Source organism: Acidovorax sp. GW821-FHT09A11, assembly GCF_059418365.1.
In genome coordinates this window covers 607,546-661,556 of the sequence record NZ_JBWKPS010000002.1, presented here as the reverse complement: position 1 = coordinate 661,556, position 54,011 = coordinate 607,546, and the positions used below count along the sequence as shown (strand labels likewise).

Sequence of the window (54,011 nt, the reverse complement as noted above, 5' to 3'; positions counted from 1 at the left end):
CCCGCCCAGCAGGTCCTGCATGGCGGGGGCCGCGCCGCGATAGGGCACATGCACCGCGAACACGTTGGCCTGGGCCTTGAGCATCTCGGCCGCCAGGTGCGGCGAGCTGCCGTTGCCCGGCGTGCCGAAGGTCAGCTTGCCGGGGTTGGCCTTGAGGTACTTCAGGAACTCCTGGATGTTGTTGACCGGCAGCGTGGGCCGGACCTCCAGGAACACCAGCACCCGCGCCGCGGCGGCCACCGGGACCAGGTCCTTGGCGGGGTCGAACGGCATCTTGGGGTACAGGTGCGGGTTGACCGACACCATGCCGCCCGAGCTCATGAGCAGGGTGTAGCCGTCCGCCGGCGACTTGGCCACGGCTTCGCCGCCGATGTTGCCGCCGGCGCCGCCCCGGTTCTCCACCACCACGGGCTGCCCGAGCGCGGCCTGCAGCGGCACCGTGACCGCGCGGGCGATCTGGTCCGCAGCGCCGCCCGCCGGGAAATTGACCACCACCTTGATGGGTTTGCCGGGCCAGGTGTCTGCGCGTGCCGCGGCGGGCAGCAGCAGGCTGGACGCGGCGCCGGCCAGGGCTAGCGCGCCCAGCAGGCGGCGCGTGGTGCGAGGGGGAAATGAATGCATGCTTGTCTCCAGGTGTGGCCCGGGCGTGCCGGGTCTTGTGTGCTTCTTTTGCGGGGTGAAACCAAGGGATGGCGGGGCTCGCCGTGGCGGTCGTGTCAGGCCACGTCCACCTCCACCAGGATGGCGCGCGGATGGGCCAGCGCCGTGCGCAGCACGTCCGGCAGCTCGCTGGCGTCGCTCACGCGCACGGCATCGCAGCCCTGGCCCCGGGCCAGCGCCAGGAAGTCCAGGTCCGGCAGGTCGGTGCCCTCCAGCTTGTCACCCTCGTGGAAGCCGAAGGTGGGCGCGAACTCCTGCAGCGCCGCGTACCGGCGGTTCTTGAGGATGATGAACGTGATGGGTAGCTCGAGCTGCGCGGCGCTCCACAGCGCCTGGATGGAGTACATCGCCGAACCATCGCCGATGAGGCCGATGACCTTGCGGTCGGGCCTGGCCAGCGCCACGCCCACGGCGGCGGGCAGGCCGTAGCCCAGGCCGCCGCTGCACATGGTGTAGAAGGTCTCGCTCTGCAGGATGGGCAGGTAGGCGTGCATGGCCGCGCGGGAGCTGGGGGCTTCCTCCACCACGATGGAGGCCGCTTCGCGCACCTCGGCCAGCGTCTGCATCACATAGGGCACGCTCATCAGGGCGGAGGGCTCCGCGCGCGGCCGTGCGGCGCGCGCGGGGGGCAGGCCGCGCACGGCGGGCGCGGGGCGTGCGAGCAGATCCTGCACGCCCAGGCGCACGCTGCCCACGGCCGAGGTGCCCTCGGGTGTCCAGGCGGCCGTGCCGGGGTCGTCGATCAGCTGCACCAGATGCGCGCCGGGGGGCACGTGCGGCCCGAAGCCTTCGACGTGGTAGGTGAACGCGGCGGCGCCGAGCGCAAAGACCAGGTCATGGCCGCCGAGCAGCGACACGATCTTCTCGCGCATGGCCGGCAGCACGCCCGCGAATAGGCGGTGGTCCTGCGGAAAGCCGCAGCGGCCGGACATGGGGGCGATCCATACGGCGGCGCTGTGCCGCTCGGCCAGGGCCAGCACGTCGTCCCAGGCGCGGTCGCGGTCCACGGCGGCGCCCACCACGAACACGGGGCGCCGCGAGGCGTCCAGTGCGTCGCCGATGGCCTGCAGCACGCGGGGCTCGGGGCGCGACCCGGTGCTCACGGTGCGGGCCTGCAGCGGCTCGCAGGGCTTGTCCCAGTCGTCCGCGGGGATGGACACCAGCACCGGCCCGCGCGGCTGCTGCATGGCGATGTAGTAGGCGCGCGCGATGGCCAGCGGCACGTCCTCGGCGCGGGCGGGCTCGATGCTCCATTTCACGTAGGGCTTGGGCAGCTCGGTGGCCTGGCCCGAAAACAGGAACGGGTCGAACGGCAGGATGGACCGCGCCTGCTGGCCGGCCGTGATGACCATGGGCGTGCGGTTCTTTTGCGCCGTGAAGATGTTGCCCATCGCATGGCCCACGCCGGCCGCCGAATGCAGGTTCACGAAGGCGGCGTTGTGGCTCGCCTGCGCATAGCCATCGGCCATGCCCACCACCACGGATTCCTGCAGGCCCAGGACGTAGCGGAAGTCGCTGGGGAAGTCGAGGAACAGCGGCAGCTCCGTGGAGCCGGGGTTGCCGAAGATGGTGTTGATCTCGAAGCCGCGCAGCAGGTCGAGCACCACCTCGCGCACCGTGGGGCGGCTGGAGGGGGCGGGCGCGGCAGGGGCCGTGTTCTTGGGGAGAGCCTGGAGCATGGGGCGTGGCGGTGCTGAAGAGGAAGGCATTGATCTTCGGCGGGCATGCGTCATCCATCAATACAATGAAACGACTAAGCGGTATTCATCCAATGCATATCAAGGACATCGACCTCAATCTGCTGCGGCTGTTCGACGCGGTCTACCGCACGCGCAACGTGAGCCGGGCCGCCGAGCTGCTGGACCTCACCCAGCCCGCCGCCAGCCAGGCGCTGACGCGGCTGCGCCTGCTGATCAAGGACCCGCTGTTCGTGCGCGCGGGCGGCGGCGTGGAGCCCACGCCCAAGGCCGACCGGCTGGCCGATGCGGTGCGCGGCGCGCTCGGACTGCTGGAGGAGGCGCTCAACGAGTCCGCGCTGTTCGACCCGGCGAATTCGCGCAAGGTGTTCCGCATCCACATGAGCGACATCGGCGAAGGCCGCTTTCTGCCGGACCTGATGGTGGCGCTGCGGCGCGAGGCACCCGGCGTGCGGCTGGAGACGCTGCCCGTGCCGCGCAGCGAGATCGCGCAGCGGCTGGACAGCGGGCGCATCGACTTCGCCTTTGGTTTCCTGCCGACGGTGAAGGACACGCAGCGCGTGGAGCTCATCCAGGACCGCTACGTGGTGCTCCTGCGCGCCGGCCACCCCTTTGCCGCGCGAAGGCGCGCCGGGGCCGGCCTGCTCAAGGACCTGCGGCAGCTGGAGTTCGTGGCCGTGCGCACGCATTCGGACACGCTGCGGATCCTGGAGATGCTGCAGCTCGAAGACCGCCTGCGCCTGACCACCGAGCACTTCATGGTGCTGCCCGCCATCGTGCGGGCCACGGACCTCGCGGTGGTGATGCCGCGCAACATCGCGCGCACCTTCGCGGCCGATGGGGGCTACACCCTCATCGAGCCGCCCTTGCCGCTGCGGGATTTCACGGTGTCGCTGCACTGGAGCCGCCGGTTCGAGAGCGATCCGGGCAACCAGTGGCTGCGGGGGGTGATCGAAAGGCTCTTCCGCGAGTAGGGTGTGGTGGGGGGAGGGCGGTGCGCCTCGCTTCAAATAACTGTATATTCATACAGTCATGAAGCCAAACCCTGCCGCCGACCCCGACCTGCCTGACGCACCGGCGGAAGTGCGCGTCCCCCTGCAGGCCATCCGGGGCCGGGGGGCCTCCACGGCCATGCCGCACCGGTTCAGCCGCGATGTGCGCGAGGTGGTGGATGATGGCTGGAACCACGGCCCGCAGGGCGCGGGAGGGGCGGATGGGGATGATGATGGCGGCGGGCCCGCCCCCGCCACCACGGTGCACCTGGAGACGGCCCGCAGCGCCATCTGCGCCAACGACTCCCCCGACATTTTTTTCGAGCTGTCCGTCAATCCCTACCGGGGGTGCGAGCACGGCTGCGTGTACTGCTACGCCCGGCCCACGCACAGCTATCTCAATTTTTCGCCCGGGCTCGACTTCGAGACCCAGATCGTGGCCAAGCACAACATCGCCGAGGTGCTGCGTCGCGAACTGGCGCAGCCGCGTTATGTGCCGCGCCTGCTCAACATCGGTTCGGCCACCGACTGCTACCAGCCCGTGGAGCGCGAACTCAGGCTCACGCGCGGCCTCATCGAGGTGATGCGCGATGCACGGCACCCGTTCTCGCTCATCACCAAGTCGAGCGGGGTGGAGCGCGATCTCGATCTGCTCGCGCCGCTGGCAGCGCAGCAACTGACCGCGGTGTACGTGACGATCACCACGCTCGACCCGCTGCTGGCGCGCCGCATGGAGCCGCGCGCCGCCGCCCCCCACCGGCGCCTTCGCACGCTGCGCACGCTGGCCGAGGCCGGCATTCCGGTGGGCGTGAGCGTGGCCCCGCAGATCCCCTTCATCACCGAAGACATGGAGCAGGTGCTGGAGGCCGCGCGCGATGCGGGGGCCAGGAGCGCGTTCTATACAGTGCTGCGCCTGCCGTGGGAGCTGGACGCGGTGTTCCGCGAATGGCTGCAGGTGCACTACCCGCAGCGCGCGGCGCGCGTGATGGCGCGGGTGCAGGATTTGCACAATCTCGATGCGGCCCAGCGCAGTGCGGGCAAGAGCTACGACAGCAGCTTCGCCACCCGCATGAAGGGCAGCGGCCTGTGGGCGGACATGCTGCGCCAGCGGTTCGCGGGGGCGTGCCGGCGGCTGGGGCTCAACCGGGAGCGGCTGGAGCTGGACCTGTCGCAGTTCAGGCCGGGGCTTGCGCGCGGGCAGGGCAGCCTGTTCTGAGCCAGGCCGGGCTGCGAGGGAAGTGGAAGTGGCCGGAGCTGGCCGGAACGCACAAGTCCGGCTTGCTCGCCGTCACAGCCTGCGGCTGCCGCCGGGGGGCGCGGCCATCGCCTGTGCCTGGTGGCGACAGGCGGTGAACATGTCCAGGTCCGGGTTGTAGGCCCCCGTCGTCACGTCCAGGAGGCCGAGCACGGAGTGAAAGTAGTTGTCGTGCGTGATGCGCCGTTCGGCCAGGTCCTGCTGCAGGCAGCCCGTGGCCGCACCCGTGCGCGATTGCATGGCGGGCGAGAGCCAGGTGATCCAGGGCACGTGCTTTTGCACGTCGGGCGCGATGGCGTAGGGCAGGCCGTGCAGGTAGAGGTTGTTCTCGCCCAGTGATTCACCATGGTCTGCTACATAAACCATAGCTGTCTGCGCTTGTTCGGAGCGCGTGGAAAGCCATTTGAGCACTGAGTCGAGGAAAAAGTCGGTTTCCACGATGCTGTTGTCGTAGGCGTTCACCACCTGCTGGCGTTCGCATTCCTGCAGCGCCGTGGAGGTGCATTCGGGCAGGAATTTCTTGTGCTCGGGTGACGAGCGCTTGGAGTAGGCGGGCCCATGGCTGCCGATCTGGTGCAGGACCACCACGGTCCCGCGCTGGCGCTGCTCGGCGGGCAGCGCGGCAATGCGGGCGTCCAGGTCCTTGAGCATGATGCGGTCCAGGCATTCGCCCCGGGTGGGGCACAGCGCGGGGTCCTGCAGTGCCGACGTGTTGGTGTCGCCCAGGCGGTCGCACACCCCCTTGCAGCCCGACTGGTTGTCCACCCAGAGCACGGCCAGCCCGGCGTGGTGCAGCACATCGACGAGGCTCTCGAAATTGGCTGCGCGCGCCTCGTAGCCGGTGCGCCCCAGGTGCGAGAACATGCAGGGCACCGACGCGGCGGTGCTGGTGCCGCAGGACCACGCGTTGCGGGCGCTCACGAGGTCGGTGCGGGCCGAAAGAAGCGGCGTGGTGCCACGGCCATAGCCGTTGAGCCCGAAGTTGCCGCTGCGGCCGGTTTCGCCCAGCACCAGCACCAGCAGGGGCGGTTGTTTCTGCCCCGCATAGCTTGCGCCCAGCCTGGCATCGCGCCCCAGCGGCAGCAGTTTGCTGGTGTCGATGCGCAAGGGCCTGGTGGCGATGTTGCCCAGCGCGTACACGCTGTTGAGCGGGTTGATGAGATAGCGCAGCTTGGTGTGGTTGCGCATGGTGGATGCGAAGTCCTGGAACACCATCAGCAGGCACACCACGATGACCGCGATGGCTCCGAGCAAGAGCGCGCCGTTGTGGGCCGCGTGCCGCAGGCCGCCCAGGCGCTGCACCGGAGTGCGGTAGAGCCACGCCAGCGGCGGTACCGCCAGCGCCAGCACGGTGCCCGCCATGCGCCAGCCGAGCAGGTCGCCCGCCTCGTGGGCATCGGTCTGCAGCACGTTCACGAGCATGCTGGCATCGATGGCGATGCCGTAGGCGAGCATGAAGTAGGCCCCGAAGGCTGCCATCACCACCAGCACCACTGCCGCGGGCTTGAGCGTGCCCCGCCAGGCCAGGAGGCTCAGCAGGGCCGCGTTGCCGGCGGCCACGATGACCACGAACGCCACGGCAAAGGCCCAGCCGCGCGCGCTGCCGTGGCCGGGCAGCTCGGCCACCTCGCGCCACAGCGGCACGTTGCAGGCCGTGGCCAGCCAGGCGCTGATGAGCACCACCACCCACGCGGGGTGCAGGTGGCGCGGTGCGGGTGCGGAGGAAGCTGGGGCTGGAGACCGGGGCCCGGCGCCCGTGGCTGCATGGGAAAGCAGCAGGCGCTGCAGGATCAAAGGCATGGGCGCACTGTGGCGCCCGAGACTTAAGGCCGCATTAACGTCCGGGGGCCTGCAGGGTCCTGGCGTGGTGCCTCAGGTGGTCGGCCATGAAGCTCTGGATGAAGTAGTAGCCGTGGTCGTAGCCTTCGTGGCGCCGCAGGGTGAGCGGCTGGCCGACGGCCTGGCACGCCTCCTCGAACAGATGCGGGTGCAACTGCGTGGGCAAGAACTTGTCGGCCAGGCCCTGGTCGATCAATATGCCGGCCGGGTAGGGCGCCACCGGCTGGTGCTGCACCAGCACCGTGGCGTCGTGCTCGATCCAGCCCGTGCGGTCTGGCCCCAGGTAGCCCGTGAAGGCCTTCTCGCCCCAGGGGCACTGCGTGGGCGCGCAGATCGGCGCAAAGGCCGAAAGGCTCTTGAACCGCCCCGGGTGGCGCAGCGCCAGCGTGAGCGCGCCATGGCCGCCCATGGAGTGGCCGCAGATGCCCAGGCGCTCGCCATCGATGGGCAGTTGCGCCGCCACCTGCGGCAGCAGTTCCTTCATCAGGTAGCTTTCCATGCGCCAGTGGCGCGCCCAGGGCGCGGCCGTGGCGTCCAGGTAGAAGCCCGCGCCCACGCCGAAGTCCCAGCTCTCGGCCTCGCCCGGCACGTTGGCACCGCGTGGGCTGGTGTCGGGCGCGACCAGCGCCAGGCCCAGCTCGGCTGCCAGGCGCTGGGCACCGGCCTTGACCATGAAGGTTTCTTCCGTGCAGGTCAGCCCCGCCAGGTACAGCATGGCGGGCACAGGGCGCTGCCGCGCCTGCGGCGGCAGGAAGACCGAGAACTTCATCGGCAGGCCGATCTCGGCAGAGGCGTGCTGGTAGAAGCGCTGCTCGCCGCCAAAGCAGGCGTGGCTGCCGAGCAGGTCCAGGGAGGTGGTCATGTGGATTGCTTCAAAATTGATAGCTCGCAGCGCATGAAGGACAGGCGCTGGGGGCTGTTTTTACCTTGATTGATCGCCTGCGGGGCAGGCTCAGGCGGCATACTTGACCACGGAGCGGATGGACTTGCCCTCGTGCATCAGGTCGAAGGCTTCGTTGATGTCCTTGAGGCCCATGGTGTGCGTCACGAAGGGCGCCAGCTGGATCTTGCCGGCCATCGCGTCTTCCACCATGCCGGGCAGCTCGCTGCGGCCCTTCACGCCGCCAAACGCCGTGCCCAGCCACTTGCGGCCGGTGACGAGCTGGAAGGGGCGGGTGGAGATCTCCTGCCCCGCGCCCGCCACGCCGATGATGACGCTCTGGCCCCAGCCGCGGTGCGCGCATTCGAGCGCCGCGCGCATCACGTTCACGTTGCCGATGCACTCGAACGAATGGTCCACGCCCCAGGTGGTCATCTCGACGATGACCTGCTGGATCGGCTTGTCGAAGTCCTTGGGGTTGATGCAGTCGGTGGCGCCGAAGGTGCGGGCCAGGTCGAACTTGGAGGGGTTGGTGTCGATGGCGATGATGCGCCCGGCCTTGGCCAGCTTGGCGCCCTGGATCACCGCCAGTCCAATGCCGCCCAGGCCGAACACCGCCACCGTGTCGCCTTCCTGCACCTTGGCCGTGTTCTTCACCGCGCCCAGGCCGGTGGTCACGCCGCAGCCCAGCAGGCAGACCTGCTCGGGGTTGGCGTCGGGGTGGATCTTGGCGAGCGAGACCTCGGCCACCACGGTGTATTCGCTAAAGGTGCTGCAGCCCATGTAGTGGTAGATGGGCTGGCCGTTGTAGCTGAAGCGGGTTGTGCCGTCGGGCATCACGCCTTTGCCCTGTGTGGCGCGCACGCTCACGCACAGGTTGGTCTTGCCGCTCTTGCAGAACAGGCACTCGCCACATTCGGCGGTGTAGAGCGGGATCACGTGGTCGCCGGGCTTCACGCTGGTCACGCCTTCGCCCACTTCCACCACGATGCCAGCGCCTTCATGGCCCAGCACCACGGGGAACAGGCCCTCGGGGTCGTCACCGCTCAGGGTGAAGGCGTCGGTATGGCACACGCCGGTGTCGGTGATGCGGATGAGCACTTCGCCCTTTTTGGGCGGGGCGACGTCGATCTCGACGATCTGCAGGGGTTCTCCGGCCTTGAAGGCCACGGCGGCTTTGGATTTGAGGGTCATGGTGGGTCAACGGGTTGGTCGGGGAAGGGCGGCGGCGAGGCTCTTTGGCCGGCAGCGCGCAGGGGGACCGCATGACTGTAGGCCATGTGCAGGGCCTGGTGGAGCCCGTGGCCGCAGATCCTGGGGTTATGGCCGGATTCGACGGCATGGGCGGCAGCCGGACATTGCCTCCCGTATAGTCGGGCGCCTTTCATTTCCGCTCTGCCGACCGACCCCATGGACCACCACCACGCCAACAGCCCGCACCGCGTCGATCTCGTGGTCTACCCCGGCTTCAAGGCGCTGGAGGCCGTGGGCCCCATGTCCGTGTTCGACTATGCCAACGTGCACCTGCGCCAGCATGGCCGGCCCGACGGCTACGCGGTGCGCGTGGTGGCCGCGCAGGCGGGCGCGGTGCCATCGGACACCTTGATGGCACTGAACGCCACCCACACCCTGGCCGAACTGGAGCAGGGCGGCGCGGGTTGCACCGTGATCCTCGTGGGGTCGCGCAATATCGAGCAGGTGCTGGCGGCCTCTCCCGAACTCGTGGCCTGGGCGGCAAGCGTGGCCCCGCGCGTGGACCGCATGATCGCCCTGTGCTCGGGCAGCTTCTTCCTGGCCGCCGCCGGCCTGCTCGACGGCCGGCGCGCCGCGACGCACTGGAGCGTGGCGGCCCTGCTGCGCCAGCGCTATCCGGCCATCGAGGTGGACCCGGACGCCATCTACGTGCGCGACGGCCCCCTGTGGACTTCGGCCGGCGTCACCGCGGGCATCGACCTGGCCCTGGCGCTGGTGGAAGAGGATTTTGGCCACGCCCTGGCGCTGGAGGTGGCGCGCGACCTCGTCATGTACCTCAAGCGCCCCGGCGGGCAGTCGCAGTTCAGCGTGCAGCTGGCCAGCCAGGGCACGGGCCACCGCGACATCCAGGCGGTGCAGAACTGGGTGCTGGAGCATCTTGCGGAGCCCATGCCGCTGGCGGCCCTGGCGGCACGCGCGGCGATGAGCGAGCGGCATTTCCGGCGCGTGTTCACGCAGGAGACGGGGCAGACCCCCTCGGCCTTCGTGGAGTCCGCGCGGCTGGAAGGAGCGCGGCGCCTGCTCGAGTCGCAGGCCGGGTTGCCGCTCAAGACCGTGGCCGCGCGCATGGGCATGGGTTCGGAGCAGGCCTTGCGGCATCTGTTCGTGCGCCATCTGGGGATCACGCCGCTGGCGTACCGGGAGCGGTTCAGCAGGGCGGGCGGCTAGTGGCCGCCGGACGGGCAGCCCGGCCGTAGCACGCCCGCATCCGGCGTGGCCCACGCTCATGCAGCAGCCTGCGCCGTGCTGCGCGGCGGTGCCGCGAAAACCTCGCGCGCGGCGGCCAGCCCGTTGAGCGCCGCGGGAAAGCCGGCGTACACCGCCATCTGCATGATGACCTCGACGATTTCCTCGCGCGTGACGCCCACGTTCAGCGCCGCCTGCAGGTGCACCTTGAGCTGCGGCGTGGCGTTGCCCATGGCGGTGAGCGCCGCGACGACGGCGATCTCGCGGCTTCTGAGGTCCAGGCCGGGGCGTGAATAGATGTCGCCGAAGGGAAACTCGATCAGGTAGCGGGCAAAGTCCGGTGCGATGCCGGCGAGGCTGTCGATGACCTGTTCGCCAGCCTCACCGTCGATTTCGCGGAGTTTGGCCAGCCCTTGTTCGTAGCGTGTGCGGTGGTGCATGGAGGGTGCTTTCATCAGGGGTGGATGCGGTGTCCAGGGAAACCTCGACCGCCCGGTAGTGCGCGATCTTGGCCTGCAGCACCTGGGCCGACTGCTGCATCGCCGCGATGGCGGCCTGCACGTCGTTCAGGTGCGCTTGCAGCATCGCGCGCCGTTGCGGCACCGTGGCATCCCCTTCGCCGCGAAGCCTGGCGAAGGCCTGCATCTGCCCGATGGGCATGCGGGTCTCGCGCAGGCGCAGCAGGAACCCTATCCACTCCATGTCCGCTGCCGCATAGCGGCGCTGGCCGCCCGCCGCGCGGGCCACTGGTGCGATCAGCCCCGCGCGCTCGTAGTAGCGCAGGGTGTGCGCCGTCAAACCCGTGCGCCGTGCGACATCGTTGATGGTGAGGTGGGATTCCATGAAAGCGATCCTAAAAGTTCGAGTGCACTCCAAGTCAAGGGGCATCTTGCGCCGACGTGCGCAGGAGGGGCCCGCGCGCCATGCGGCGGGGCGCGGGGCCTGGGGCCTGGGCCGCGAGGGGCGGCCCCGGCGTTTGCGCACAGGCAAAGAAAAAGCCCGCCAATGGCGGGCTTGGGGAGGTTGTCGCGGACTGGCGCCCCAGGGAGCGCCGCGCCGCCAGCCAGCCAGCCAGCCGTGGACGGCTGGCGCGCGGCCGATCAGCGCTTGGACAGGGGCGGTACGTCGCGGCGTTCGGAGCCGGTGAACAGCTGGCGGGGGCGGCCGATCTTGTACTCGGGGTCGCCGATCATTTCGTTGAGCTGGGCGATCCAGCCCACGGTGCGGGCCAGCGCGAAGATGCCGGTGAACAGGTTCACGGGGATGCCGATCGCGCGCTGCACGATGCCGGAGTAGAAGTCCACGTTCGGGTAGAGCTTGCGCTGCACGAAGTAGTCGTCTTCCAGGGCGATCTTTTCCAGTTCCTTGGCCAGCTTGAACAGCGGGTCTTTTTCCAGGCCCAGCTCGGCCAGCACTTCATTGCAAGTCTCTTGCATGAGCTTGGCGCGCGGGTCGTAGTTCTTGTACACGCGGTGGCCAAAACCCATGAGCTTGACGCCGGAGTTCTTGTCCTTGACCTGCTTGATGAACTCGCCGATCTTTTCCACGCCGCCCTGGGCCTGGATGTCGTACAGCATGTTCAGCGCGGCTTCGTTGGCGCCGCCGTGGGCGGGGCCCCAGAGGCATGCCACGCCGGCGGCGATGGCCGCGAACGGGTTGGTGCCCGACGAGCCGCACAGGCGCACGGTCGAGGTCGAAGCGTTCTGCTCGTGGTCTGCGTGCAGGATGAAGATGCGGTCCAGCGCGCGTTCCAGCACGGGGTTGACCTTGTACTCTTCGCAGGGCGTGCCGAACATCATGCGCAGGAAGTTGCCTGCGTAGGAGAGGTTGTTCTGCGGGTACATGTAGGGCTGGCCCATGCCGTACTTGTAGGCCATGGCCACCAGCGTGGGCATCTTGGCGATCAGGCGGATGGCGGCGATCTCACGGTGCTGCGGATTGTTGATGTCCGTGCTGTCGTGGTAGAAGGCCGACAGGGCGCCCACCAGGCCGGTCAGCACCGCCATGGGGTGCGCGTCGCGGCGGAAGCCCCGCAGGAAGAACTGCATCTGCTCGTTGACCATGGTGTGGTTGGTCACGCGGCTGGTGAAGTCGGTCTTCTGCGCTTCGTTGGGCAGATCACCGTACAGCAGCAGGTGGCAGGTTTCCAGGAAGTCGCAGTTCTGGGCCAGCTGCTCAATGGGGTAGCCGCGGTACAGCAGTTCGCCCTTGTCTCCATCGATGTACGTGATGGCCGACTGGGTCGCTGCCGTCGACAGGAAGCCCGGGTCATAGGTGAACATGCCCGTCTGCGCATACAGCTTGCGGATGTCGATGACATCCGGGCCGATGCTGCCCTGGTAGACCGGCAGGTCCACGCTGGGGCTGCCGTTGCTGAAGGACAGGGTGGCTTTGTTGTCAGCTAGCTTCATTGTTACTTTCCTTGGGTAGGTTGCCGATAATGATCCGGTCTTGGGGCATGCACCTTGGCCGCGTCAGGCGTGGAAAGCCGTCGTCGCGCCACCGCTTTGTCTCAGCATGCCGAGCACTTCGCGCGCTTCTTCTGTGTCTTGTTCGCCCTGCGGCTCGCGCCGCCGCAGCAGCAGGTCCAGCAGGTCGTTGTCCGCCAGGTCCATGAGCGCGCGCAGGCCCTGCGCATGGCGCTGGGTGAGCGTGGGCTCGTAGCGGGCAAAGAACTGTTCGATGAACAAGTCGTTTTCAAGCAGGCCGCGCCGGCAGCGCCAGTGCAGCTTGCTCAATTCGCGCTCGTCCAGCAGCGGCGAGCCCGCTGCTGGCGCGATGGATGGAGTGGACAGGATTTCCATGGACTGGCGTCTGGGAGGGGCGTTGCCAGGTCAGATGGCGCGGCGCACCATCAGTTCCTTGATCTTGCCGATGGCCTTCGTGGGGTTCAGGCCCTTGGGGCACACGTCCACGCAGTTCATGATGGTGTGGCAGCGGAACAGGCGGTACGGGTCTTCCAGGTTGTCCAGGCGCTCACCGGTCGCGTCGTCGCGGCTGTCGGCGATGAAGCGGTAGGCCTGCAGCAGGCCGGCGGGGCCCACGAACTTGTCGGGGTTCCACCAGAAGCTGGGGCAGCTCGTGGAGCAGCTGGCGCACAGGATGCACTCGTACAGGCCGTTGAGCTCTTCGCGCTCTTCAGGCGACTGCAGGCGCTCGCGGTCGGGGGCCAGTTCTTCGTTAATCAGGTAGGGCTTGATCGAGTTGTACTGCTTGAAGAACTGCGTCATGTCCACGATCAGGTCGCGGATCACGGGCAGGCCCGCCAAAGGCTTCAGGACGATGGTGCCCTTGAGCGTGTTCATGTTGGTCAGGCAGGCCAGGCCGTTCTTGCCGTTGATGTTCATGGCATCCGAGCCGCAGACGCCTTCGCGGCACGAGCGGCGGAACGACAGGGAGGGATCCTGTTCCTTGAGCTTGACCAGTGCGTCCAGCAGCATGCGTTCGTGGCCGTCGAGTTCGATCTCGATGGTCTGCATGTAGGGCTTGGCGTCCTTGTCCGGGTCGTAGCGGTAGATTTGGAATGTGCGCTTTTGCATGTTTCTTCTCTCGTGGGGCTACTGTTTAGAACGTACGGACCTTGGGGGGCACGCTGTCCACCGTCAGGGGCTTGAGGTTGACCGGCTTGTAGTCGAGGCGGCTGCCTTCGCTGTACCACAGGGTGTGTTTCATCCACTCCTTGTCGTTGCGGCCCAGCGGGAACTCTGCGTGGTCGGCAGGGTGCTCGTAGTCGTACACGGTGTGGGCGCCACGGCATTCCTTGCGGGCCGCTGCCGAGACCATCGTGGCCTGCGCCACTTCGATCAGGTTGTCCACTTCCAGCGCTTCGATGCGCGCGGTGTTGAACACCTTGGACTTGTCCTTCAGGGTCACGCTGCCGACGCGGCTGCGGATCTCGGCGATCTTCTTGACGCCTTCGTCCATGCTGACCTGGGTGCGGAACACGCCGGCATGCTGCTGCATGGTGGCGCGGATGTCGCCCGCCAGGTTCTGCGCGTAGATGCCTTCGTTCGATTGGTCGAGCTGGTTCAGGCGCTCCAGCGTGCGGTCGGCCGCATCCTTGGGCAGGGGCTTGTGTTCCTTGTTCTTGTTGTTGAACTCGACGATATGGCGGCCGGCGGCCTTGCCGAACACCAGCAGGTCCAGCAGCGAGTTGGTGCCCAGGCGGTTGGCGCCGTGCACCGACACGCAGGCGCATTCGCCCACTGCGTACAGGCCATTGACCACTTCGTTGTGGATGCCATTGGCCTGGCGCACCACCTGGCCGTTGATGTTGGTGGGCACGCCACCCATCTGGTAGTGGATGGTGGGCACCACGGGGATCGGCTCCTTGGTGATGTCCACGTTGGCGAAGTTGACGCCGATCTCGTACACCGATGGCAGGCGCTTGTGGATGGTGTCCGCGCCCAGGTGGTCGAGCTTGAGCAGCACGTAGTCCTTGTTGGGACCGCAGCCACGGCCTTCCTTGATTTCCTGGTCCATCGAGCGGGACACGAAGTCGCGCGGGGCCAGGTCCTTCAGGGTGGGCGCGTAGCGCTCCATGAAGCGCTCGCCATTGCTGTTGAGCAGGATGGCGCCTTCGCCGCGGCAGCCTTCGGTCAGCAGCACGCCGGCGCCAGCCACGCCGGTGGGGTGGAACTGCCAGAACTCCATGTCCTGCAGCGCGATGCCGGCGCGTGCCGCCATGCCCAGGCCGTCACCGGTGTTGATGAAGGCATTGGTCGAGGCTGCGAAGATGCGGCCCGCACCGCCGGTGGCCAGCAGCACGGTCTTGGCTTCCAGGATGTACAGGTCGCCGGTTTCCATTTCCAGGGCGGTGACGCCCACCACGTCGCCGTCGGCGTCGCGGATCAGGTCCAGGGCCATCCATTCGACGAAGAAATTGGTCTTGGCCTTCACGTTCTGCTGGTACAGCGTGTGCAGCATGGCGTGGCCGGTGCGGTCGGCGGCGGCGCAGGCGCGCTGCACGGGCTTTTCACCGTAGTTGGCCGTGTGGCCGCCGAAGGGGCGCTGGTAGATCGTGCCGTCGGGGTTGCGGTCGAATGGCATGCCGAAGTGTTCCAGCTCGTACACCACCTTGGGGGCTTCGCGGCACATGAACTCGATGGCGTCCTGGTCGCCCAGCCAGTCGGAGCCCTTGATGGTGTCGTAGAAGTGGTAGTGCCAGTTGTCCTCGGACATGTTGCCCAGCGAGGCGCTCACGCCGCCCTGTGCCGCCACGGTGTGCGAACGGGTGGGGAACACCTTGGACAGCGAGGCCACGTTCAGGCCTGCGCGGGAGAGTTCAAGCGCGGCACGCATGCCGGAGCCGCCTGCGCCGACGATGACGACGTCGAACTTGCGCTTGGTGATGTTAGCGTTGGTGTAGCTCATTATTTTTTGCCTTCAGTCGGGGGATTCAGAGACGCCACAGAACCTGGATACCCCAGCCAGCACAGCCGACCAGCCAGACGATGCTGAACACCTGCAGCGCCAGGCGCAGGCCCACGGGCTTGATGTAGTCCATCAGGACTTCACGCAGGCCGATCCACGCGTGCCAGGCCAGCGCAATGATCACGGAGAACGTCAGCACCTTCATCCACTGGGCCGAGAAGATGCCGGCCCACTTGTCGTAGCCGATGGGGCCCTTGGAGAAGATGACCTGGGCCAGCAGGGCCAGGGTGAACAGGGCCATCAGGACCGCCGTGACGCGCTGGCTGAGCCAGTCGCGCAGGCCATAGTGGGCGCCGACGACGACGCGCTTGGAACCGTAATTGACGGACATGGAGATTTCCTATCGTTTTCGGCGGGCACTGCCTGGCAGCAGCCACCGTTTCATGGGTTGATCGATCAGTACAGGCCGAAGAGCTTGGCGCCCAGCACCAGGGCCAGGGCGATGCTGATCGCGAGCACGGTCAGGGCCGAGGTCTTGCCGAATTCCTTGTTCACCGCGCTGTGGCTCACATCCATCCACAGGTGGCGCAGGCCGGCGGTGAAATGGTGCAGGTACGACCAGATCAGGGCCAGGGCCACCAGCTTGATGAACCAGCCGGGCACGAAGCCGATGCCGATGCTGAACGCCGAGGTGAATTTGGCGAACGAGATTTCGGACGACACCGAGGTGTCGAACATCCAGATGATGAAAGGCAGCAGCAGGAACATGATCAGCCCGCTGCCGCGGTGCAGGATCGAAACCCACGCTGCAGGCGTCATGCGGTAGGTGGTCAGGTCCTTGAAGGCATTGATGTTGCGGAATTCAGGCCGTTTCTTGGCGAGTTCTGTCATGTTGTGTGCTTTCGTGGATGTAACTGCTTTGTAATTTGAAGATGCAAAGAACGCAAAATTCTATTGCAACGCAACAAGCATGGGTTTGTCGGAGGTGGAATGTTCGACGTTTCCGCTCAGGTGCCAGGGTGGTGTCAGCTCAGTTCGTTACGGTAGTGGTGGGTGTCGGTGAGGTAGAGGCCCCGCCGTAACTCCATGGGAACGTCGTTGTAGGTGTAGGCGATGCGCTCCACGCTCAGCAGCGGCGTGGCCTGCGGGATCTGCAGCATCGCCGCCTGGTCGGCGTCGGGCAGCACGGCGCGTATTTTCTCCTCGGCGCGCACCATGCGCACGCCAAAGTCGAGCTCGAACATCGCGTAGGTGGGCCCCTGGTAGCTGGCGAGCTGGTCAGTCGTCAGCCCTTTGAAAGCCTGGCCCGGCAGCCAGATGTCCTCCAGGATGGTGGGGACGCCCGCAAACGACAGGATCCGGCGGGCCTGGATCACCGGGTCGGCGCTGCGCAGGGCCAGCGCCCGCGCCACGTCCGCGCTGGCGCGCACGCGCCGGCAGTCCACCACCTGGCGCTGGGCGCGGCCTTCCACGCGGGCATCGCCCGTGTCGGGCATGAGCTTCAGGAAGCGGTATTGCACATGCTGCTCGGCATGGGTGGCCACGAAAGTGCCCTTGCCCTGGCGGCGCATCACGAGGTTTTCGGCCGCCAGCTCGTCGATGGCCTTGCGCACCGTGCCCTGGCTGACCCGAAAGCGCGCGGCCAGGTCCATCTCGCTCGGAATGGACTCGCCGGGCTTCCATTCACCCTGCTGAAGGCTTTGCAGGATGAGACCCTTGATCTGCTGGTACAGGGGGCTGAACGCGGGCGTGGCAGAGCCTGCGCCCGCCGAAGGCTGTGCAGGGGTGTCGGCGTTGAGCGGAAGCGAGGACATGGCGATCAGAAAAATGGCGCGCTGCGCACGGGGGGTGTGCGAGCTTGTTCCAGTCTTCAATCATATCTTATATAAGACATAAGACAAATTGACCGGGGTGCCCAATCGGCGGTACACTCCAAGGCTGTTTTGCGGGGCACGGGCTGCTGGTAACAGGCGCTGGTGCTTGCGTTGCACACACACCTGTTTTCCTCACTTCCCTGGAGTTTTCACCATGAGCAAGAAGCCTGTTCGCGTAGCCGTCACCGGTGCCGCTGGTCAAATCGGTTACGCACTGCTGTTCCGTATCGCCTCCGGCGAAATGCTGGGCAAGGACCAGCCGGTCATCCTGCAATTGCTCGAAGTCCCTGTCGAAGGTCCCCAGAAGGCGCTCAAGGGCGTGATGATGGAACTGGACGACTGCGCATTCCCGCTGCTGGTGGAAATGACCGCTCACAGCGACCCCATGACCGCCTTCAAGGACGCCGACTACGCCCTGCTGGTGGGTTCGCGCCCTCGCGGCCCCGGCATGGAGCGTGCCGAGCTGCTGGCCGTCAACGGCGCCATCTTCACGGCCCAGGGCAAGGCCCTGAACGCCGTGGCCTCGCGCAACGTGAAGGTGCTGGTCGTCGGCAACCCCGCCAACACCAACGCCTACATCGCCATGAAGTCGGCACCTGACCTGCCGCGCAAAAACTTCACCGCCATGCTGCGCCTGGACCACAACCGCGCCGCCAGCCAGATCGCCGCCAAGACGGGCAAGGCAGTGGCTGACATCGAGAAGCTGACCGTCTGGGGCAACCACTCGCCCACGATGTACGCCGACTACCGTTTCGCCACCATCAACGGCGAAAGCGTCGCCAAGATGATCAACGACCAGGAATGGAACGCCAACACCTTCCTGCCCACCGTGGGCAAGCGCGGCGCCGCCATCATCGAAGCGCGCGGCCTGTCGTCGGCTGCCTCGGCCGCCAACGCCGCCATCGACCACATGCGCGACTGGGCCCTGGGCACCAACGGCAAGTGGGTCACCATGGGCATCCCCTCGGACGGCCAGTACGGCATCCCCAAGGACACCATGTTCGGCTTCCCCGTCACCTGCGAAAACGGCGAGTACAAGATCGTTGAAGGCCTGGAGATCGACGCCTTCTCGCAAGAACGCATCGACAAGACCCTGGCCGAACTGCAAGGCGAGCAGGACGGCGTGAAGCACCTGCTGTAAACCAGGGCCCACCATGCAGCCGACGCCACAGGCATCGGGCCTTCGGGCCGCCTCCGTCCCCGCGCAGGGGCAGGGCGCTGCGCTGCCCCATCCGCGCGATGTGTTGCTGGGCGCCCAGGCGCAGACCGGCTTCCTGCCGGTCTGCGACCATTACAGCGGCGTGGAAGCGCGCATGCGCAAGAGCCTGCAACTGCAGGCCGACCTGGCCCGGGAGTTCGGCACCTGCGTCTTCGACGTGACCCTCGATTGCGAGGACGGCGCTCCGATCGGCCTGGAGGCCGAGCATGCCCGCCTGGTCGCCAGCCTCGCCCTGGGCGCTGCGGACGGGGCGCGCGTGGCGGCCCGGGTTCATGCGGTGGACCACCCGGCATTCGCCAACGATGTCGCCACGATTGCGGGCACGGCGGGCCACAGGCTCTGCCACATCATGGTGCCCAAGGTGGAGTCCGTGGACGATGTCCTGCGGGTGGAACGGGCGCTGGAGCAGGCATCTGCCGCCCAGGTGCCCATCCATGTCCTGATCGAGTCGCCCGCCGCGGTCCATCGCGCCTTCGAGATTGCCGCCCACCCGCGCGTGCAGAGCCTGAGCTTCGGGCTCATGGACTTTGTGTCCGCCCATGGAGGGGCGATCCCTGCGGCAGGCATGACCTCCTCGGGGCAGTTCTCGCACCCGCTTGTCGTGCGCGCCAAGCTGGAGATTGCAGCGGCCTGCCACGCCCACGGCAAGGTGCCGTCGCACTGCGTGGTGACCGAATTCACCGATACCACGGCCATGCAGGGCGCCGCCAGCCGGGCGGCGCGGGAGCTGGGCTACACCCGGATGTGGAGCATCCACCCGGCGCAGATACGTCCCATCCTGCAGGCATTTGCGCCGCAGCAGGATGACATCGAAATTGCTGCAAAAATAATAGCTGCTGCCGCAGATTCCGACTGGGCTCCGATCAGTTTTGACGATACCTTGCATGACCGTGCCAGCTACCGTTTTTACTGGCAAGTCCTTGAGCGCGCCCACCGCACCGGGCGTGCGCTTCCTCCCGCCGTGCGCCATTGGTTTGACGCCCCGGCCTCCGTTCCGTCGTGAACATTCCTGACTGCTTCCCCGCAGGACCTTCCATGAAATCCTTCATCGCCTCCGCCCTCATGCTGCTGGCCCCAGCCTTCGTGATGGCGCAAACGCCGGCCAAGCCCGAGGCCAAGCCCGGGACCAAGGCCGCCGCGAAGCCGGCCGCCAAGTCCGAAGCGAAAACCGCCAAGACGGCGGACAAGGCCCCCGCCAAGAAGGCCACCGTGGCCAAGAGCGAGGCGACCAGCAGCCGCACGCAGCTCAAGAGCGCCACCAACCAGGTGGCCACCGGCATCATCGCCGCAGAGGCGGCCCTTTCCCCCGAGGAGCTGGCCATCGCCGACCGCGTGCACGTGGGCCGCATTCCCTGCGAGCTGGGCGCATTCGTCACGGTGACGGCCGACCCGGCCACGCCAGGGCACTTCCATGTGGAAGGCAAGGGCTTCAAGTACTTCATGTCGCCCGTGGCCACGACCACCGGCACGGTGCGCCTGGAAGACCAGAAGGGCGGCGCGGTCTGGCTGCAGATCGCCAACAAGTCCATGCTGATGAACCAGAAGCTCGGCCAGCGCCTGGCCGATGAGTGCATGAGCCCGCAGCAGCTGGTGGTGGCCGAGGCCATCAAGAAGAACCCGCCCGTGAGCGTGCTGGAACCCCTGAAATAAGCGCGGGCCTGGCAGGCCTCTTGCAAAGAACGAACGACGAACACGATTGCGCGTGCAGGCGTAGCGGCCATGGGAGCCGCCTGCACCGCGCGCCGCCCCACTTTAGAACGCAACCGGAGAAAAATGATGTTGAAAGCCTACCGTGACCATGTGGCCGAGCGCGCCGCGCTGGGCATCCCACCGCTGCCCCTGACGGCCAAGCAGACCGGCGAGCTGATCGAGCTGCTCAAGAACCCGCCCGCTGGCGAAGAAGCCACGCTGGTGGACCTGATCACGCACCGCGTGCCTGCCGGTGTGGACGACGCCGCCAAGGTCAAGGCCAGCTACCTGGCCGCCGTGGCCCACGGTACCGAAGTCTGCACGCTGATCGGCCGTGAGCGCGCCACGCAGCTCCTGGGCACCATGCTGGGCGGCTACAACCTCACCCCCCTGATCGACCTGCTGGACGACGCGGCCGTGGCCTCCGTCGCCGCCGAAGCGCTCAAGAAGACGCTCTTGATGTTCGACCAGTTCCATGACGTCAAGGAAAAGGCCGACAAGGGCAACACCTTCGCCAAGTCCGTGCTGCAAAGCTGGGCCGACGCCGAGTGGTTCACCAGCCGCCCCGAAGTGCCCCAGAGCATCAAGCTCACCGTGCTCAAGGTCACCGGCGAAACCAACACCGACGACCTGTCGCCCGCGCCCGACGCCTGGAGCCGCCCCGACATCCCGCTGCATGCCCTGGCCATGCTCAAGAACAAGCGCGACGGCATCACGCCCGAAGAAGACGGCAAGCGCGGCCCCATCAAGTTCATCGAAGACCTGCGCGCCCGTGGCAACCTGGTGGCCTACGTGGGCGACGTGGTCGGCACCGGCTCCAGCCGCAAGTCGGCCACCAACAGCGTGCTGTGGTTCACGGGCGAAGACATCCCGTTCGTGCCCAACAAGCGCTTCGGCGGCGTGTGCCTGGGCAGCAAGATCGCTCCCATCTTCTACAACACCATGGAAGATGCCGGCGCACTGCCCATCGAGCTCGATGTGAGCCAGATGAACATGGGCGACGAGATCGAGCTGCTGCCCTATGCCGGCAAGGCATTGAAGGACGGCCAGGTCATCGCCGAGTTCACCGTCAAGAGCGAAGTGCTGTTCGACGAAGTGCGCGCCGGTGGCCGTATTCCGTTGATCATCGGCCGCGGCCTCACGGCCAAGGCCCGCGAGGCTCTGGGCCTGGCGCCTTCCACCCTGTTCCGCCTGCCCCAGGTGCCTGCCGCCACCGGCAAGGGCTTCACGCTGGCGCAGAAGATGGTCGGCCGCGCCTGCGGCCTGCCCGAAGGCCTGGGCGTGGTGCCCGGCACGTACTGTGAACCGCGCATGACCTCGGTCGGCTCGCAGGACACCACCGGCCCCATGACGCGCGACGAACTGAAAGACCTGGCCTGCCTGGGCTTCAGCTCCGACCTGGTGATGCAGTCCTTCTGCCACACGGCCGCTTACCCCAAGCCCGTGGACGTGAAGATGCACCACGAGCTGCCCGACTTCATCAGCACGCGCGGCGGCATCTCGCTCAAGCCCGGCGACGGCATCATCCACAGCTGGCTCAACCGCATGCTGCTGCCCGATACCGTGGGCACCGGCGGCGACTCGCACACGCGCTTCCCCATCGGCATCAGCTTCCCCGCCGGCTCTGGCCTGGTGGCGTTCGCTGCCGCTACGGGCGTGATGCCCCTCGATATGCCTGAATCGGTGCTGGTGCGCTTCAAGGGCAAGATGCAGCCCGGCGTCACGCTGCGCGACCTGGTGCATGCGATCCCCCTGTACGCCATCAAGGCCGGTCTGCTGACCGTGGCCAAGCAGGGCAAGAAGAACATCTTCTCGGGCCGGATCCTGGAAATCGAAGGTCTGCCGGACATGAAGGTCGAGCAGGCGTTCGAGCTGTCCGACGCATCGGCCGAGCGCTCTGCCGCCGGCTGCACGGTGCGCCTGAACAAGGAGCCCGTGATCGAGTACATCAACTCGAACATCGTGCTGCTCAAGAACATGATCGCCCAGGGCTATGCCGACGCACGCACCATCGGCCGCCGCATCAAGGCCATGGAAGCCTGGCTGGCCAATCCCCAGCTGCTCGAACCCGATGACAACGCCGACTACGCCGCCGTGATCGAGATCGACCTGGCCGAGATCACCGAACCCATCGTCTGCTGCCCCAACGACCCCGACGACGCCAAGACGCTGTCGGACGTGGCCGGCGCCGCGATCGACGAAGTGTTCATCGGCTCGTGCATGACCAACATCGGCCACTTCCGCGCGGCCTCCAAGCTGCTTGAAGGCAAGAAGGACATCCCCGTCAAGCTGTGGATGGCACCGCCCACGAAGATGGACGCGCACCAGCTCACCGAAGAAGGCCACTACGGCGTGTTCGGCGCGGCCGGCGCCCGCATGGAAATGCCTGGCTGCTCGCTGTGCATGGGCAACCAGGCCCAGGTGAAGGAAGGCGCCACCGTGATGTCCACCAGCACCCGCAACTTCCCCAACCGCCTGGGCAAGAACACCAACGTCTACCTGGGCTCGGCCGAACTCTCGGCCATCTGCTCCAAGCTGGGCCGCATTCCTTCCAAGGAAGAGTACCTGGCCGACATCGGTGTCATCAACCAGAACGGCGACAAGATCTACCAATACCTGAACTTCGACAAGATCGCCGAGTTCAAGGAAGTGGCAGACGGCGTGGCCGCCTGATTGTTTCCCTCCGGGGAGTGATCCACTGCAAAAAGCGGCCTGCGGGCCGCTTTTTTCATGGCGTTGCGGGTGCGCCGCGCCACGCGCTTGCCACGCCGTGGCCATGGTCCAGACATTTTTTTGTCATGCAAATGTCATGATGGAGTCGCATGCTTGCCGCATAACAACAACAAAAGAAATGGAGGTACATCCATGGCAAGAGGGACAACCGGCAAGGCCGGCACGTTCGGCGCGCGCCTCGCGGTGCTGCTGCTCAGCGCCGCCTTCGCCCTGGGCTTTGGCCTGGGTGGTTACTTCGTCGGGCTCAAGCCGCTGGCCCTGACCCTGCGGGCAGCGTGGGCGGTGCGCGGCTGGCAGCCCGTGCAGGCCCAGGTGCTCGCGGCCGACCTCGCGCGCCACAGCGACGGCGACGGCACCACCTGGCAGGTGCGGGCCCGCTACCGCTATGAATTCGCGGGGCGGCCATACGAAGGCTCCCGCGTCGGGCTCGATCCCACGGAGACGGCCGACAACATCGGCGACTGGCACCAGCGCTGGCACGCGCAGCTGCAAGGCGCCCAGGCCCGCGGCGCGCGCATCACCATCATGGTCGACCCGCGCGAACCCTCGCGTTCCCTCATCGACCCCTCCATCCGCTGGGCCCTGCTGATGTTCCGCCTGCCCTTTGCCCTGGTGTTCACTGCGGTGGGGCTGGGCGCGGCCTGGGTCTTCCTGGCCACCCTGCCAGGACTGGGCACGTCCAGGGAGCCGCAGGGGCAGGGCGGTGGCCGCCCGGGGCCGCAGGCCGGGGTTTCTGCCATCCCCTTGCCCATGGGCTCTGCCGGCAGCCCGCTGGGCGCCGTCTGGTTCTTCACCTTTTTCTGGTGTGGCATTTCCTTTCCCATGGCCGGCATGTTGTGGACCAACCCGCAGTCGCCCTGGTTCGCCAAGGCCTTCATCGGCCTGTTCGTGCTGGTCGGAATGGCCCTGCTGGCCCTTGCGGTGCGACAGACCCACATGGCCTGGCGCTATGCGGGCGCGACCCTTGTCCTGCTGCCGTCAGCACCGCGTGCAGGGCATCCGCTCGAAGTGACCCTGCTGCTCCCCGGGCGCGCCGCCGCCTACCAGCAGGGGCACAGCCTGCAACTGCGCCTGGCCCAGTACCGGGTGGACGAGTCGAGCTCCGGTTCGCCCGAGCGGTGCGTGGAGTCGTTCACCGAAGCCGCGCGCATGCAGCACACGTCCGATGGCGGGTTGCGGCTGGTGGCACGCTTCGAGGTACCGCCCGATGCGCCCCCGCACGGCAGCCAGCGCTCGGGAGAGCGCGTGGACTGGCGCGTGGAACTGCTGCACAACCCGGACGGCGCCGTCGAGCTGACTTACGACCTTCCCGTGCAGGCCGCACCCCGCACCTTCGGTGGGGACGAACTGCCGGATCGTTTTGACCGGCGTGCCGCCTGGCAGCAGGAGGTTCCCATCGTGCCCCTGGGCGAGCAGGAAGAGGAAGAAGAAGGCTCCCGGCCTCTGCCCGCTTCGGTCACGCTGCGGGAAACCCCGCAGGCCTGGCACTACGAATTCGCCCAGGGCGGCTGGCGCTGGGCCGCGGGCCTGGTGCTGGCCGCGCTGTTGCTGGAGTCGGCCATCCACGGCCGGCTGGGCCCGCAGGGGCTGATGCTGCCCCGTGGGTTCTTTGCCGCCGGCGCGTGGATGGCCTTGGCCGCCTTTGCCCTGCATGCGACCACCCGCCACTGGACCCTGACCGTGCAGGACGGCGGCATCACCGCGCGCCGCCACTCCTGGCTCTGGTCGCGCGCCGACACGGTGTCGGGCGCTGCCAGCCGCACCCTGGTGCACAAGCTGCTGCACTCCACGGGCAGCGGCGGCAGCGAGCACCGCTACCACGCGGTGTACGCGCGCGGTGCGGGCGGTGAGCTGGTGCGCCTGACCCCGGGCCTGGCAGGCGAGGCGGCGGCCACGGCCCTGGGGCAATCGCTGGGCCAGGCGTGGGCGCACCGGCGGGGCCGTTTCGCCGCCGGCATGCAGCGGCCCGTGCGGGCGCAGCATTCCCGCCCGGCCTGGGGCGCACTGCTGGTGCTGGCCCTGCTGGGCTGGTGGATCGTGGGGCCCCAGGCTGGCCGCACCGTGGGCCGCGTTGTCGGGGCCGAGGCTTCCGCTTCGGCTGCAACCGCGCCGGCCGTGCCGTATTCCCTCGCGGAGGGTCGCTTGCTCGATGCACAGAATGCCGGCGACGCCCCTGCGCTGCGGGCCGCGCTGTCCGCCGGGGCGAATCCCGACCTGCTCGCGCCCAATGGTTCCTCGGTGCTCATGCTGGCGGCCCACCGTGGCCAACTCGAGCACATCGAGGCGCTGCTGGGCGCGGGTGCCCAGCCCGACCTGCGCCAGACGCGCAAGGACAGCGAGCGGGGCGACACAGCCCTGCTGCGTGCCTTCTACGGCGGCCATCTGGCGGCGGCACGGCGCCTGGTGCAGGCAGGTGCCAGCCTCTCGGCCCGCAACCGCTGGGACTGGGGGCCCGTGCACATGGCCGCGCAGGGCGGCTGCATCCCATGCCTCGAATGGCTGGATGCGCAAGGCCAGCCGCTCGACGAACCCGCGCCCGCCAGCCGGGGCGAGACCCCCGCGATGCTGGCCGCAGGCCGGGGCCGCGTGGAGGCGCTGCAATGGTTCGCCGACCGTGGCATCGACCTTGCGCGCACGGACGCCCACGGCAAGACCGCGCTGGACTGGGCACGCTTCAAGCAACAGGCCGAGGCCGAGCGGTGGCTGATGGGGCGTGTGCGCTAGGCGCGGCTGGCCGCGCTCCGTGAAGCGGTTCCGGCCAGGGCGCCGCACTGCGGGCGGTGCGAGGCGCACGGCAGGGCACAGCAGCGGCGCGAGAAGGGTTTCGTCGGCCGCTCCAGGGCTTTTCAGCCCAGCGCCGGCAGCAAATGCTGCACCAGCTGCTGCGCATGCTGCGGCAATTCGTCGAGCTCGCGCAGGCACAGCACCAGTTGCCGGTCCGCCCAGGCATCGGTCAGGCGCACGGCCTTCACGTGCTGCGCCCGGCTGTGGCGTGCGGCTGCCGTGCGGGGAATGATGCCCACGCCCACGCCCAGCCCCACGAGCTGGCACACCGCCTCGAACTGGCGCAGCCGCACGCGGTAGCGCAGCCGCCGCCCCTGGCGCTGTGCCTGGCGCACCACCAGGGCCTGCAGCGCGCTGCCCTCGGCCAGGCCAACGAAGTCCAGGTGCGCGACGTCGGCCAGCGCCACGCTGCGTTGCGCGGCCAGTGCGTGCCCCTGAGGCACCACCAGCACCAGCGGGTCGGGCCGCAGCACCCGCGTGGACAGGCCTTCGAGGTCCACCGCGTCGGACACCAGGCCCATGTCGCACAGCCCGGCGCGCACCGCATCGGCCACCTCCTGGCTGGAGCGCTCCTCCACGTCCACCGAAATGCGCGGGTGCCGCGCCAGAAAGCCCGCCATCGCCCGCGGCAGGTACTCGCTCAGCGCCGAGCTGTTGCACAGCACGCGCACATGGCCCGCCAGGCCCGCGCCATATTCGCCCAGGTCGCCGCGCAGCAGCTCCATCTGCTGCAGCACCAGCCGCGCGTGGTGCAGTAGCGTGTGGCCCGCGGGCGTGGGCTGCACGCCGCGTTGTTCGCGCAGCAGCAGGGGCACGCCCAGCGCGTCCTCCATGCCGCGTATGCGCTCGCTGGCCGAGGCCAGCGCCATGTGGCTGCGTTCGGCGCCCCCCGTGATGGTGCCTGCTTCGTGCACGTGCACGAAGAGACGCAGGTCGGTGAGGTCAAAGCGCATGGGGCAAACGTACCACATGGCAGGCTTCGGCCGCGCCTGAGGCGGGCTACGCGGCTTCCGCATTTCCAGGGGCGGGGCCATCCGAAACAATGGCCTTTGGCACTGCGTTGCTGGACATGCGGTGGGTGGGTTTCGGACCAGGGGATACCGATGGAACTTGTGATGAATCAGCCGCCTTCCGGGGCGGGGCGCTCATGAACGGGGTTGCCGAGCTGTGGGGCCACGGCATTGCGCCGGGCTGGCTGGCGGGGGCGGCCGCCATTTTCTGGCTGGCCGGCACGGTCAAGGGCGTGGTGGGGCTGGGCCTGCCCACGGTGGCGATGGCCCTCTTGGCCATGCTGGTTCCGCCGGCCCAGGCGGCGGCGTTGCTGGTGGTGCCTTCGCTGGTCACCAATGTCTGGCAGATGCGCCCCTGGCCCGCCGTGTGGCCGCTGGTGCGGCGCCTGGGCGGCATGCAATGCGGAATCTGCCTGGGCACCTGGCTGTGCGCGTGGTGGCTGGGGGCGCCCGCGGGCCCTGGGTCGCGCTTGGCGCTGGGGCTGGCCCTCGCGCTGTATGGCGCCTGGGGCTTGACGGGGACGCGGCGGGTGCTGCCCCTGCCGGCCCAGGGCTGGCAGGGGCCCCTGGTGGGGTTCGCGACCGGTGCCATCGCCGCCGCCACGGGTGTTTTCGTGGTGCCCGCCGTGCCCTATCTGCAGGCGCTGGGCCTGCAGCGCGATGCGCTGGTGCAGGCCATGGGGCTGAGCTTCACGGTCTCCACACTCGCGCTGGCCGCCGGCCTGGCATTCAACGCGAGCTATTCCATGGCGACCGTGGGGCTGTCGGTCGTGATGCTGCTGCCTGCGCTGGCGGGCATGGCGTGTGGGCAGCGGCTGCGGGCCCGGATGTCACCCGTGTGGTTTCGGCGCAGCCTCATGCTGGGCCTGCTGGCCCTGGGCGTGGCCATGGTGGTGGACGTGCTGGCATGGCATGGTTTTGCGTCGCGCTAGGGCGCTGCGCGGGGCGCTGTTTCCTCGCCTGCCGGCCCGTTACCGGACCTGTTTTTTCTCCAGCTTGCGGGTGAGGGTGCGGCGGTGCATGCCCAGGCGCCTTGCCGCTTCCGAGAGATTGAAGCCGGTTTCGGCCAGCACTTCGTTGATGCGCTCCCATTCCAGGGTCTTGATGGAGCTGGACCGGTTCGTCAGCTCCACGTCGGTGTTGCCCGCCTTGAGCCCGAAGGCGGCCTCGATGTCGTCGGTATTGGACGGCTTGGCGAGGTAGTGGCATGCGCCCAGCTTCACGGCCTCCACCGCCGTGGCGATGCTGGCAAAGCCTGTGAGCACCACGATGAGCATGGCCTCGCTGGCCGCATGCAGCTTCTGCACGCAGACCAGGCCCGAGGCTTCGCCCTTGAGCTTGAGGTCCACCACCGCATAGCCGGGCGTGTGCTGTGCGAGCAGGGCTTCGACCTCGGGAAGGCCCGTGGCCTGCAGCACGCGGTAGCCGCGCCGCTCGAACGAGCGCGCCAGCGTGCGGGCAAAGGCCTCGTCGTCTTCCACGATCAGCAACAGGCGTTCTTCTTTTTCTGTGTCGGTATCCATGATGCGCGTCAGGCTCCAGGCAAGGCGATCGCTGCCAGCGGCAGCTCTATGGTGACTTCGGCACCCCCTTCGGGGCGGTTGTGCGCCGTGACGCTGCCGCCCAGCGTGCGTGCCACGTTGAGCACGAGGTACAGGCCCAGCCCGCCCCCGGGGCGCTCCTTGGTGGACTGGTAGGGGGTTCCCAGCCTTGCCAGCATGCCCGGCGCAAAACCGGGCCCTGCGTCGGTGACGGTGATGCGCAGCGCATCGGCGCTGCGCGTGATGGCCAGGCGCACCCATGCCGGCGAGGCGTCGCGCGCATTGTCGAGCACATTGAAAACCATCTGCTGGAGCGTGGTGTCCGACACCATGGGCGTGTCGGCGCCGAAGTCGTTGTCGTACACGAACCGCGGCATCGACCGCGTGCTGCGCCATTCCTCTGCCAGGGCATCGACGAAGGTGCGCACGGTGGTCTGCACCGACGCTTCCCCGCGGGTCTCCCCGGCCGAGAGCAGGATGCCGCTCACGATGCTCTTGCAGCGCTGCACCTGGGCCTGCATCTCGCCGATGTCTTCCTGCAGCGGTTCATGGGCCGCCAGGCGCTCATCGCGTCGCCAGTCGCCCAGGATCACGGCCAGGGTGGACAGCGGGGTGCCCAGCTCGTGCGCGGCGCCCGAGGCCAGCAGCCCCATGCGCACGATGTGTTCCTCTTCCACGCGGCGCCGGCGCGCGGCCGCCAGGCGCGCATCGCGCTCGCGCAGGTTCAGGCTGATGCGCGTGATGAAGACGACCACCAGGGTGGCATTGAGCGCGAAGCAGACCAGCAGCCCGATCACGTACAGGCTGGACAGGCCCTGGTGCAGGTCCTGCGGCAGCTCCAGGGGCAGGTGGTAGACGGCCAGCAAGCCGAAGCACAGCAGCGTGGTGATCACGATGGACCAGATGTAGGCGCCGCGCAGCAGCACGGCCCCCAGCGTGATCTGCAGCAGGTACAAAAACACGAACGGGTTGCTGGTGCCGCCGCTCAGGTAGAGCTGTACCGTGAGCACGGCGACGTCGATCAGCAGCGCCAGGAAAAGCTCCACGTTGCGCACCACCACGGGGCCCATGCGCAGGCGCAGCAGGCTGGCCACGTTGAAGAGCGCAAGGCATCCCACCACCAGCAGCATTTCGCGCTGCGGCAGCACCAGGCCCAGGCTGTAGTGCGCCATCTCGATGGTGAACACCTGTCCGACCACGGCGATCCAGCGCAGCTGGATCAGCTGCTGGAGATTCTTGATGCCCGCCGCGGCATCGGCCGAGCGGGCATTGCGCTGCGGCAGGGCGGTGGCGGCGTCAGGGCGAAGGGGGTTCATCGGTGGTCGTGGGGCGGCGGGAAGGGCCATGCCGGCGGCGTTCATAGCGTGCCACATACCAGCCGGCGCCCGCAACCATGAGCGCGAGCCCGTACCAGGTCGCCGCGTACACAAGATGGCTGTTGGAAAAACGGATCACCGTCATGCCCGGGCGGGGCCAGGTCTGCACGGAAGGCGCGCCGCCAGCGGCGGGCAGGCCCGCATCCACGAAGAAGGGCGCGGCGCGGGGCAGCCCCAGTGCCTGGCTGATGGCGGCCACGTCGCGCGAGTGCCAGCGTTGCTGCGCGGGATCATTGGTCCGCAGAAAACCGCCGCCAGGCTCCGAGATCCTCAGCAGTCCTTCCACGGTGGCCACGGGCCGGGGTGGCTGCGCCGCTCCCGTGAGCCACTGGTTGCGCTGCGCCTGCGGTACAAAACCGCGGTTCACGAGCACCTGCGTGCCGTCGTCCAGCTGCAGCGGGGCCATGACCCAGAAGCCCGCGCCCAGCTCCGTCACCGCCTGGGTGAGGACCGTCTTGTCTGCCAGCCACCGGCCCTGCAGGGTGACGGCAAGGTATTCGTGGTCTGCCGCGTTGACCCGGGGCCACTGGCTGGCAGGTGGCGCCGCCACGGGAGCCGCATGTACCCGGTGCTCCACGCGCTCCATGAGCGCGAGCTTCCACGCGCGGCGCTGGACCTGCCACGTGCCCAGGGCGGCAAATGCCGAGAACAGGGCGATGCCCACGAGCACGAGGGCCGCCTGGCGGAGCCGCCGCCGGGCGAAGGGCGCGTGCGCGGGGGAGGGCTCTGGCGTCAAGGTGTCAGGGCGTCGAATGCCCCGGCGCTTCGTGCGCCGGCGGCGTGGGAGTGGGGTGCGCGGGCATCATGTTGGCATTCATGTGGAACATGACCCACAGCGTGCCGCTGATGGCGATGGCCACGAATACCACGGTGAAGATGGTGGACAAGAGGGTCCATCCTCCCTCGACCTTGCCGTTCATGTGCAGGAAATACACCATGTGCACCAGGATCTGCACCACGGCGAAGGCGCCCAGCACCAGCACGGCGGTGTTGCGGTCGGCGATCACCTTGGCCATGACCAGCCAGAAGGGGATGGCCGTGAGAACGACCGACAGCACGAAGCCGATCGTGTAGTCGCGCAGGCTGCTGTGCGGCCCCACCTCATGGGGGTGATCGCCGTGGCCGTGGGCATCGTGTGCGTGTGTGTGTTGCGCGCTCATGGTTACAGCACCCCCATCAGGTACACAAAGGTGAAGACGCCGATCCAGACCACGTCCAGAAAGTGCCAGAACATCGACAGGCACATCAGGCGGCGCTTGTTTTCATGGATCAGGCCATGCTTGCCGATCTGCACCATCAGCACCACCAGCCATACGAGGCCGAAGGTCACGTGCAGGCCGTGGGTGCCCACCAGCGTGAAGAAGGCCGACAGGAAGGCGCTGCGCTGGGGCGTGGCGCCCTGGTGGATCAGGTGGGCGAACTCATAGAGTTCGAGGCCCAGGAAGCACAGGCCGAAGAGGCCCGTCACGGCCAGCCACAGCAGCGTGCCCTTGGCGTCGCCCAGCTGCTTGCGCAGCATGGCGAAGCCGAAGGTGATGGACGACAGCAGCAGGAAGGCCGTGTTGATGGCCACCAGCGTCAGGTCGAACAGCTGCGCGCCGGTGGGGCCGGCCGCATAGCTGCGGCCGAGCACGCCGTAGGTGGCGAACAGGGCGGCGAAGATGAGGCAGTCGCTCATCAGGTAGAGCCAGAAGCCCAGGGCCGTGCCGTTCTCGGGATGGGGCTCGTGCGCCAGGTGGTAGTCGCGCGGCGCGAGCGCCGCGCTGGCGGCGCCTGCCGCGCCGGGGGTGTATCGGATATCAGACATGGCTGGCACGCAGTTGTTGGGTGCGGTGGTTTTCCGTCTTGGCCACGGTGGCGGCCGGGATGTGGAAGTCGCGCTGGTAGTTGAACGTGTGGATGATGGCCGCCAGGACCACGGCCGCGAACGACACGCCCGCGAGCAGCCACATGTGCCAGATCAATGCGAAGCCCAGCACCAGGGACAGGGCCGAGATCACGGCGCCCGATCCGGTATTGGCAGGCATGTGGATGGGCTGGAAACCGGCGAGGGGACGCCGGTAGCCATGCTTCTTCATGTCCCACCACGCGTCGATCTCGTGCACCACGGGCGTGAATGCGAAGTTGTAGTCGGGCGGGGGCGAGGACGTGGCCCATTCCAGCGTGCGCGCGTCCCACGGGTCGCCCGTGTGGTCGCGCAGCTCTTCGCGCTTCAGGTAGCTCACCACGATCTGGATCAGGAAGCAGGCAATGCCGGCCGCGATCATGGCCGCGCCCACGGCTGCGATCACGAACCAGATCTGCAGGGACGGGTCTTCGAAATGGTTGGCACGGCGCGTGACACCCATCAGGCCCAGCACGTACAGCGGGCCGAACGCCACCCAGAAGCCCACCACCCACAGCCAGAAGGAGCGCACGCCCCAGGTGCGGTCCAGCTTGTAGCCGAAGGCCTTGGGGTACCAGTAGTTGATGCCCGCGAACAGGCCGAACAGCACGCCCCCGATGATCACGTTGTGGAAGTGGGCGATCAGGAACAGGCTGTTGTGCAGCACGAAGTCGGCCGGTGGCACGGCCAGCAGCACGCCGGTCATGCCGCCGATGGCGAACGTCACCATGAAGGCCACGGTCCACATCATGGGCAGCTCGAAGCGGATGCGGCCCTTGTACATGGTGAACAGCCAGTTGAAGATCTTCGCGCCCGTGGGGATCGAGATGATCATCGTCGTGATGCCGAAGAACGTGTTCACGCTCGCGCCCGAGCCCATGGTGAAGAAGTGGTGCAGCCACACCAGGTACGACAGGATGGTGATCACCACCGTGGCATACACCATGGAGGTGTAGCCGAACAGGCGCTTCCTGCAGAACGTGGCCACCACTTCGGAGAAGATGCCGAAGCACGGCAGGATCAGGATGTACACCTCGGGGTGGCCCCAGATCCAGATCAGGTTCACGTACAGCATGGCGTTGCCGCCCAGGTCGTTCGTGAAGAAGTTGGTGCCGGCATAGCGGTCCAGCGACATCAGCACGAGCGCGGCCGTGAGCACCGGGAACGAGGCCACGATCAGCGCGTTGGTGCACAGGGCCGTCCAGGTGAAGACGGGCATCCTCATCAGGTTCATCCCCGGCGCGCGCATCTTGATGATGGTGACGATCAGGTTGATGCCCGAGAGCGTGGTGCCCACCCCCGCGATCTGCAGCGCCCAGATGTAGTAGTCCAGCCCCACGCCGGGGTCCTGCGCGCCGAGGTTGGACAGGGCCAGCCAGCCGGAGGTGGAGAACTCGCCCAGGAACAGCGACACCATCACCAGCACGGCGCCGGCCGTGGTCATCCAGAAGCTGAAGTTGTTGAGGAACGGGAACGACACGTCGCGTGCGCCGATCTGCAGCGGCACGAGGTAGTTCATGAGGCCCGTGACCAGCGGCATGGCCACGAAGAAGATCATGATCACGCCGTGGGCGGTGAAGATCTGGTCGTAGTGGTGCGGCGGCAGGTAGCCCATGTTGTCGCCAAAGGCCATGGCTTGCTGCAGGCGCATCATCACGGCGTCGGCAAAGCCGCGCAGCAGCATCACCACGCCCAGGATCATGTACATGATCCCGATCTTCTTGTGGTCGATGCTGCAGATCCAGTCGCGCCACAGGGTGCCCCACAGGCGGAACCTGGTGATGGCGGCCATCACGGCCAGCCCACCCAGCACGGTGGCGACAAAGGTCCAGAGCACGATGGGCTCGTGCGCCATCGGTATGGAATCCCAGGTGATGCGGCCCAGGGCCCAGTGGGGTGCGGTAACAGGTGAGGAGGACATGGCGGTCAGTCTTCTTGGGCGTGGGCGCCGGCGGCCGGCAGGGCGGGGCTGAGGCGGGTCATTGGGCGGCGGTGCTGCGGGTGGAAATGGCGTGGCGCGACTCGAGGGCGGCCACCACCTGGGCGGCGTTCTGCGAGGTGCACACGTCCTGGGGCAGGTTCAGGCCCATGGCGCGCACGTAGGCATCGCCACCGTTCTCGTCGATGGCCATCATGTGGTGCATGCACATCTTGCCGTCCTCGACGCAGCGGTTGAGCACCTTGTCGTACAGGCCTTCTTCCACGCTGGCAAAGCGCTGCACGGGGTCGCGTTCGCTGGGCTTGGCCAGGGCCATGTAGGCCTGGCGGGTCAGGGGCTTGCCCTCGGACCGGGCCCTGGCGACCCACTGCTCGAAGTCGCCCTGGACCAGGCCGTGGAACTTGAAGGTCATGCCCGAAAAGCCCGAGCCGCTGTAGTGTGACGCCATGCCGTGGAACACGCCGGGCTGGTTGATCACGGCGTTCAGCTCGGTCTGCATGCCGGGCATCGCGTAGATCATGCCGGCGAGGTCGGGCACGTAGAACGCGTTCATGGTGGACGTGGCCGTGAGCTTCAGGAGAATGGGCCGGTCCACCGGCGCCGCCAGTTCATTGACCGTGGCGATGCCCAGCTCGGGATACAGGAACAGCCACTTCCAGTCCATGGCCACCACCTGCACTTCCATGGGGGTGGATTGCGTGTCCAGGGGCTTGGTGGCCGAGATGCGGTCCAGCGGACGGTACGGGTCGAGCTTGTGCGTGCCGATCCAGGTCAGCGCGCCCAGGGCGATGATGATCATGAGCGGCACCGTCCAGATCACCAGCTCCAGGGTGGTGGAATGGTGCCAGTCGGGGTCGTAGTCTTCCTCGGTGTTGGCGGTGTTGTTCTGGCGGTACTTCCAGGCAAACCACAGGGTGAGGGCGATCACCGGCACGATGATGATGAGCATCAGCAAGGTGGCCTGGATGACCATGTGGCCCTGCTGGGCCGCGATGTCGCCCGCCGGGTTGAGGACCACCGCCTTGCTGCAGCCGGCCAGGCCGCCCAGGGCAGCAGCGGCGGCGAGCCAGGCAGGCCCGCGAAAGTGAGGAAGTTTGAACATGTGAAAGGCGCTACCAAGGCGTTGATTCGAGGGTAAACGCGGATGTCGGGATACCGCAGAATGTAATATCGCTAGCTTTTTTGTCCATTGGACATTTTGTCCAGGGTCAAAGGTTGTTGCCCCCCATCCAGGGCATGGGGGCAGAGCCGGCGTTGTCCTGCACGGCGCCCTGGCCCAGGCGTACTTGTCCCGGGGCAGGCTTGCGGGTAAAACCTAGGTACCCGGTGCCTTTGCGGGCAGCGCGATCCCTGAAAATCAGGCGGACGAGCCCAGCCGTCCTGGTTTTTTCCGACAACGACAAGGAGTCCTGTTCATGAGCAGCCCCGCCTCTGCCACCTACCCCGCGGCCGGCTTCGAAGAAAGCCCAGCCTCTCTCTCCCGGGCGGACACGCATGAAGATGTCACTCCCAGCGAAATCGCCGTGGGCGTGATCATCGGGCGGTCGTCCGAGTATTTCGACTTCTTCGTTTTCGGGATCGCCTGCGTGCTGGTGTTCCCGTCGTTCCTGTTTCCCTTCATGTCGCGCCTGGATGGCACGCTCGCCGCCTTTGCGCTGCTGGCCGTGGCGTTCGTGGTGCGGCCCGTGGGCACGGCCATTTCCATGGCCATCCAGCGGCGCTGGGGCCGGGGCACGAAGCTGACCATCGCGCTGTTCCTGCTGGGGGTGTGCACGGTGGCCATGGCCTTCCTGCCGGGTTACAAGGACGTGGGCATGACCGCCATCGTGGTGCTGCTGATCCTGCGCATCGGCCAGGGGCTGGCGCTCGGCGGCTCGTGGGACGGCCTGCCGTCGCTGCTGGCGATGTCCGCCCCCCGGCACCGCCGGGGCTGGTACGCCATGATCGGGCAGCTGGGCGCGCCGCTGGGCTTTGTCTTGGCCGCGGGCCTGTTTGCCTATCTGTACAGCAGCCTCACCGTCGAGGAATTCCTGGCCTGGGGCTGGCGCTATCCGTTCTTCGTGGCGTTCGCGGTGAACGTGGTGGCCTTGTTCGCCCGCCTGCGCCTGGTGGTGGGCCAGTCGTACGCCGAACTGCTGCAGGAGCGCGAACTGCAGCCCGTGCCCGTGAGCCGCGTGGTGCGCGACGAAGGCAGCAATGTGCTTTTGGGTGCTTTCGCCGCGCTGGCGAGTTTTGCGCTGTTCCATCTGGTCACGGTGTTCCCGCTGTCGTGGATCACGCTGTACTCGGAACAACCCGTCACGCAGATTCTGGGGGTGCAGATCGTGGGCGCCTTCCTGGCGGCGGGGGCCATCATGGTGTCGGGCTGGCTGTCGGACCACCTGGGCCGCCGCAAGCTGCTGGGCGGCATGGCGGTGATGATTGGCGTGTTCAGCTTCATGGCGCCGGTGCTGCTCAACTCCGGCGAGGTGGGCAGCACCATGTTCCTGCTGCTGGGCTTCGTGCTGCTGGGCCTGTCGTACGGCCAGGCTTCTGGCACGGTGACCGCCAATTTCTCGCCCCAGTACCGCTACACGGGCGCCGCCTTGTCGGCCGACCTGGCCTGGATCATTGGCGCCGCCTTCGCGCCCCTCGTGGCCCTGTACCTGTCCTCCCAATTCGGGCTGCTGGCGGTGACGGTGTATTTGCTGTCCGGCGTGGCCTGCACATTGGGTGCCCTCAATCTGAACCGCCGCATGGAGCGGCGCGACCGGTAGCAATGGCGGGTATTTTGCTATCGAATAGATAGCTTCTGGCGCTTGCCCATCAAGCGCTGGAGGTCAAAAAGCCAAAGAAAAAGCGCCCGGAAGTACCGGGCGCTTTGTTTTTGGGGCTCAGTCCTGCGGCCTGAAACCGATGGTCAGGGAAGGCGGCACGCGTCCATCCACGTCGCGCGGCAGGGTCTCGGTCTTGTCCAGCGCGCGCAGCACGGCTTCGTCCCAGGCCTTGTTGCCGCTGGACTGCACGAGGCGCTTGCCGACGATGGTGCCATCGGGCGACAGGCGCACCTCCACCTCCGCGCGCGGGTTGCCCGAGATCGCATCGGGGTACACGATGTTGGGCTTGACCTTGGCCGCCACCTTGCCGCCGTAGCTGCCCGAGGGGCCGGCGCTGCGCTGCGCGGTGCCGGTGGCATTTTCGCTGCCGGTGGCGCCCGCCAGGCCCTGCATGCGCCGCAGGTTGTCCTCGCGCTGCTTGGCCAGCTGCTTTTCCTCGGCCTCTGTCCTGCGCTTGGTGGCTTCTTCCGCCTTGCGCTTGTCTTCGGCCAGCTTCTTTTGCTTGTCCTGCTCGGCCTTCTTCTGCTCGGCCAGCTGCTTTTCACGCTGCTCTTTTTCCTTTTCCTTTTGCAGGCGTTCCTTCTTCTCCTGCTCCAGGCGGTCGCGGCGCTCGTCTTCCTTGCGTTCACGTTCGCGCTTTTCACGCTCCTGCTGCTGTTCGCGGGCCTTTTTTTCCTGTTCCAGGCGCTTCTTTTCACGCTCGATGGCGATGTCGGCCTCGCGCGTGTCCGGCGGTTCCACCGCGCGGGGCGGTGGCGGTGGTGGCGGCGGCGTGGGGGTGCGGACTTCGGGGGGAGCGGGCGGCGGTGGTGGGGGCTCCACGGCACGGGGCGCGGCCTGCTGGGGCACGGCGGCCCAGAGCTCGGCCTCCACCGCGGGCTGGTCGGCGCTGCTCTTCCAGTTCACGCCCCAGGTCAGCGCGCCGATCAGCACCGCGTGCACCAGCACCGCCAGCGTGATGGCGCGCAGGCGTGCCGGCGGGCGGGGCGGGGCAAACTGGTCGCGGTCGGTGTGGGCGTGCATGGGCGGTGAGAGTGCGGAGCGCGGTTTCGGTTCAGCCGCCCTGCTTGACGGACAGGCCCACCCGTTGCACGCCCGCCTTCTGCAGGGCGTCCATCGCCTTCACCACGTTTTCGTACTGCACACCCTTGTCGGCGCTGATGACCACCGCGCTCGCGCTGTCCGCGCCCTGGGCCTTCTGCCAGCGGCTGGCGGCATCGCCGATCTCGCGCTGGCTCAGGCTGCGCGTGGCCTCGGGCGTCTTGAACTGGAGCGAGCCGTCCTTGTTGACGATGACCTGGGCCACCACCTTGGGCATGTTCTTGCCCTTGCCCACGCTGGGCACGTCGACCACGCCGGGCGTGAGCATGGGGGCCGTCACCATGAAGATGATGAGCAGCACCAGCATCACGTCGATGAACGGGACCATGTTGATCTCGTTGATGGTGCGGCGGCCTCGGCCGCGGGATGCCATGGCGGGCATGGTGTGGCGCTCCTGCGGTTAGTGGCCGGAGGCCGATGGGGCGGGGGCCGCCGGGTGCGCGCCCAGGTTGCGCTGCAGGATGTTGGAGAACTCCTCGATGAAGGTCTCCTGGTGCGTGGCCACGCGGTCGATGTCGCGCGCGAAGCGGTTGTAGGCGATCACGGCCGGGATGGCGGCGAACAGGCCGATGGCGGTGGCCACCAGGGCTTCGGCGATGCCCGGCGCCACGGTGGCCAGCGTGACCTGCTCCATGCCGGCGAAGCCGGTGAACGCATGCATGATGCCCCACACCGTGCCGAACAGGCCCACGTACGGCGAGACCGAGCCCACCGAGGCCAGGAACGACAGGCTGGATTCGACCACGTCCATCTCGCGCTGGAAGCTCGCGCGCATGGCGCGACGTGCGCCGTCGAGCAGGGTGCCGGGGTCCACGATGCGGCGCTCGCGCAGCTTCTGGTACTCGCGCATGCCGCTGGCGAAGATGCGTTCCATGGGGCCGGCCTGCTTGGCGTTCTGCGCGGCGCTGGCGTACAGGTCGTTGAGGCTGGTGCCCGACCAGAACTCGCGTTCGAAGTCGTCGTTGAGCGTCTTCACGCGCTTCAAGGAAAACAGCTTGCGGAAGATGGCCGCCCAGCTGGCGACCGACACGCCCAGGAGCAGCAGCATCACGAGTTGCACCACCCAGCTGGCGTGCAGCACCAGGGAGATGATGGACATGTTTTGGGAGTTCATGGTGAGAGTTGTTCCAGGAGGGTGCTCGGTATTCTTGCAGGGCACATCGTCGCGGCATCGACCCATCCGATGCGGATGGTGCCTTCGGTCAGCAACAGGGGAGGCTGTTCGGTCATCTGCTCTGGTTTCAGGAGCGCCTGCTGCACTATTGTCAACGATGCGCGGCCTGGGGCCTGCAGGGCGGCGGTAACAATCAGTTCATCGTCCAGCCGGGCGGGCCGGTGGTAGCGCAGCTGCGCATCGGTTACGACAAACATGCCGCCGGTTTGTTCCCGCAATCGCTGCTGGCCCACGCCCAGCGAGCGCAGCCATTCGGTCCGGGCGCGCTCGAAGAACTTGAGGTAGTTGGCATAGAACACGATGCCGCCGGCATCGGTGTCCTCCCAGTAGACGCGGATGGGGAACTCAAAGCCCATGGTGTCACCCGAGGAGCCTGCGCAGCCGTTCCACCGATTCCTGCAGCTGGGCCATGGAGTTCGCGGTGGAGAAGCGGATGAAGCGCTCGGGCTCTGCCGTGCCGAAGTCACGCCCCGGCGTCACCGCGATGTGGGCGCGGCGCATCAGCTCAAACGCGAAGTCCCAGCTGCCGTTCACGCCCAGGCGCTGTGCGGCCTGCGTGCAGTCGGCCCAGGCGTAGAAGGCGCCGTCTGGCATCACGGGCACGGAAAGGCCCAGCGATTGCAGCGCGGGGATGAAGAAGTCGCGCCGGGCCTTGAACTCGGCGCGGCGGCGTTCGTACTCGGCGATGCTCTCGGGCTCGAAGCACGCCAGCGCGGCATGCTGCGACACGGTGCTCGCGCAGATGAACAGGTTCTGCGCGAGGCGCTCGACCACGGGCACCATGGCCTCGGGGACCACCATCCAGCCCAGGCGCCAGCCCGTCATGTTGAAGTACTTGCTGAAGCTGTTGATGCTGATGATGTTGTCGTCGATGGCCAGGGCCGTGTGGCCAAACTCTTCCTCGTACGACAGGCCCAGGTAGATCTCGTCGATCAGGGTGATGCCATCGTGCGCGCGCACCACGTCGTGGATGCGGCGCAGCTCGCCGGGGGCGATGGAGGTGCCCGTGGGGTTCGATGGCGATGCGAGCAGGACACCCCGGGTTTTTTCGCCCCAGGCGGCGCGCACCTTGTCGGCGCTGAGCTGGTAGCGCTCGGCGGCCGTGGTGGGCACGAGCACGGCCTTGCCCTCGGCCGCGCTCACGAAGTGGCGGTTGCACGGATAGCTGGGATCGGGCATCAGGATCTCGTCGCCCGATTCGATGAGCGCCAGGCACGCCAGCTGCAGCGCGGCCGAGGCGCCGGCCGTCACCACGATGCGGCGCGCGGGCACGTTCACGCCAAAGCGGCCCTGGTACCAGCCGCTGATGCGTTCGCGCAGCGCATCCAGGCCGAGGGCGTTGGTGTACTGGGTCGCGCCGCCGTGCACGGCGCGCATCGCGGCCTCCTGCACCAGCGGCGGCGCTGTGAAGTCCGGCTCGCCGATGTTCAGGAAGATCATCGGCTCGCGCGTGCCCGCCACTTCGCGCGCCAGGGCCTGCGCGGCCTTGGCCACCTCCATTACATAGAACGGTTCGATGCGCTCGGCGCGCGTGGAAAACTTCATGGAAAGGCGTCCTGCCCGTGCTGGCCGGGTGTCGTTTGAAATGGAAGGGGGAATGGGGGCGCGCCCGCCGCCGCTCCGTGGCGGCCCGGCGCGCCCGGGAGCTCAGGCGCCGTCAGCGGATGCCCCGGATGGGGGGGCGGTGGGGGCGGCCGCCGCGCCGCCAGCCTTGTCCGCCGCCACTTCCAGCGCGCGCAGCTGGGGGGCCAGGCCGTTGAGCACGGCATTCACATACTTGTGGCCGTCGGTTCCGCCAAATTCCTTGGCCAGTTCGATGCACTCGTTGAGCACCACGCGCCAGGGCACGTCCAGGCAGTGCTGGAACTCGTACACGCCGATCCACATCGTGGCGTGCTCGATGGGCGAGATTTCGGCCATCTTGCGGTCCAGCAGCGGGGTGATGAGCAGGTCCATGTCGGCGGCGGTGGCGATGCAGCCGTGCAGCAGGGCGTCGTAGTGCACCGAGTCCGCCTTGTGAAAACCGGCCAGGTCGCGCGTGAACGCGTCGATGGCGTGGGCGTCGTTGCCGCCCACCAGGTGCTGGTAGAGCGCCTGCAGCGCGAACTCGCGCGCGCGGCTGCGGTTGGACTTGGAGGCGGCCTTGCGCGTGCCCGTGGACTTGAGCCCGGTGCGGCCCTGCTTGGGAGGGCGCGCCGAGGAGGGCGTGGGGGTGTTTTCGCTCATGACAGTTCGTCCAGCAGGTTGGCCATTTCCACCGCCACGCGGGCTGCATCGGTGCCCTTTTCGGTCTGGCGGGCCACCGCCTGATCGAGGTTCTCGGTGGTGATGATGGCGTTGGCAATCGGGATCTGGTAGTCCAGCGACAGGCGCGTGACGCCCGCGCCGGATTCGTTGGCCACCAGTTCGAAGTGATAGGTTTCACCGCGGATGATGCAGCCCAGGGCGATCAGCGCGTCGTACTCATCGCTTTCGGCCATGGCCTGCAGGGCCACGGGCACCTCGAGGGCGCCGGGCACGAGCACGTGCCGGATGTTCTTTTCCTGCACGCCCAGGTTCAGAAGCTCGGCACGGCAGGCCGCAGCCAGGGTATTGGTGATGCTTTCGTTGAAGCGGGCCTGCACGATGCCGATGTGCAGCTTCTTGCCGTCCAGCTTGTCCGCTGTTCCTTTTTCTGCGCCAAACATGTTTTTTACTCTTTCGGAATGAAGCCGGTGATTTCGAGGCCGTAGCCCATCATGCTGGGCATGCGGCGTGGCTGGCCCATGAGCGCCATCTTGTGCACGCCGCATTCACGCAGGATCTGCGCGCCCACGCCGTAGGTGCGCAGGTCCATGCGGCCGCGCTCGGGGGCCTGCGCCGCGCGGGCCGTGCCCTCGAACTGCGAGAGCAGCTGGCCGGCGGTCTCGCCGCAGTTGAGCAGCACCGCCACGCCCTTGCCCTGTTCGGACAGGTATTGCAGGCTGGTGTCCAGGCTCCACGAGTGCATGGAGCGGTTGACTTCCAGTGCGTCCAGCACCGACAGCGGTTCGTGCACGCGCACGGGCACCACGTCGTCGGCGCCCCACTGTCCCTTGACGAGGGCCAGGTGCACGGCCTGGCTGGGCTTGTCGCGGAAGGCGTGGGCGGTGAAGGCGCCAAAGGCCGTCTGCAGCACGCGCGTGCCCACCTTCTCGACCAGCGATTCGGTGCGGCTGCGGTGCTCGATCAGGTCGGCGATGGTGCCGATCTTCAGGCCGTGCTCGGCCGCGAAGAGCTGCAGGTCGGGCAGGCGGGCCATGGTGCCGTCGTCCTTCATGATCTCGCAGATCACGGCGGCGGGGCTGCAGCCGGCCATCACGGCCAGGTCGCAGCCGGCCTCGGTGTGGCCCGCGCGCATGAGCACGCCGCCTTCGACGGCCTGCAGCGGGAAGATGTGGCCGGGCTGCACCAGGTCGGCGGCCACGGCGTTGGGGGCCACGGCGGCCTGCACGGTGCGGGCGCGGTCGGCGGCCGAGATGCCGGTGGTCACGCCCTCGGCCGCCTCGATCGATACGGTGAAGGCCGTGCCCATCTTGGTGCCGTTGCTGGCCACCATGGGCGGCAGGCGCAGGCGTTCGCAGCGTTCGCGCGAGAGCGTGAGGCAGATCAGGCCCCGGCCGAAGCGGGCCATGAAGTTGATGGCCTCGGCCGTCACATGGTCGGCGGCCAGGACGAGGTCGCCTTCGTTTTCGCGGTCTTCTTCATCCACGAGGATGACGATGCGGCCGGCGCGCATCTCGGCCACGATGTCCTCGACGGGCGAGATCGGCACGGGAGTGAGGGGGGAGTTCATGGAAGGCTGGGCTTTCTGAGGGGACCGCTGGCGGTGGTGCCGCAGCGCAGGTCCCCGTGGCCGGAGGCCGCCACGCTGTGCGCACCCCCAAGAAACCGCCCAAAGAACATGCGATGCGGCGCTGCCGCTCGTCAAAGGGGCATATTGCCCCAGAAGGATGGGATTTTAGTGCACCGGGCCGCGCCGTGCCCGGTGAGGCGCCCCGGGGCTGATGCAAATCAGTTCCCCGTGGGTTGGGCAGGCTCCCCAGACGGGGGCGCCCCTTGCCGGCGCCGCCCTGCCGTCGGGCGGTGCGGCGCGGCTGCGGGGGGCTTCAGACCATGCTGCCCTGCAGCACCACGTCCGATGTGGGATAGGCCACGCAGGGCAGCACGCAGCCTTCGTCTTTTTCTTCGGCCGTGAGGCCCGGCCATTCGATGGCGTAGCGCACGGTGCCCTCGGCCAGCTGGCCCATGCAGGTGCGGCAGGTGCCGTTGCGGCAGGAGCTGGGCCAGTCGATGCCGCCCTGTTCCAGCGACAGCAGCAGCGGCTGCTCGGGCCAGGCGTCGCATTGCTGGCCGCCGGGCTCTACCGTGGCGATGAAGAAGGGCGCGGTGTTGGGTGGGGTGCTCATGGGTGGTGTGTGGTGTCGGGGTAGGCGTCGGGGGCGGGGGCGGGGGCGGCGCGTGTCCACACCAGCAGGAGGTTGTTGGCGGGCATCGCATGGCGGGCCGCCAGCCGCAGCCCGGCCCCGGCCGCCACGGCGGCCACGTCGTCGATGCGGCGGATGCCCCAGGCGGCGTCCTGGGCGCGCAGGCTGGCGTCAAACGCCAGGTTGCCCGCGGCGGTGGGCACGCCGTCTTCCAGGTACGGGCCGTAGGTGACCAGCAGGCCGCCCGGCGCCAGGTGGCGGGCCGCCCCGCGCATCAGGCCCGCGCAGCACGCCCAGGGCGCGATGTGCAGCATGTTGGCGCAGTAGATCAGGTCGAACGGCTGGCTGAACGCAGGGCCATCGGCGGGCCAGGCGGGCTGGAGCACGTCGAGCGCCACGGGTGTGCGCACGTTGCGCGCGCCCGTGTGCGCGGCCCAGCCGGCGATGGCGCCGAAGTGCGTTCCCTGCAGGTCGGTGGGCTGCCAGCTCCAGCCCGGCAGGGCGGCGGCAAAGTGCGCCGCGTGCTGGCCCGTGCCGCTGGCGATCTCCAGTGCCGCGCCTTCCGGCGCCAGCAGGGACTGCAGCACCGCCAGGATGGGGCCCTGGTTGCGTTCGGCGGCGGGACTGTGCGGGAGCGGAGGGTGGGACATGGGATGATTTTGCTCATGCGCGCTGGACTGGTGGGCGCTGGTTGCTATTAAAAATGTAGCTATGCAGGGGGCGCCGATGGGAACTGTATCCCAGCCGGCGCGTGGCGGGGCAGTGCCTGTTTTTTAAGCGGTGCAAGGATATTCCTTGTAAATCAGGCACTTACCCCCGCCATACAAGGCTTGTCCAGGGTTATCCACATGATTGTCCAGTGCGGGCAGGGATAACCGGGGCGGACTGGGGGGTGGCAAGGGGCTGGGCGCGGTGCGCGGAATCCCTGGGCGTGGTTGCCGCTTTTTTGGGCAATGCAAGGATATTTCTTATAAATCAATCACTTAAGGATGTCATACAAGACTTCTCCAAACTTATCCACATGATTGTCCAGTGCGGGTTGGGATAACCGGAGCCAGTGCGGGATCGATTGCCTAAAAAAGAGGCGTCGCAGGCCTTGGCCTTATGAATCAAGCACTTGGCGCTGCCATACAGGACTTGCCAAAACTTATCCACATGATTGTCCAGCGCTGGCAGGGATAACCCTGGCCTCCTGGTCAGGCGGCGACCTTCACGCCCTTCCAGAACGCCACGCGGCCCCGGATTTCTTCGGCCTCGGGCTTGGGATCGGCATAGAACCAGGCGGCGTCGGTGTTCATCTCGCCGTTGACCAGCAGCGACAGGTAGCTGGCCTGGCCCTTCCAGTGGCAGGTGGTCTTGTGGTTGCTGAAGGTGAAGAACTCGCGCTTGAGCGCGCTTTCGGGAAAGTAGTGGTTGCCTTCGACCACCACGGTGTCGTCGCTCTCGGCGACGACCACGCCGTTCCAGACTGCTTTCATGGTATTTCCTTTCAATTGAATGCCGCGCAGCGCTTGACGGACAAGCGGTGACCGCGATGAATGTGCGAGCAATGGCCCCACGGGCCTTGCGGGGCGGCCCGCGCTGGCCAGAATGCGGGCATGAGCACCTTACCCGATTATTCCCAGGGGGCCGCCTGCGTGCGCGGCCAGTACGTTCCCATTGGCGACGCGGCAATTCCGCTGACCGACTGGGGGTTTCTGCGCTCCGACGCCACCTACGACGTGGTCACCGTCTGGGACGGCGCATTCTTCCGGCTCGACGCGCACCTGGAGCGGTTCCTGGCCAGCTGTGCGCGCCTGCGGCTCGACCCGGGACGCTCGCCCGCCGAGATCGCGGCGGTGCTGGAGCAGTGCGTGCGCCTGTCGGGCCTGCGCGATGCGTATGTGGAGATGATCGTCACGCGCGGCCAGCCGCCCTGGGGTTCGCGCGACCCGCGCCAGGCCGTGAACCAGTTCTACGCGTTCGCCGTGCCCTATGTGTGGATCGCCAACGAGGCGCAGCGCGAGCGGGGCCTGAACCTCATCGTGAGCGACGTGCAGCGCATCCCCGCCAGCAGCGTGGACCCGCGCGTCAAGAACTACCACTGGAACGACCTCACCATGGGGCTCCTGGGGGCGCTGGACGCCGGGGGCGACACCGTCGTGCTCACCGACGGAGCAGGCCATGTGGTCGAAGGCCCGGGCTTCAACGTGTTCTGCGTGGATGCGCAGGGCACCATCGCCACGCCCGCCCAGGGCATGCTCGAAGGCATCACGCGCCGCACGGTCCTCGAGATGGCGGCGTCGCTGGGCCTGCCGCTGCAGGCGCGGGCCTTGCCGGCCGCCGAACTGCGCGGTGCGCGCGAGGTGTTCCTGTCCACCTCGGGCGGGGGTGTGCTGCCTGTCACCCGGGTGGACGGGCGGCCGGTGGGCGATGGCGCCGTGGGGCCGGTGGTGCGCCAGCTGGTGCGGACCTACTGGGACTGGCACCGCGATCCACGCTACAGCCAGCCCGTGCGCTATGCATGAAGCGGCGACCCCCTGAGCGGCGCCGTTGCTTCCCCCTTTTTTCCGCGCTGTGCACGGCAAGAGAGGCGCTGCCAGCGCACGCACGCCAAGGCCGCCGGGGCGCCCGCGGGCCCTGGTGCGGCGTCTGCAGGCCCGGGCCGTGCCTGCGGCATGCGTGGCGCGCGGGCGCCATGGGCCCCTGGCCCCGAGTCGCCTGCGCAACCATGCTCGCGTGCCGCGTGGCTTACAGTGCCACGCGCGGCGCGCGTGCGCCAGCCAACTTTTTCACAGACACAACAGGAGAACCTTGCATGGACATCGAATTCAAGGGCCGCGTGGCCATCGTGACGGGGGCGGGCGGGGGCCTGGGCCGCCAGCATGCACTGGCCCTGGCGGCGCGGGGCGCCAAGGTGCTGGTCAATGACCTGGGCGGCGCGGTGGACGGCAAGGGTGGTTCGGTGGGCGCGGCGCAGGCCGTGGTCGACGAGATCATCGCGGCCGGCGGCGAGGCGATCGCCAACGGCGCCTCGGTCACCGACTACGCGGCCGTGCAGGCCATGGTGCAGCAGGCCATCGACGCCTGGGGCCGGGTGGACATCCTGGTGAACAACGCCGGCATCCTGCGCGACAAGTCGTTTTCCAAGATGGAGATGGACGACTTCCGCCTGGTGGTGGACGTGCACCTGATGGGCGCCGCCCACTGCTGCAAGGCCGTGTGGCCGCACATGGTGGCCCAGCAGTACGGCCGCATCGTGATGACCACGTCGTCCACGGGCCTGTACGGCAACTTCGGCCAGGCCAACTACGGCGCGGCCAAGCTGGCGCAGGTGGGGCTGATGCAGACCCTGTCCATCGAGGGGGCCAAATACCACATCCACGTGAACGCCCTGGCACCCACGGCCGCCACGCGCATGACCGAGGGCCTGATGCCCCAGGAGGTGCTGGACGCCCTGAAGCCCGAGGCCGTGGTGCCCGCCATGCTGGTGCTGGCGCACGAGAGTGCGCCCACGCGCACCATCCTGTGCGCGGGCGCGGGCACGTTCGAGGCCGCGCACATCACGCTCACGCAGGGCATCCACTTGGGGCTGGGCGCCGACGTTCCCGAGCAGCTGGCGGCCCGCCTGGCCGAAGCGACGGGGCGCGCGGGCGAACAAGTACCACAAAGTGGCGCGGCGCAGGGAACCAATGAAGTGAGCAAGGCCATGGCGGCGAGGGTTTAAGCCAGGTCCATACGCGCAATCCTGCTCCGTGCTAAGTTCCGGGCCGACAGAAGACGGATCGGTATAAACATATGAGCAAATTGCACGAGAGACTGGCCGCCTACCCGGCGCAGGCCCTGGGAGGGATTCGCCGCGGCATTGAAAAGGAGGGGCTGCGGGTGCTGCCCCACGATGGCCTGGCCCTCACGCCGCACCCGCTGGCGCTGGGCTCGGCCCTCACGCACCCCCTGATCACCACCGACTACAGCGAGTCCCAGCTCGAACTCATCACCGGCGCCCACAAGGGCGTCCAGCAGTGCCTGGATGAGCTGACCGAGGTGCACCAGTTCGTGCACCACACCCTGAAGAACAGCGGCGGCGAGCTGCTGTGGGCGTCCAGCATGCCCTGTGGCCTGCCCACCGACGAGACCATTCCCATCGGGCGCTACGGCGGCTCCAACATCGGGCGCGCCAAGAGCGTGTACCGCATGGGCCTGGGCCACCGCTATGGCCGGCGCATGCAGACCATCTCGGGCATCCACTACAACTGGTCGCTGCCGGGCGTGGACAGCGAGCAGTATTTCTCGCTGATCCGCAACTTCCGCCGCCATGCCTTCGTGCTGCTGTACCTGTTCGGCGCCTCGCCCGCGCTGTGCCCGTGTTTCGTGGAAGGGCGCGAACACCGCCTGCAGCAGATGGAGGGCGGCAGCGCGCTGTACCTGCCGCACGCCACCTCGCTGCGCATGGGGCGCCTGGGTTACCAGAGCGACGCGCAGGCCACGCTGGCCGTGAGCTACAACGGCCTCACGGGCTACGCCAACTCGCTGCACGAAGCACTCACCAAGCCGTACCCGGCCTACGAAACCGTGGGCGTGCGCAACCCGGGTGGCGACTACAACCAGCTGGGCACCAGCCTGCTGCAGATCGAGAACGAGTTCTACGGCACCATCCGCCCCAAGCGCACCGTGCGCACCGGCGAGCGCCCGCTGCACGCGCTGCGTGAACGCGGTGTCGAATACGTCGAGGTGCGCCTGATGGACCTGGACCCGTTCGTGCCCGTGGGCATCACGGCGCCCACCATGCGGCTCCTGGACGTGTTCTTGCTGCACTGCCTGCTGTCCGACAGCCCGCCCGACACCCCCGAAGAGATCGCCGAACTCAAGCAGAACCAGCACCTCACGGCCGAGCGGGGCCGCGAGCCCGGCTTGCAGCTCTCGCGCAACGGCCAGAGCGTGCCCCTGATCGAATGGGGCGCCGAGGTGCTGGCCGCGTGCGAGCCCCTGGCCGCCGCGCTGGACGCCACCCACGGCACCCAGGATTACAGCGCCGCGCTGCGCGACGCCCGAGCGCTGATGTCCGCGCCCGGGCGCACACCATCGGCCCGCGTGCTCGACAGCATCGTGCAGGAGCACCACCACAGCTTCGAAGCCTTTGCCCGCCAGCAGTCCATCGCCGCGCGCGACGCCTTGCTGGGCCTGCCCTGGACAGCCGAGCAGCAGGCGCGCTACCTGGCCATGGCCGACGAGTCGATCGCGGCGCAGAAGGCCATCGAGGCGGCGGACACGCTGCCGTTCGAGGCCTGGCGCGAGCAGTACATGTCGGTGAAGGAATTGACCCCCTGAGCGGCTGCGCCGCTTCCCCCAAGGGGGACGCCACCGGTGGCCTGGCAGAGCCAGTTCCACGGTGGCACTGGCCTTGGGCAGCGCCAGTTTTAGGCGACGTCTGCTACAAGGCAGAGTTGTTCGGTACTCTGAATTTGATAGCTTCCAGCGTTTATTCATCAGGCGCTAGAGGCCAATTTGGCTTGAAATTCAGCCCTCCAGCCGCAGCAGCGCCTCTTGCCGCCAGTACTCGGCGGCGTCCAGAAACCCCTCCCACACGCAGCCATTGCAGCCGCGGCCGCAGCAGGTGGTGGGCTCGGGAGGCGGGTTGCGCAGGGCGATGCCCGCGTCCGTGGCGCGCTGCTGCAGCCACTGGAACATCCGCTGCGCGGAGGCACCGTCCACAGCGCGGGCCGGGATGGTGGCGGTGTTCGATGTCATCGTGGGCGGCGCCCGGCCCGGGCGCGCCGCATGCCGTACTGCGCCACGAACGCGATGCCCAGCACCAGCGCGAACCAGCCCACCAGGGCCGCCTGGCTCATGAGATCGCGCACGCTGGTGGAGCGCGCCACATGGGGCGCCAGCAGGATGACCAGGCCGATCAGGGCGCAGGTCACGCCCTTGAACAGCACTTCCTTGTCGGCCTTGCTGGCGGTGGGCTTGGAGGGCGACGGAGTGGGCAGCGGCATGGTGGGCAGGGCGGCGCAAAAACGCGCCAGATCATGAAAAGATGAGACCGCGATTATCCTTGCCACCCTTGGATTGATTCAAATACAGAAGAAAGTACCCCCGCATGGCCATCCAGTGGTTCCCCGGTCACATGCACCTGACCCGCAAAGCCATCACCGAACGCATCAAGGACATTGACGTGGTGATCGAGGTGCTGGACGCGCGCCTGCCCGGCTCCAGCGCCAACCCGCTGCTGGCCGAGATCACGGGCCACAAGCCCACGCTCAAGGTGCTCAACAAGCAGGACGTGGCCGACCCGGCACGCACGGCCTTGTGGGTGGACTGGTACAACGCCCAGAGCGACACGCGCGCCTTGCCGCTCGATGCGTCCGACCCGGCCCCCACGCGCAAGCTCATCGACGCCTGCCACCTGCTGTCGCCCAACCGGGGCGGCATGGCCAAGCCCATGCGCGTGCTCATCTGTGGCGTGCCCAACGTGGGCAAGTCCACGCTGATCAACACCCTCTCCAACAAGCGCCAGGCCAAGACCGGCGACGAGGCCGGCATCACCAAGCTGGAGCAGCGCATCACGCTGGCCGACGACTTCTACCTGTGGGACACGCCCGGCATGCTGTGGCCGCGCATCATCGTGCCCGAAAGCGGCTACAACCTGGCCGCCAGCGGCGCGGTAGGCCGCAATGCCTTCGACGAGGAACTGGTGGCGCTGGAGCTGCTGCGCCGCCTGCAGCAGCACTACGCCCCGCTGCTGGAGGCACGCTACAAGCTGGGCCTGCCAGCCGGCGCCATGGCCACGATGCAGGACGACGAACTGCTCGAGGCCATCGGCCGCAAGCGCGGCGCCATGCTGGGCGGCGGCCGCGTGAACCTGCAAAAGACGGCCGAGATCGTGATGACCGATTTCCGCACCGCGATCCTGGGCCGCATCACGCTGGAAACCCCGCAGGAGTTCGAGGCCTGGCGGGCCGCCGGGCTGGCCGAGGACGCCAGGCGCCAGGCCCGCAAGGACGCGCGCGCCAAGGCCAAGGGCAAGGGTTCGGGCGTGCGCGAACCGGCGTCCGGCGACGCCGAGTAGGCCCCGCGCCCGGGGCCGCGGGCGCCGGCCAGGGCATCCCGGGCGGTGGGCGCGCACGGCAGGCTCGGTGGCCGCGGGGTATCGCGTTACCATGCCAGCCTGGCTGTTACCGCCTGAAACCAATGCCCGCTGCTGTCCCTTCCTCGCCTTCCGAACGAGACGATGCCACCACCGAGCAATTGGTGCGGGCTGGCTCCTGGACGGTCATGGTCACGGGCACCGTCATCGCCGCCCTGCTGCTGCTGGACCGGCCCCTGTCGTGGACCCACGTGCTGCTCAACCTGGGCGCGGGCGCGATGGGGGGCGTGGCGGTGCTGCTGGGGCGCCTGCGGCGCTGGCACCAGGCGGCACTGGTGCTGATCTGGGGCGTCTGGGGCGTGGTCGCCATCGTGGCCGCGACCAACGGGGGCCTGCGGGGCCCCAACCTGCTCAACTTTCCCGTGCTGATCGTGTTCGCCGGCTGGATCCTCGGCGCGCGGCCCACCCTGGTGCTGACCGGTGCCACGGGCGTGCTGTTCCTGTTCTTCGTCTGGGCCGACCTGCGGGGCTGGCTGCCCGCGGCGCGCTATGGCAACCGGCTGGCCTATGTCGCCTACCTGAGCGGAATCCTGGCGGTCACGGCGGCGGCCACCCTGCTGTCGCGCCGCAGCTATCTGCGCCGCGTGCAGGAGGCACAGCGCACCGCCGTGAACCTGGCCACCATCGATGCCGAGCTGCGCAAGCTGCAGCGCGCGGTGGAGCAAAGCCCCGAGAGCATTGTCATCACCGACCTGCAGGGGCGCGTCGAATACGTCAACGCCGCCTTCCTCGCGCGCACCGGGTACGCGCGCGGCGAAGTGCTGGGCCAGCCCTCCGCGCTGGTGTCCAGCAACGGCATGGCGCCCGCCCAGCGCCAGGGGCTGCGCGACACGCTGGCGCGCGGCGAGAACTGGGCGGGCGAGCAGCTCAACCGCCGCAAGGACGGTGCCGAGATCGCCGAGGCCGTGGTGGTGGCGCCGATCCGCCAGCCCGACGGGCACATCAGCCACTACGTGGAGCTCAAGCAGGACGTCACCGAGCGCAAGCACGCGGCGCAGGAGATCCACCGCCTGGCGCACTTCGACAGCCTCACCAGCCTGCCCAACCGCTTCACGCTGGTGGAGCGGCTGTCCGCGCTGCAGGGGCGCCCGGGCCGGGCACCCAGCACCCAGCATGCGCTGCTGCTGCTCGACCTGGACCGTTTCACCACCTTCAACGATGCGCGCGGCAGCGAGATGGGCGACCGCCTGCTGTGCGCGGTGGCGCTGCGCCTGTCCGAGATCCTGCCCCCCCAGGGCCTGCTCGTGCGCGTGGCGGGCGATGAATTTGCCGTGGTGCTGCATGGCCTGGGCGCGGACGCCTCGCTCGCGGGCCGGCATGCGCTGGCCTTCGCGGAAAAACTGCAGTCGGCGCTGCTGCGGCCGCTGCGCCTGCAGGACAACGATGCCGAGGAGGCGCAACTGGGCGCCAGCGTGGGCATCACGCTCTACCCGCAGAGCGCCAACGACGTCGCGCACGACGCCCTGCGCCGCGCGGGCACCGCGCTGCACCGCGCCAAGCAGGCGGGCGGCGGGCGCGCGGCCTTCTTCGAGCAGGGCATGGGCGAGGCGGCCGAGCAGCGCTTTCGCGTGGAGCGCGAGCTGCGCCAGGCCATCGGGGCGGACGAGCTGCGCCTGTACCTGCAGTCGCAGGTGGACGTGCAGGGCCAGCTCACCGGCGCCGAGGTGCTGGTGCGCTGGCAGCATCCGCGCGACGGCCTGGTGCCGCCAGGCGTCTTCATCCCCGTGGCCGAGGAATCGGACCTCATCGTGAGCCTGGGCAACTGGGTGCTCACGCACGCCTGCGCGCTGCTGGCGGGGCCGGTGTTCCAGGAGCGCCGCCTGCGGCTGTCGGTCAACCTGAGCGCGCGGCAGTTCCGGCAGGCGGGTTTCGTGCCGCAGCTGCGCGCGGTGCTGGCGGCCACGGGCGCCGACCCGCGGCTGCTGACGCTCGAGGTGACCGAGGGACTGGTGATCGATGACTTCGATGACGCCGTGGCCAAGATGGGGCAGCTCGCGGCGCTGGGGGTGGACATGTCGCTGGACGACTTCGGCACGGGCTACTCGTCGCTGGCCTATCTCAAGCGCCTGCCCATCCAGGAGATCAAGATCGACCGCTCCTTCGTGCGCGACGCGCCCACCAATGCCGACGATGGCGTGCTGGTGGAGGGCATCCTGGCGGTGGCCCGCCACTTCGGCCTGCGCGTGGTGGCCGAGGGCGTGGAGACCCGCGACCAGGCCGAGTTCCTGAGCCAGCGCGCGCCCGACATCGTGTACCAGGGCTACCTGTTCGGCCGCCCCGAGCCCGATACCGACTGGCTGGCCCGCACGGCGCGGGCCGACGCCACGAGCACGCAGAACTGATACGCAAGGTTCAAATGAAAATAGCTGCCAGCGCTTGATGGTAAAGCGCTGGCAGCTATTGATGTGATAGCAATAGGGTGGTGGGCGCGTGCGCGCCACCGCGTTACTTGTTCTTTTCCTTGCCACGCGGAATGACGGAAGTCACCGGTGGCATGGGGCGGTCAGAACCGCCGCTTTCCTTGGGCAGCGAAGTGTCCTTCTTGGGTTTCTTCGCCATCTTGTTGCTGCGTTGTTCGCCTTTTGCCATGGGGCCTCCTGTAAGGGTCTCGGAATGGGACCGTGCCGGCATGGTACGTCACAAACGGGGTGCGTTCGCGGCCACCTTCGCGGTGCTCATGCAGGCACGGCGGCCGTGGCCTCGATTTCTACGAGCATGCCGTCAAGCGCCAGCCGGGACACGGGGATCAGGGTGCAGGCCGGTGCCGCCCCGTCGGGCCACAGGCTGCGCACCGCCTGGCTGAACAGGGCCAGCCGCTGTTCGGTGTGGTCCACGACCAGCACGGTGAGCTTGGCCACATCGTGCACGCTGGCCCCTGCCCCGACCAGTGCCATGCGCAGGTTGGTGAACGCCTGCCGCAACTGCTCGCCAAAGTCGGCGGAAAGCTGTCCCGCCGCGTTTTCGCCGCCCTGGCCCGCCACGTAGACGGTGCGCGCCTGGGCAGGCGCCACCACCACGTGGGTGTAGCCGTTGGCGCGCGGGTCGTACAGGCCGGGCGGGTTGAGGAAGCGGAGCTTGGAGGCGGCCGTGGCGGGGCGCAGGGTCGTCGCGGAATCAGGGCGCATGGTGCAGGAGTCCAGAGGTGGGTGGTGAAGTGAAGCCAAAGGTGGAATGGCCAGGGAAACCAGGGCGGCCGCCGTGGGCTCGGCGGCTTCTCCGGTTTCATGGGCTAGTATCAAACCTCAAGTTAAATTGAGGTCAAATGCCGTGGAGAAAAACCCTGCAGGAGTTGTTGTGAAGCCAGGCAAGCGCGTCGTCCCCATCGTCCCCCTCGCCCCCGGTGTGCAGGGCGCCCCCGTTCCCGACGTGCCGGTGCACGAACAGTCCGAGCTGTCGGTGGGCGAGGTCGCCAGCCGCAGCGGCCTGGCCGTCTCCGCGCTGCATTTCTACGAGTCGCGCGGGCTCATCGCCAGCGTGCGCAATGCGGGCAACCAGCGGCGCTACCCGCGCTCCGTGCTGCGCCGCGTGGCGGTGATCAAGGTGGCGCAGCGCATGGGCGTGCCCCTGGCCGCCATCGCCGATGCCTTGCAGGCCCTGCCCGCCGGGCGCACCCCCACGGTGGCGGACTGGCGCCGCCTGTCGGCCCGCTGGCGCGACGACCTGGACGAGCGCATCCGCACGCTGACGGCATTGCGCGACCAGCTCGACGGCTGCATTGGCTGTGGCTGCCTGTCGCTCAAGGTCTGCCCGCTGCGCAATGCGCACGACACGCTGGCGCAGGAAGGGCCCGGGCCGCATTTTTGAGCGCAGGTGCGTGATTTGCTGCGCCTGCCGGCGCGTGGTGAGCGGGTGGCGTCGCTTGTGCCCGTGGTCAGCAACAAGCCTCGAAGGCAGTGGCTGCCGCAGGTTGGTGGAAAAGGGGCTGCCATGCGGTGATTGCTGCAGGCGGATGGGGTGCGAGGGCAGAATGGGGCCAGGAGCGGACGCTCGATACACTCCCGCGCACTCCACAAGGCATCTGATCTCCATGACCATCGCACTTAGCACCGTAATCATCTATGCGAAGGACATGCATCGCAGCGCCCGGTTTTACAGTGAGAACTTTGGCTACGAGACAAGTGGCGAAATCAGTGAGGGACTTATCGAACTTCGCCCGATTGCCGG

54 protein-coding genes (2 of these 54 only partly in view) are annotated in these 54,011 nt (G+C 67.9%); 17 read left to right on the top strand and 37 right to left on the bottom strand.

Going from position 1 to position 54,011, the window contains the following annotated elements; all coding sequences use genetic code 11:
• Together AC07PV_RS07155 and mdlC are read right to left on the bottom strand one after the other, a co-directional pair.
• Window positions 1–621: the 5' portion of a Bug family tripartite tricarboxylate transporter substrate binding protein gene (locus tag AC07PV_RS07155; RefSeq protein WP_494629806.1), read on the bottom strand. 378 nt of this gene lie to the left of the window's left edge; only the first 621 of its 999 coding nucleotides appear in the window; it begins with the start codon at window positions 619–621; its stop codon lies beyond the left edge, outside the window.
• Between the two features lie 95 nt (window positions 622–716).
• Window positions 717–2,339, bottom strand: coding sequence for a benzoylformate decarboxylase (mdlC, locus tag AC07PV_RS07150; protein WP_494629804.1), 1,623 nt, complete (start codon window positions 2,337–2,339; stop codon window positions 717–719).
• 92 nt (window positions 2,340–2,431) lie between these two features.
• Here mdlC and AC07PV_RS07145 point away from each other — a divergent pair, with 92 nt between their 5' ends.
• Both AC07PV_RS07145 and AC07PV_RS07140 read left to right on the top strand, forming a co-directional pair.
• Window positions 2,432–3,331, top strand: a complete 900-nt coding sequence (locus AC07PV_RS07145; protein ID WP_218340667.1) for a LysR family transcriptional regulator — start codon at window positions 2,432–2,434, stop codon at window positions 3,329–3,331.
• A 58-nt stretch (window positions 3,332–3,389) separates the two neighbouring features.
• Window positions 3,390–4,565 carry a PA0069 family radical SAM protein gene (locus AC07PV_RS07140; protein ID WP_218340668.1) on the top strand — a complete coding sequence of 392 codons (1,176 nt, stop codon included), beginning with the start codon at window positions 3,390–3,392 and terminating at the stop codon, window positions 4,563–4,565.
• Window positions 4,566–4,637: 72 nt separating this feature from the next.
• Here the strand turns inward: AC07PV_RS07140 and AC07PV_RS07135 are convergent, their stop codons facing one another.
• The 3 genes from AC07PV_RS07135 to AC07PV_RS07125 form a co-directional block, all read right to left on the bottom strand.
• A complete protein-coding gene (locus AC07PV_RS07135) occupies window positions 4,638–6,404 on the bottom strand; it encodes a phosphoethanolamine transferase (RefSeq protein ID WP_218293925.1) in 1,767 nt (588 codons plus the stop codon).
• A gap of 34 nt (window positions 6,405–6,438) precedes the next feature.
• Entirely contained in the window at window positions 6,439–7,305 is an 867-nt protein-coding gene (gene fghA, locus AC07PV_RS07130) for an S-formylglutathione hydrolase (RefSeq protein ID WP_218293926.1), read from the bottom strand.
• Window positions 7,306–7,395: 90 nt separating this feature from the next.
• Entirely contained in the window at window positions 7,396–8,517 is a 1,122-nt protein-coding gene (locus AC07PV_RS07125; protein ID WP_218340671.1) for an S-(hydroxymethyl)glutathione dehydrogenase/class III alcohol dehydrogenase, read from the bottom strand.
• Between the two features lie 216 nt (window positions 8,518–8,733).
• On the opposite strand from AC07PV_RS07125, the gene AC07PV_RS07120 reads away from it, so the two are divergent.
• Window positions 8,734–9,744: a GlxA family transcriptional regulator gene (locus tag AC07PV_RS07120; protein WP_218293928.1), complete on the top strand. Its 1,011-nt coding sequence runs from the start codon at window positions 8,734–8,736 to the stop codon at window positions 9,742–9,744.
• Window positions 9,745–9,800: 56 nt separating this feature from the next.
• On the opposite strand, the gene AC07PV_RS07115 is transcribed toward AC07PV_RS07120, so the two are convergent.
• From AC07PV_RS07115 to AC07PV_RS07075, 9 genes are all read right to left on the bottom strand, one after another.
• Window positions 9,801–10,202 carry a carboxymuconolactone decarboxylase family protein gene (locus AC07PV_RS07115; RefSeq protein ID WP_218340673.1) on the bottom strand — a complete coding sequence of 134 codons (402 nt, stop codon included), beginning with the start codon at window positions 10,200–10,202 and terminating at the stop codon, window positions 9,801–9,803.
• Window positions 10,144–10,605 carry a MerR family transcriptional regulator gene (locus AC07PV_RS07110; protein ID WP_218340674.1) on the bottom strand — a complete coding sequence of 154 codons (462 nt, stop codon included), beginning with the start codon at window positions 10,603–10,605 and terminating at the stop codon, window positions 10,144–10,146. The genes AC07PV_RS07115 and AC07PV_RS07110 overlap by 59 nt, the downstream gene beginning before the upstream one ends.
• Before the next feature lie 257 nt (window positions 10,606–10,862).
• Window positions 10,863–12,173, bottom strand: coding sequence for a citrate synthase (locus tag AC07PV_RS07105; protein WP_218293931.1), 1,311 nt, complete (start codon window positions 12,171–12,173; stop codon window positions 10,863–10,865).
• Between the two features lie 63 nt (window positions 12,174–12,236).
• Window positions 12,237–12,566 (bottom strand): FAD assembly factor SdhE, encoded by a 330-nt coding sequence (locus AC07PV_RS07100; protein WP_218340675.1) that lies wholly within the window; start codon window positions 12,564–12,566, stop codon window positions 12,237–12,239.
• A gap of 30 nt (window positions 12,567–12,596) precedes the next feature.
• Window positions 12,597–13,301: a succinate dehydrogenase iron-sulfur subunit gene (locus AC07PV_RS07095; protein ID WP_218293933.1), complete on the bottom strand. Its 705-nt coding sequence runs from the start codon at window positions 13,299–13,301 to the stop codon at window positions 12,597–12,599.
• A 25-nt stretch (window positions 13,302–13,326) separates the two neighbouring features.
• Window positions 13,327–15,135 (bottom strand): succinate dehydrogenase flavoprotein subunit, encoded by a 1,809-nt coding sequence (sdhA, locus tag AC07PV_RS07090; RefSeq protein ID WP_218293934.1) that lies wholly within the window; start codon window positions 15,133–15,135, stop codon window positions 13,327–13,329.
• A gap of 25 nt (window positions 15,136–15,160) precedes the next feature.
• The gene (gene sdhD / locus AC07PV_RS07085) at window positions 15,161–15,526 is read right to left on the bottom strand and encodes a succinate dehydrogenase, hydrophobic membrane anchor protein (protein WP_124515511.1); all 366 of its coding nucleotides are present in this window, start codon (window positions 15,524–15,526) and stop codon (window positions 15,161–15,163) included.
• Window positions 15,527–15,591: 65 nt separating this feature from the next.
• Window positions 15,592–16,026, bottom strand: a complete 435-nt coding sequence (gene sdhC / locus AC07PV_RS07080) for a succinate dehydrogenase, cytochrome b556 subunit (protein ID WP_218293935.1) — start codon at window positions 16,024–16,026, stop codon at window positions 15,592–15,594.
• A gap of 134 nt (window positions 16,027–16,160) precedes the next feature.
• On the bottom strand, window positions 16,161–16,949 hold the full coding sequence (locus AC07PV_RS07075; protein ID WP_218293936.1) for a GntR family transcriptional regulator: 789 nt from the start codon (window positions 16,947–16,949) through the stop codon (window positions 16,161–16,163).
• 214 nt (window positions 16,950–17,163) lie between these two features.
• Here AC07PV_RS07075 and AC07PV_RS07070 point away from each other — a divergent pair, with 214 nt between their 5' ends.
• The 5 genes from AC07PV_RS07070 to AC07PV_RS07050 all read left to right on the top strand — a co-directional run bounded on the left by AC07PV_RS07070 (window position 17,164) and on the right by AC07PV_RS07050 (window position 25,374).
• Window positions 17,164–18,150 (top strand): malate dehydrogenase, encoded by a 987-nt coding sequence (locus AC07PV_RS07070; protein ID WP_218293937.1) that lies wholly within the window; start codon window positions 17,164–17,166, stop codon window positions 18,148–18,150.
• A 13-nt stretch (window positions 18,151–18,163) separates the two neighbouring features.
• On the top strand, window positions 18,164–19,231 hold the full coding sequence (locus AC07PV_RS07065) for an HpcH/HpaI aldolase/citrate lyase family protein (protein ID WP_494629802.1): 1,068 nt from the start codon (window positions 18,164–18,166) through the stop codon (window positions 19,229–19,231).
• A 32-nt stretch (window positions 19,232–19,263) separates the two neighbouring features.
• On the top strand, window positions 19,264–19,878 hold the full coding sequence (locus AC07PV_RS07060; RefSeq protein ID WP_218293938.1) for a hypothetical protein: 615 nt from the start codon (window positions 19,264–19,266) through the stop codon (window positions 19,876–19,878).
• Between the two features lie 126 nt (window positions 19,879–20,004).
• The gene (acnB, locus tag AC07PV_RS07055; RefSeq protein ID WP_218293939.1) at window positions 20,005–22,590 is read left to right on the top strand and encodes a bifunctional aconitate hydratase 2/2-methylisocitrate dehydratase; all 2,586 of its coding nucleotides are present in this window, start codon (window positions 20,005–20,007) and stop codon (window positions 22,588–22,590) included.
• Window positions 22,591–22,782: 192 nt separating this feature from the next.
• Complete coding sequence (locus AC07PV_RS07050; RefSeq protein WP_218340676.1) at window positions 22,783–25,374, top strand: ankyrin repeat domain-containing protein; 2,592 nt, start codon at window positions 22,783–22,785, stop codon at window positions 25,372–25,374.
• 122 nt (window positions 25,375–25,496) lie between these two features.
• On the opposite strand, the gene AC07PV_RS07045 is transcribed toward AC07PV_RS07050, so the two are convergent.
• Window positions 25,497–26,387, bottom strand: a complete 891-nt coding sequence (locus AC07PV_RS07045; RefSeq protein ID WP_494629800.1) for a LysR family transcriptional regulator — start codon at window positions 26,385–26,387, stop codon at window positions 25,497–25,499.
• A 194-nt stretch (window positions 26,388–26,581) separates the two neighbouring features.
• On the opposite strand from AC07PV_RS07045, the gene AC07PV_RS07040 reads away from it, so the two are divergent.
• The gene (locus AC07PV_RS07040; protein ID WP_494629798.1) at window positions 26,582–27,376 is read left to right on the top strand and encodes a sulfite exporter TauE/SafE family protein; all 795 of its coding nucleotides are present in this window, start codon (window positions 26,582–26,584) and stop codon (window positions 27,374–27,376) included.
• 39 nt (window positions 27,377–27,415) lie between these two features.
• On the opposite strand, the gene AC07PV_RS07035 is transcribed toward AC07PV_RS07040, so the two are convergent.
• Genes AC07PV_RS07035 through cyoA form a run of 7 tightly spaced genes read right to left on the bottom strand, consistent with a single transcriptional unit; the run spans window position 27,416 to window position 34,287 of the window.
• Complete coding sequence (locus AC07PV_RS07035) at window positions 27,416–27,967, bottom strand: response regulator transcription factor (protein WP_492254897.1); 552 nt, start codon at window positions 27,965–27,967, stop codon at window positions 27,416–27,418.
• A gap of 8 nt (window positions 27,968–27,975) precedes the next feature.
• Window positions 27,976–29,301, bottom strand: a complete 1,326-nt coding sequence (locus AC07PV_RS07030; protein WP_218340679.1) for an ATP-binding protein — start codon at window positions 29,299–29,301, stop codon at window positions 27,976–27,978.
• Complete coding sequence (locus tag AC07PV_RS07025; RefSeq protein ID WP_494629797.1) at window positions 29,282–30,097, bottom strand: SURF1 family protein; 816 nt, start codon at window positions 30,095–30,097, stop codon at window positions 29,282–29,284. The genes AC07PV_RS07030 and AC07PV_RS07025 overlap by 20 nt, the downstream gene beginning before the upstream one ends.
• A gap of 4 nt (window positions 30,098–30,101) precedes the next feature.
• Window positions 30,102–30,521 carry a cytochrome o ubiquinol oxidase subunit IV gene (cyoD, locus tag AC07PV_RS07020; RefSeq protein WP_218293946.1) on the bottom strand — a complete coding sequence of 140 codons (420 nt, stop codon included), beginning with the start codon at window positions 30,519–30,521 and terminating at the stop codon, window positions 30,102–30,104.
• 2 nt (window positions 30,522–30,523) lie between these two features.
• The gene (gene cyoC / locus AC07PV_RS07015) at window positions 30,524–31,168 is read right to left on the bottom strand and encodes a cytochrome o ubiquinol oxidase subunit III (RefSeq protein WP_494629796.1); all 645 of its coding nucleotides are present in this window, start codon (window positions 31,166–31,168) and stop codon (window positions 30,524–30,526) included.
• Window positions 31,161–33,167, bottom strand: a complete 2,007-nt coding sequence (gene cyoB, locus AC07PV_RS07010) for a cytochrome o ubiquinol oxidase subunit I (RefSeq protein WP_218340681.1) — start codon at window positions 33,165–33,167, stop codon at window positions 31,161–31,163. The genes cyoC and cyoB overlap by 8 nt, the downstream gene beginning before the upstream one ends.
• Before the next feature lie 58 nt (window positions 33,168–33,225).
• Window positions 33,226–34,287, bottom strand: a complete 1,062-nt coding sequence (gene cyoA, locus AC07PV_RS07005; RefSeq protein WP_218293949.1) for a ubiquinol oxidase subunit II — start codon at window positions 34,285–34,287, stop codon at window positions 33,226–33,228.
• Window positions 34,288–34,600: 313 nt separating this feature from the next.
• On the opposite strand from cyoA, the gene AC07PV_RS07000 reads away from it, so the two are divergent.
• Window positions 34,601–35,941 carry an MFS transporter gene (locus tag AC07PV_RS07000; RefSeq protein WP_494629795.1) on the top strand — a complete coding sequence of 447 codons (1,341 nt, stop codon included), beginning with the start codon at window positions 34,601–34,603 and terminating at the stop codon, window positions 35,939–35,941.
• Window positions 35,942–36,058: 117 nt separating this feature from the next.
• Here AC07PV_RS07000 and tolA read toward each other — a convergent pair whose 3' ends face one another.
• The 11 genes from tolA to AC07PV_RS06945 form a co-directional block, all read right to left on the bottom strand.
• Window positions 36,059–37,024 carry a cell envelope integrity protein TolA gene (gene tolA / locus AC07PV_RS06995; protein ID WP_218340684.1) on the bottom strand — a complete coding sequence of 322 codons (966 nt, stop codon included), beginning with the start codon at window positions 37,022–37,024 and terminating at the stop codon, window positions 36,059–36,061.
• 31 nt (window positions 37,025–37,055) lie between these two features.
• Entirely contained in the window at window positions 37,056–37,484 is a 429-nt protein-coding gene (locus AC07PV_RS06990) for an ExbD/TolR family protein (protein ID WP_056170151.1), read from the bottom strand.
• 18 nt (window positions 37,485–37,502) lie between these two features.
• A complete protein-coding gene (gene tolQ, locus AC07PV_RS06985; RefSeq protein ID WP_218293952.1) occupies window positions 37,503–38,216 on the bottom strand; it encodes a protein TolQ in 714 nt (237 codons plus the stop codon).
• Window positions 38,213–38,632 (bottom strand): YbgC/FadM family acyl-CoA thioesterase, encoded by a 420-nt coding sequence (locus AC07PV_RS06980; protein ID WP_494629793.1) that lies wholly within the window; start codon window positions 38,630–38,632, stop codon window positions 38,213–38,215. Before AC07PV_RS06980 ends, tolQ begins: the two co-directional genes overlap by 4 nt.
• A gap of 4 nt (window positions 38,633–38,636) precedes the next feature.
• A complete protein-coding gene (locus tag AC07PV_RS06975; RefSeq protein ID WP_492245596.1) occupies window positions 38,637–39,821 on the bottom strand; it encodes a pyridoxal phosphate-dependent aminotransferase in 1,185 nt (394 codons plus the stop codon).
• A 102-nt stretch (window positions 39,822–39,923) separates the two neighbouring features.
• Window positions 39,924–40,502: a transcription antitermination factor NusB gene (gene nusB, locus AC07PV_RS06970; protein ID WP_218293955.1), complete on the bottom strand. Its 579-nt coding sequence runs from the start codon at window positions 40,500–40,502 to the stop codon at window positions 39,924–39,926.
• A complete protein-coding gene (gene ribH / locus AC07PV_RS06965) occupies window positions 40,499–40,963 on the bottom strand; it encodes a 6,7-dimethyl-8-ribityllumazine synthase (RefSeq protein ID WP_218293956.1) in 465 nt (154 codons plus the stop codon). Before ribH ends, nusB begins: the two co-directional genes overlap by 4 nt.
• A 5-nt stretch (window positions 40,964–40,968) precedes the next feature.
• Window positions 40,969–42,090: a bifunctional 3,4-dihydroxy-2-butanone-4-phosphate synthase/GTP cyclohydrolase II gene (ribBA, locus tag AC07PV_RS06960; protein ID WP_218293957.1), complete on the bottom strand. Its 1,122-nt coding sequence runs from the start codon at window positions 42,088–42,090 to the stop codon at window positions 40,969–40,971.
• A gap of 313 nt (window positions 42,091–42,403) precedes the next feature.
• Window positions 42,404–42,703, bottom strand: coding sequence for a 2Fe-2S iron-sulfur cluster-binding protein (locus tag AC07PV_RS06955; protein WP_218293958.1), 300 nt, complete (start codon window positions 42,701–42,703; stop codon window positions 42,404–42,406).
• Complete coding sequence (locus AC07PV_RS06950) at window positions 42,700–43,371, bottom strand: DUF938 domain-containing protein (RefSeq protein ID WP_492254906.1); 672 nt, start codon at window positions 43,369–43,371, stop codon at window positions 42,700–42,702. Before AC07PV_RS06950 ends, AC07PV_RS06955 begins: the two co-directional genes overlap by 4 nt.
• Window positions 43,372–43,917: 546 nt before the next feature.
• Window positions 43,918–44,199 carry a DUF427 domain-containing protein gene (locus tag AC07PV_RS06945; RefSeq protein ID WP_218293960.1) on the bottom strand — a complete coding sequence of 94 codons (282 nt, stop codon included), beginning with the start codon at window positions 44,197–44,199 and terminating at the stop codon, window positions 43,918–43,920.
• A 120-nt stretch (window positions 44,200–44,319) separates the two neighbouring features.
• Here AC07PV_RS06945 and AC07PV_RS06940 point away from each other — a divergent pair, with 120 nt between their 5' ends.
• From AC07PV_RS06940 to gshA, 3 genes are all read left to right on the top strand, one after another.
• Complete coding sequence (locus tag AC07PV_RS06940) at window positions 44,320–45,228, top strand: aminotransferase class IV (protein ID WP_218293961.1); 909 nt, start codon at window positions 44,320–44,322, stop codon at window positions 45,226–45,228.
• A 290-nt stretch (window positions 45,229–45,518) separates the two neighbouring features.
• A complete protein-coding gene (locus AC07PV_RS06935; protein ID WP_218293962.1) occupies window positions 45,519–46,427 on the top strand; it encodes an SDR family NAD(P)-dependent oxidoreductase in 909 nt (302 codons plus the stop codon).
• Between the two features lie 71 nt (window positions 46,428–46,498).
• Complete coding sequence (gene gshA / locus AC07PV_RS06930) at window positions 46,499–48,028, top strand: glutamate--cysteine ligase (protein ID WP_492254909.1); 1,530 nt, start codon at window positions 46,499–46,501, stop codon at window positions 48,026–48,028.
• Between the two features lie 189 nt (window positions 48,029–48,217).
• Here the strand turns inward: gshA and AC07PV_RS06925 are convergent, their stop codons facing one another.
• Complete coding sequence (locus tag AC07PV_RS06925) at window positions 48,218–48,448, bottom strand: oxidoreductase-like domain-containing protein (RefSeq protein WP_218340693.1); 231 nt, start codon at window positions 48,446–48,448, stop codon at window positions 48,218–48,220.
• Complete coding sequence (locus tag AC07PV_RS06920; RefSeq protein WP_218340694.1) at window positions 48,445–48,696, bottom strand: hypothetical protein; 252 nt, start codon at window positions 48,694–48,696, stop codon at window positions 48,445–48,447. Before AC07PV_RS06920 ends, AC07PV_RS06925 begins: the two co-directional genes overlap by 4 nt.
• Window positions 48,697–48,800: 104 nt before the next feature.
• Between AC07PV_RS06920 and ylqF the strand changes: the two genes are divergently transcribed.
• Complete coding sequence (gene ylqF / locus AC07PV_RS06915; protein ID WP_218293965.1) at window positions 48,801–49,769, top strand: ribosome biogenesis GTPase YlqF; 969 nt, start codon at window positions 48,801–48,803, stop codon at window positions 49,767–49,769.
• 122 nt (window positions 49,770–49,891) lie between these two features.
• A complete protein-coding gene (locus tag AC07PV_RS06910; RefSeq protein ID WP_494629791.1) occupies window positions 49,892–52,189 on the top strand; it encodes a putative bifunctional diguanylate cyclase/phosphodiesterase in 2,298 nt (765 codons plus the stop codon).
• 103 nt (window positions 52,190–52,292) lie between these two features.
• Here AC07PV_RS06910 and AC07PV_RS06905 read toward each other — a convergent pair whose 3' ends face one another.
• Entirely contained in the window at window positions 52,293–52,436 is a 144-nt protein-coding gene (locus AC07PV_RS06905; protein WP_218293966.1) for a hypothetical protein, read from the bottom strand.
• Window positions 52,437–52,522: 86 nt separating this feature from the next.
• A complete protein-coding gene (locus AC07PV_RS06900) occupies window positions 52,523–52,972 on the bottom strand; it encodes a RidA family protein (RefSeq protein WP_369641935.1) in 450 nt (149 codons plus the stop codon).
• 217 nt (window positions 52,973–53,189) lie between these two features.
• On the opposite strand from AC07PV_RS06900, the gene soxR reads away from it, so the two are divergent.
• Window positions 53,190–53,651: a redox-sensitive transcriptional activator SoxR gene (soxR, locus tag AC07PV_RS06895; protein WP_369643871.1), complete on the top strand. Its 462-nt coding sequence runs from the start codon at window positions 53,190–53,192 to the stop codon at window positions 53,649–53,651.
• A 223-nt stretch (window positions 53,652–53,874) separates the two neighbouring features.
• A protein-coding gene (locus tag AC07PV_RS06890; RefSeq protein WP_218293968.1) for a VOC family protein crosses the window boundary here: on the top strand, window positions 53,875–54,011 show its 5' end (the start). The gene runs 226 nt beyond the window's last position; only the first 137 of its 363 coding nucleotides appear in the window; the start codon lies at window positions 53,875–53,877; its stop codon lies beyond the right edge, outside the window.

What these genes read in the sequence shown, in the direction of transcription:
- AC07PV_RS06925 (WP_218340693.1), bottom strand. Translation starts at nt 48,448, where the DNA reads ATGACATCGAACACCGCCACCATCCCGGCCCGCGCTGTGGACGGTGCC.
- cyoD (WP_218293946.1), bottom strand. Translation starts at nt 30,521, where the DNA reads ATGAGCGCGCAACACACACACGCACACGATGCCCACGGCCACGGCGAT.
- AC07PV_RS06975 (WP_492245596.1), bottom strand. Translation starts at nt 39,821, where the DNA reads ATGAAGTTTTCCACGCGCGCCGAGCGCATCGAACCGTTCTATGTAATG.
- AC07PV_RS07050 (WP_218340676.1), top strand. Translation starts at nt 22,783, where the DNA reads ATGGCAAGAGGGACAACCGGCAAGGCCGGCACGTTCGGCGCGCGCCTC.
- AC07PV_RS07035 (WP_492254897.1), bottom strand. Translation starts at nt 27,967, where the DNA reads ATGGATACCGACACAGAAAAAGAAGAACGCCTGTTGCTGATCGTGGAA.
- AC07PV_RS07135 (WP_218293925.1), bottom strand. Translation starts at nt 6,404, where the DNA reads ATGCCTTTGATCCTGCAGCGCCTGCTGCTTTCCCATGCAGCCACGGGC.
- AC07PV_RS06910 (WP_494629791.1), top strand. Translation starts at nt 49,892, where the DNA reads ATGCCCGCTGCTGTCCCTTCCTCGCCTTCCGAACGAGACGATGCCACC.
- AC07PV_RS06950 (WP_492254906.1), bottom strand. Translation starts at nt 43,371, where the DNA reads ATGTCCCACCCTCCGCTCCCGCACAGTCCCGCCGCCGAACGCAACCAG.
- AC07PV_RS07045 (WP_494629800.1), bottom strand. Translation starts at nt 26,387, where the DNA reads ATGCGCTTTGACCTCACCGACCTGCGTCTCTTCGTGCACGTGCACGAA.
- AC07PV_RS07105 (WP_218293931.1), bottom strand. Translation starts at nt 12,173, where the DNA reads ATGAAGCTAGCTGACAACAAAGCCACCCTGTCCTTCAGCAACGGCAGC.
- AC07PV_RS06945 (WP_218293960.1), bottom strand. Translation starts at nt 44,199, where the DNA reads ATGAAAGCAGTCTGGAACGGCGTGGTCGTCGCCGAGAGCGACGACACC.
- AC07PV_RS06900 (WP_369641935.1), bottom strand. Translation starts at nt 52,972, where the DNA reads ATGCGCCCTGATTCCGCGACGACCCTGCGCCCCGCCACGGCCGCCTCC.
- tolQ (WP_218293952.1), bottom strand. Translation starts at nt 38,216, where the DNA reads ATGAACTCCCAAAACATGTCCATCATCTCCCTGGTGCTGCACGCCAGC.
- AC07PV_RS06935 (WP_218293962.1), top strand. Translation starts at nt 45,519, where the DNA reads ATGGACATCGAATTCAAGGGCCGCGTGGCCATCGTGACGGGGGCGGGC.
- AC07PV_RS07110 (WP_218340674.1), bottom strand. Translation starts at nt 10,605, where the DNA reads ATGGAATCCCACCTCACCATCAACGATGTCGCACGGCGCACGGGTTTG.
- AC07PV_RS07120 (WP_218293928.1), top strand. Translation starts at nt 8,734, where the DNA reads ATGGACCACCACCACGCCAACAGCCCGCACCGCGTCGATCTCGTGGTC.
- AC07PV_RS07125 (WP_218340671.1), bottom strand. Translation starts at nt 8,517, where the DNA reads ATGACCCTCAAATCCAAAGCCGCCGTGGCCTTCAAGGCCGGAGAACCC.
- AC07PV_RS07030 (WP_218340679.1), bottom strand. Translation starts at nt 29,301, where the DNA reads ATGAACCCCCTTCGCCCTGACGCCGCCACCGCCCTGCCGCAGCGCAAT.
- ribH (WP_218293956.1), bottom strand. Translation starts at nt 40,963, where the DNA reads ATGTTTGGCGCAGAAAAAGGAACAGCGGACAAGCTGGACGGCAAGAAG.
- nusB (WP_218293955.1), bottom strand. Translation starts at nt 40,502, where the DNA reads ATGAGCGAAAACACCCCCACGCCCTCCTCGGCGCGCCCTCCCAAGCAG.
- AC07PV_RS07100 (WP_218340675.1), bottom strand. Translation starts at nt 12,566, where the DNA reads ATGGAAATCCTGTCCACTCCATCCATCGCGCCAGCAGCGGGCTCGCCG.
- sdhA (WP_218293934.1), bottom strand. Translation starts at nt 15,135, where the DNA reads ATGAGCTACACCAACGCTAACATCACCAAGCGCAAGTTCGACGTCGTC.
- AC07PV_RS06955 (WP_218293958.1), bottom strand. Translation starts at nt 42,703, where the DNA reads ATGAGCACCCCACCCAACACCGCGCCCTTCTTCATCGCCACGGTAGAG.
- AC07PV_RS07040 (WP_494629798.1), top strand. Translation starts at nt 26,582, where the DNA reads ATGAACGGGGTTGCCGAGCTGTGGGGCCACGGCATTGCGCCGGGCTGG.
- AC07PV_RS07075 (WP_218293936.1), bottom strand. Translation starts at nt 16,949, where the DNA reads ATGTCCTCGCTTCCGCTCAACGCCGACACCCCTGCACAGCCTTCGGCG.
- AC07PV_RS06990 (WP_056170151.1), bottom strand. Translation starts at nt 37,484, where the DNA reads ATGCCCGCCATGGCATCCCGCGGCCGAGGCCGCCGCACCATCAACGAG.
- sdhD (WP_124515511.1), bottom strand. Translation starts at nt 15,526, where the DNA reads ATGTCCGTCAATTACGGTTCCAAGCGCGTCGTCGTCGGCGCCCACTAT.
- AC07PV_RS07115 (WP_218340673.1), bottom strand. Translation starts at nt 10,202, where the DNA reads ATGCACCACCGCACACGCTACGAACAAGGGCTGGCCAAACTCCGCGAA.
- cyoC (WP_494629796.1), bottom strand. Translation starts at nt 31,168, where the DNA reads ATGTCTGATATCCGATACACCCCCGGCGCGGCAGGCGCCGCCAGCGCG.
- sdhC (WP_218293935.1), bottom strand. Translation starts at nt 16,026, where the DNA reads ATGACAGAACTCGCCAAGAAACGGCCTGAATTCCGCAACATCAATGCC.
- fghA (WP_218293926.1), bottom strand. Translation starts at nt 7,305, where the DNA reads ATGACCACCTCCCTGGACCTGCTCGGCAGCCACGCCTGCTTTGGCGGC.
- mdlC (WP_494629804.1), bottom strand. Translation starts at nt 2,339, where the DNA reads ATGCTCCAGGCTCTCCCCAAGAACACGGCCCCTGCCGCGCCCGCCCCC.
- AC07PV_RS06905 (WP_218293966.1), bottom strand. Translation starts at nt 52,436, where the DNA reads ATGGCAAAAGGCGAACAACGCAGCAACAAGATGGCGAAGAAACCCAAG.
- cyoA (WP_218293949.1), bottom strand. Translation starts at nt 34,287, where the DNA reads ATGTTCAAACTTCCTCACTTTCGCGGGCCTGCCTGGCTCGCCGCCGCT.
- AC07PV_RS07095 (WP_218293933.1), bottom strand. Translation starts at nt 13,301, where the DNA reads ATGCAAAAGCGCACATTCCAAATCTACCGCTACGACCCGGACAAGGAC.
- AC07PV_RS07065 (WP_494629802.1), top strand. Translation starts at nt 18,164, where the DNA reads ATGCAGCCGACGCCACAGGCATCGGGCCTTCGGGCCGCCTCCGTCCCC.
- AC07PV_RS06940 (WP_218293961.1), top strand. Translation starts at nt 44,320, where the DNA reads ATGAGCACCTTACCCGATTATTCCCAGGGGGCCGCCTGCGTGCGCGGC.
- AC07PV_RS07145 (WP_218340667.1), top strand. Translation starts at nt 2,432, where the DNA reads ATGCATATCAAGGACATCGACCTCAATCTGCTGCGGCTGTTCGACGCG.
- AC07PV_RS06920 (WP_218340694.1), bottom strand. Translation starts at nt 48,696, where the DNA reads ATGCCGCTGCCCACTCCGTCGCCCTCCAAGCCCACCGCCAGCAAGGCC.
- AC07PV_RS07070 (WP_218293937.1), top strand. Translation starts at nt 17,164, where the DNA reads ATGAGCAAGAAGCCTGTTCGCGTAGCCGTCACCGGTGCCGCTGGTCAA.
- AC07PV_RS07060 (WP_218293938.1), top strand. Translation starts at nt 19,264, where the DNA reads ATGAAATCCTTCATCGCCTCCGCCCTCATGCTGCTGGCCCCAGCCTTC.
- gshA (WP_492254909.1), top strand. Translation starts at nt 46,499, where the DNA reads ATGAGCAAATTGCACGAGAGACTGGCCGCCTACCCGGCGCAGGCCCTG.
- AC07PV_RS07140 (WP_218340668.1), top strand. Translation starts at nt 3,390, where the DNA reads ATGAAGCCAAACCCTGCCGCCGACCCCGACCTGCCTGACGCACCGGCG.
- AC07PV_RS06980 (WP_494629793.1), bottom strand. Translation starts at nt 38,632, where the DNA reads ATGGGCTTTGAGTTCCCCATCCGCGTCTACTGGGAGGACACCGATGCC.
- tolA (WP_218340684.1), bottom strand. Translation starts at nt 37,024, where the DNA reads ATGCACGCCCACACCGACCGCGACCAGTTTGCCCCGCCCCGCCCGCCG.
- AC07PV_RS07000 (WP_494629795.1), top strand. Translation starts at nt 34,601, where the DNA reads ATGAGCAGCCCCGCCTCTGCCACCTACCCCGCGGCCGGCTTCGAAGAA.
- acnB (WP_218293939.1), top strand. Translation starts at nt 20,005, where the DNA reads ATGTTGAAAGCCTACCGTGACCATGTGGCCGAGCGCGCCGCGCTGGGC.
- cyoB (WP_218340681.1), bottom strand. Translation starts at nt 33,167, where the DNA reads ATGTCCTCCTCACCTGTTACCGCACCCCACTGGGCCCTGGGCCGCATC.
- ribBA (WP_218293957.1), bottom strand. Translation starts at nt 42,090, where the DNA reads ATGAACTCCCCCCTCACTCCCGTGCCGATCTCGCCCGTCGAGGACATC.
- ylqF (WP_218293965.1), top strand. Translation starts at nt 48,801, where the DNA reads ATGGCCATCCAGTGGTTCCCCGGTCACATGCACCTGACCCGCAAAGCC.